Below are 50,112 nucleotides of genomic sequence, written 5' to 3'. Positions count from 1 at the left end.
CTACCTTTAGCAGGTACAAGCATTTTTAGCTGTTCAGCCATTAAATCAAAGGTTGACCATGAGATGCCTGTATATCGCTTAAACTGTGTTTCAGAAAGCTTCTTTGAGTCGATGTATTTCATTCGCAAATTATGCATGAATATTTAAAATTATTCGGTACGAATAATCAGCAAGGGATAGATCTTTTTTTGATTTATGAAAGAGATCTATTGTCTTTTTATTCAATAATTTCAGTTGATTGCTTTGATCATATAAGCCTTGGAGTTACATTCAGATCACGATGCAGCAGGCGAATAATTGTCTCATTTCACCTGCATTGCGTATTCGTCATTTATTTTTCAAAACGCTGATCCACACTCCATTGACCTGCACCATGCAATACGAGAAAGATTAGACCACCCGCCATAGCAAAGTTTTTCATGAAATGTATCGAATCTTCAGGTGTACCATGAAAAAGAAATGCGGTAACTAAACTGAAACCAGCTAAAGCTGCTGCGAATAATCGTGCTTGCACCCCAAACAACAGTGCTAAGCCTCCACCCAGTTCAACCAAAATGGTTATTGGCAATAATGCACCTGGCACACCCATCGCTTCCATATATCCAACTGTCGCGCTATAACCTGCGAGTTTTCCCCACCCCGCCACGATAAAGATATATGCTAAAAGGACACGTGCGACGAGGGTTAAAGTTGCATGCACTGTGGGTTGAGTAACAATTTTTTGAATCACTTGATTTGGATTAAACATTGGGTTGACCTATCTATGTTTTGTTTTTGGTAATGACCTTAGATTAGTAGCTTTTATTTTTAGGATAAATAATCAATATAAAGAATCAGCGTTGCATAATAAGAACAATAATTCACCTATAATTTAAATCAATTGACTACTGACATTAGCGCCGATGGCTGTTAGCATTTGAACACATTTTTGCTCAGTTCACCCCTCATGGATTTAATCGATTTTATTCTGCATGTAGATGATCATCTACTTGAATTTATTACCAATTATGGCATTTGGATTTACGGAATTTTATTCCTGATTATTTTCGTAGAAACGGGCTTGGTGGTCATGCCTTTTCTACCCGGGGACAGTTTACTGTTTGCAGCAGGTGCTTTAGCAGCCTCAACAGGTGCAATGGATCCGTGGCTCTTGGGCGTGTTGTTATTCACTGCGGCAGTAATGGGTGATACCTTAAATTATCATATTGGAAAATATATCGGACCACGCGTTTTTGAAATTGAATCTCGATTTATCAATAAAAAACATTTGGTTTATACGCAAAAATTCTTCGAAAAACACGGCGGTAAAACCATTATTTTTGCGCGTTTTGTCCCATTCGCACGTACATTTGCACCCTTTGTCGCTGGTGCAGGAAGCATGAACTACAAATACTTCATTACTTATAATGTCGTTGGTGCTTTCTTGTGGATTTCTTCGTTTATCACTTTGGGTTATTTGTTCGGTAATATGCCGATCGTGAAAGATAATTTCACCCATTTAATTTTCGGAATCATTATTCTGAGCGTATTGCCGGGGATCATTGGCTTTATTCGCCACAAGTTTTTTCCAAAGAAAAATCCCGAAATGATGTAATGATCTTAGGCTTCAAAAAGCAGATTCTCCACCAAGAATCTGCTTTTTTTATCAGTGCAAAATTTAGAATGGCTTAGAAAAATCCAATAATGACAGGCAACATACTGAGCATAAGTAACATGGCAGAACCTTTGTATAAGCGATCTGCACTGACCACCGTCTGATTCCCTGCCAAGACTTTACGACCAAAATACATCCAAAATAAAGCACATGGAATTAAACATAAGGTGAATACACCCAAAACTAAAAAATAGTTTTGAAAAGAATCCCAAGTCCATGCTGGAAAAATACCAACTGCAAACAAAATAGATTTTGGATTTTTCAGTGTCGATTTAAAAAGATGACTGCGACTCATTCGAATGTTTTTTTGGCTCAATTGCTTAAGATGTGAAGCTTTCCATAAATGAAAAGCCATCCAAATCACATAAACTGCACTCACCAAATGTAAGATATGAATCAGCATTGGCCAAATTGGTAGGGTTAAATGCACCAACAGTGCCCAAATGCTAATGCCGTAGATATAACCCAGTAATTCAAGAGGTACGAAATAAAATGCTTTTAATACACCATGGTGATGTGCTGCGCTAGCCAATAATGCATTGGTTGGACCGGGAATAAGTAATACCGCGAACACTGCAAAAATATAAAGCCAACTTTCTACCATAGATTGAAATCAGAGATTTAGAGGAGGCACACCTTAAACGAAAAACGAATTTAAAGACAAGTTTTTAAAGTGAAGGAATGCTGAATGTCGCGTCTATTTTCAGTTAATAATTTTCTAAAGAGTTGATTTTAATAAATTTACATTGAAACATTTTGCTAAAAAAAAGCTGCTCAAGCTCAGATTGAACAGCCCTTTTAAATTACTGAGCTTGCTGTTGACGCTTAGGAACATAAGGACAATTTTTAAATGTTGCCGCTTGTGAGATCGCATCTTGCTCACCATATAATCGCGACAATTCAGTATTTTTGGTATTTGATGACTGTCCCATATTGACGGAAACTGAAGGACCAAAGCCCCAACCGCCACGACCCCAGCCACCACCAACACCTAGACCAACGCCAACACCTGTACGTTTAGGCGGTTGTACACCATTATTGATGTACTGCTGAATACGATTGAATTCAGCACCAAGTTGTACACAATTCAATGCTTGATATTGCGTCGGAGAAACATAACTCGGTTTAACCGTCGTCGCACAAGCAGTCATCAATACAGCAACCGTACTGACTGCACTAAGTTGCATGACCATTTTCATCGCGCGTGAGTTCATACACTTCTCAAATCTTATTTATTCTCGATTTCATTGAACAATGATTGGTAGGCCTGCGTCAATTTATGATCTGTATTTAAATAGATTAACGGCATATTTTTATGATGAGACTCTTTCATCAATACCGACGGTGGCAACATCGCATTGAGCACAGGTAGTTGCTCATCTCTGAGCTGCTGTACCACTTCACGAGGAAGTTTTGCTTGCGCTTGAAACTGGTTAACGACGATACCTTCAATTTCCAATCGATCATTATGATCATCTTGAGTTTCCATAATGTTTTCGATCAACGTTTTTAAAGCACGCTTAGAAAAGACATCACAATCGAATGGAATCAACACTCGGTCTGCTGCAATTAATGCAGACAAAGTAAAAAAATTAAATGCAGGCGGTGTATCGATATAGATCCGATCATAAGTCCCTGCTAGATGCTGAATCGCGTCACGCAGCTTATAAATTTTATGTTTGGATTCTAGGCTATGTTCTAAAGCACCAAGCGAGGGACTTGCCGGCAAAACATCGAGAGATGGGAATGGTGACTGATGTATATAAGCTTCTAAGCCTTTATTTTTATTTTTGAGCAAATTTCCAATGGCTTGACCAATCAAACCTTTGCTGGACTGATTCGCCAATACATCTTCGAAAAAATTTTCAATATTGGGTTCTAGTGCAGGTTTGTCGGCATTATAAGTCGCATCATCCCCCAATAGATACTGACTAGAATTGGCCTGAGGATCGAGGTCAATGACAAGCGTCTTAAAACCCTGATGTGCACTCAATGCAGCCAAGTTTACCGTAATACTGGATTTACCAACGCCACCTTTTTGATTAAACACCACACGTGTACGCATCATTCCCTCTAGGCTCAATTCATTCTATGAATCAAGTTTAACCTAGAGGGGTGAGAGCCTAAGCGATTGTGTCTAACAATTAACCGAAAGTTGGCTTAATCATCACAATGCCGATAATGGCCATAAATGCGACACAACTAATCAATACCCCCGCACGACGTTGAATTAACAGTACAGACGCATCTTGGCGATATGCTTTAATTAATGAAGATAACATTACGATCACTAAGACCACTTTGGCATAGAACCAAGGTTGAACTTGAAAATTATTCAAAAACAATAAAATCAAGCCTGTCCCAATGACCAAAGTAAATACCAAATGTTGAAGCGCAACATAAGCCTTACGTCCTTTCGGATTGGGTTGTTGATTTTCGACGCCAAAATATAAAGTTGTCGCACGTGCTAATACCGCAATGATCAACAAGAGCAAACTCGACATATGCACGATTTTAATGACTAAGTGTGTATCCATTTCAGCCACTCTCCTACTTTTAAAATTTAAGCTTTCGGTGCATGTGCACATTCAGGACTATTTGGCGCTTGACCAGTCCATTCAGTTGGCACATAAGCATGAATCGCCAAAGCATGAATCTTTCCTGGACTCAATAGGTCACCCGCCAGTGCATATACTTTTTGATGGCGTTGTACTAAACGTAAGCCTTGAAACACTTCACTTACAACAGTGACTTTAAAATGCGATTCTTTACCAGGGAAATAGCCACCATGACCTGATGACTCATTCACCACGTCCAAGTGCACAGGAGACAATTGTTGTAAACGTTCAATTAATTGTTGCTCTAAAGTCATGCTTACATTCCACTCGCATTCATTGGTTGCCAGCAGTATACCGTGAAGTTTTAGAATAAAAAGTAAATAAACCACACCGCCATTGGAGAGTTGCACTTTGATCTTGAGCTTAAGACCTATCAAAAATTAAGCGAAATACATTGAAATGCTTTAATTTTATTCAATCACACGATATTTTTTTATAAAGTTGTTGACCCTGATTTTTCATGCTGTATTATACACGGCATGCGGGAATAGCTCAGTTGGTAGAGCATAACCTTGCCAAGGTTGGGGTCGGGAGTTCGAGTCTCCTTTCCCGCTCAAAATTTTTTCATTCAGTTTTTTCACTTAAAAAATTGATAGACTCCGCGGGAATAGCTCAGTTGGTAGAGCATAACCTTGCCAAGGTTGGGGTCGGGAGTTCGAGTCTCCTTTCCCGCTCCAGATTCAAAAAAGCCCTGATATTAATCAGGGCTTTTTTCATTATTAAAATTTTTTATAACCAATAAACTTTTACTGCACTTTTCCAAAAAAATTCATCCACTTATGAGTGCTGCTTTACTTACAATCAAAAATAAGCATTATAAAGTAAATTAATTTACTGAATTTAAATGTAATTTTTCATCTCAACCCATGCCTGACTTACATAAAATCGCTATAATTTTCGTATTCAATTTGCTCAATAGATTAGAACCTTAACATGGAAAAATTAACCTGTTTCAAAGCCTATGATATCCGCGGAAAATTGGGCACAGAACTCAATGAAGATATCGCATACCGTGTTGGACGTGCTTATGGCGAAATTTATCAACCTCAAAAAGTGGTAGTCGGTTGCGATGTTCGCTTAACCAGTGAAGCACTTAAACAAGCTACCATCAATGGCCTGAATGATGCGGGCGTTGATGTTTTAGATTTAGGCATGACTGGGACTGAGGAAGTTTATTTCGGTGCATTCCATCTTGATGTGCAAGGCGGGATCGAAATAACAGCCAGCCATAACCCAATGGACTATAACGGCATGAAGCTTGTACGTGAAAATGCTCGTCCGATTGGAGCAGACTCGGGTTTAAAAGATATTCAACTTCTTGCTGAAAAAAATCAGTTTAAAGAAGTCGAAATCAAAGGTACAACTCAACAATATAATATCTTGCCTGAATTTATTGATCATTTGATGACCTATATTGACCCTACAAAAATCAAACCTTTAAAACTCGTGGTCAATGCGGGGAATGGTGCTGCAGGTCATGTGATCGATGCGATCGAAGAAAAATTTAAAACCCTGAATATTCCAGTTGAATTCATCAAAATTCACCATGAAGCAGATGGCAACTTTCCAAATGGTATTCCCAACCCCATCCTAGTCGAAAACCGTGCAAGTACCTCCAATGCTGTACTGCAACATCATGCTGACATGGGCATCGCGTGGGATGGTGACTTTGACCGTTGTTTCCTTTTTGATGAAAAAGGTCAATTTATTGAAGGTTATTACATCGTCGGTCTCTTGGCACAAGCATTTTTGCTGAAACAAAAAGGCGAAAAAATTGTGCATGATCCGCGCTTGGTGTGGAATACCTTCGATATCGTTGAACAATATCAAGGCGAAGCTGTGCAATCGAAATCAGGCCACTCTTTCATTAAAGATAAAATGCGTGAACACAATGCAGTGTATGGTGGTGAAATGTCAGCGCACCACTACTTCCGTGATTTTGCCTATTGCGACAGTGGCATGATTCCATGGTTATTAGCAATCTCAGTTGTCTCTGAAACGGCAAAACCACTCTCTGCTCTGGTTGAGGAAATGATTGAAAAGTTCCCTTGTTCTGGCGAGATTAACTTTAAAGTTGCGGATACAAAAGAAACCATTCAAAACATCTTTGATCATTTTGCTGACCAAAAACCCAAAATTGATGAAACGGATGGCGTCAGTTTAGATTTTGGTGCTTGGCGTTTAAATGTACGTGCTTCAAATACAGAGCCTTTACTCCGTTTAAATATTGAAAGCCGTAAAGACAAAAATCCGAAGCCGATGCAAGCTTATGTCGATGAGCTCACTCAACTCATTCAAGCTTAAAACCGCATAAAAAATGGAGCGTTGTAACGCTCCATTTTTTATTCACGATAACCGTTTGGATTTTGTTTTTGCCAATTCCAGCTATCTGCCAACATATCTTCAAGCTCATATTGTGCAGACCAGCCCAGCTCGTTAAATGCTCGTGAACTATCTGCATAAAAGCAAGGTAAATCCCCTGCTCTTTTCTCTACAAACTCGTATGGAATTTTAACCCCATTCACTGCCTCAAAAGTTTTAACTACTTCTAAAACAGAAACTGGCACACCTGTACCAATATTCCATGCTCGACATCCTTGAGCATTTAACCGATTTTCAATCGCTAGCACATGCGCTTTGGCCAAATCGACCACATGAATAAAATCTCGCTCACATGTACCATCAGTAGTCGGATAATCTGAGCCAAAAATCGAAAGTTTGTCACGTCGCCCGACTGCAACCTGTGTAACAAAAGGCATTAAATTATTCGGAATGCCTTGTGGATCTTCACCAATCTGTCCACTCTTGTGTGCGCCAACAGGATTAAAATAACGGAGTAACGCAATTGACCAACGACCATCTGATATGGCCGTTTTCTCTAAGATTTGCTCTACAGCCATCTTTGTATAGCCATAATTATTATTGGGCATACTTAGCGGCATATCTTCTTGATACGGTGATGGATTTGACTCACCATAAACCGTTGCAGAAGAACTAAACACCAAATTAAAGACATGGGCGCGTTCCATCGCTTTGACTAAGCTAATCGAGCCAGAAATATTATTCTCGAAATACTTCAATGGGATTTGCTGACTTTCACCTACCGCTTTCAAGCCTGCGAAATGAATCACAGCGTCAATCTGATGATCTTGGAAAATTTGATCCAAAATCGCTTGATCAAGAATATCACCCTGGACAAAATCTAAAGATTTAGACGTAAAAGCTTGAACCCGATTCAAAGATTCTGGTGAGCTATTCGATAAATTATCAAGAACCACAACCTCGTGCCCTGCATTGAGCAATTCAACACAGGTATGCGAACCAATATAACCAGCACCACCCGTCACTAATACTTTAGGCATTGTCTTTTCCCATCAATATTTGTATTAAACCTTGTGTCGACGCATCAAGCTTGGACAAATCATTTTGTTCACCATTTAGAATCGGCAAGAGTTGATTGGCAATTTCTTTACCCTTTTCAACCCCCCATTGGTCAAAAGGATTAATATTCCAAATGACAGATTGCACAAACACTTTATGCTCATACAAAGCTATCAACATACCCAAACTATAAGGATTGAGCTCATTCATTAATATTGTCGTGCTGGGCTGATTACCTTCATATTGTTTATAGAGCGGCAATCCCTCAAGTTCTTGATGATTTAAAGCATCATTGCCAAAAGCTAATAATCGTGACTGCGCCAAACAATTGGATAATGCGAGATAATGCTGTTGCTTAAGCGCCTCGGCATTATCTACATAGGTATATTGGTCACCATTATAACGTTTGATAGGCGCTATAAAATCACTACTGACCGCCTGTGTACCCTGATGCAGTAACTGATAAAAAGCATGTTGCGCATTGGGGCCGACTTCACCCCATACAATCGGGCAGGTATCTAACGCAGTCTTCTCACCATTGCGTTGCACAGATTTACCGTTAGACTCCATTTCCAATTGTTGCAAATACGCAGCAAAATATTTGAGTCGTCCATCGTAGGGTAAAACTGCATGAGTTTTCATTGCCAGAAAGTTACTATTCCATACTCCCAACAATCCCATCAACACAGGAATATTGTGTGAAAAAGCGGTGCTTTGAAAATGCTGGTCAATTGCATAGGCCCCTGCGAGCAGTTGCTTGAACCCCTCTACGCCAATACTTAAAGCAATAGGCAAACCAATACATGACCACAGTGAATAACGACCACCTACCCAATCCCAAAGGAGCAGTTGATTTTCATTGGAAATTCCCCATTCGGTCATTTTCTCAGGCTTGGTTGACACCCCAATAAAATGGTGTTTTAGAATAGCAAGCTCTTCACCCAATGCTTTTTCGAGCCACAAGCGCGCCGTTTGTGCATTGGATAAGGTATCAATGGTGCCAAATGACTTGGAAGAGATAATGAACAACGTCGTTTCAGGACGAAGTTTGTGTAATAAGTCAGACAGCTGACTTCCATCCATGGTCGATACGAAATGCACATTCAATGGTTTTTGAGTGGTTTGCTTAAAATCCGAGAGCGCATGGCTGACCATCAGTGGACCCAGATCCGATCCCCCCACCCCAATATTGACAACATCTTGAATCACTTCACCTGATGCACCACGATACTGCCCCATATGTATCTTCTCAACCAACGCATACATACGATCAAGTTGCTGATGCACTTGATTTGCGATCTGTGAATGTCCAGCATGATCTTGCGGCAAACGTAATGCCCAATGCATGGCTGCTCGACTTTCAGTGTAGTTGATCCGCTCTTCAGAAAATAAGCGCTTAATCCAACCCGATAAGTCACAGCTTTGAGCTAGATTGACTAAGGCATCCAGCACAGCGCGATCAACACGCTGCTTACTATAATCAAAAATCAGTGGCTCGAAATGAATCGCACAGTTTTGAAAGCGATTAGAATCTTGCTGAAAAAAATCACGTAAATGCTGATGTGTAAGTTGTTTTTTTAAAAGCTCGAGACTAGAAAACGCTTGTTCAACAGCAACTGAATTACATTCCTGATTTGGCTGTTCCATTAACGCCCTACTCCTTTATAAGCAAAGCCCTGCGACTTCACATATTCGGGATTTAAAATATTGCGACCATCTAAAATTAAAGCATGTTGCATGGTTTTCTTAAGGATTTGATAGTTTGGACACCAATACTGTTTCCACGCGGTGAGGATACAAAGCGCATGCGCATCATCCACTGCTTCATATTGATCTTGGCAATAAATTAAATCATCGCGCTGACCATATACCTTTTCAATTTCGCTCAAGGCTTGTGGATCATGAAGTTTCACGATCACCCCTTGTGCCCATAAAGCTTTTAACATGGCATGAATCGGGGATTGTTGAATACGAGCCGTATTTTCTTTAAAAGAAGCCCCCCAAATCGCCACGACTTTGTCTTTCAGATCCCCCTGAAAATGATTCCATAATTTCCGGAAAAGGATTTCCTTTTGTTGTTCATTAATCTCCCAGACTTGTGCTAAGAGCTGACTCTTAGCCCCAGTACCAGAAACAGTACTGGCCAATGTCTGTACATCATGCGAGAAATTTTCCCCACCAAACCCTGCACCTGGATATAAATAAGAAGGACCAATACGACTATCTGCCGCTAAGCCTTGGCGTACATGCTCGATATCGATGCCTAATTTCTCGGCGACCACAGCTAAATCATTGATATAGCTGATTCTGGTTGCCAGCATGCCAGATACACTTAACTTGGTAAATTCCGCATCTAACACTGGCATAAATAAATATTGTTGCTCACGTGGAAAGAGCGGTCGTAATAACTCTTGTAGTACATGCTTAGCACGATCACTCTCACAACCAACGACCAGTTGTGAGGTTTGCGTCAGGCTACGTAATGCATTGCCCTCTTGGATCACATCGGGTACATAGACCCAATCATCTTCAGGCAATAGTTCAGCAAACTTTTGAGTGCCATGTAAACCTAATGTAGATGCATTAATCATTAATTTAGGATGACTGATTGTGCGTTGTTTAAGGGCTTTGAGTATTTCAATGCCTTGCAATTGTTCAGTCGGATTAAAACTAAAAAAATAGGCATCCACATCCAGGGGAATCGCTGCAAATGTGCAGTATTTTATTGCACCAGACTGATGTAATTTCTCAAGCAACTGTTGTACAGATTGATCCTGAGCATACACCTGTTCCGATGCTGGTTTTTTTAAAAGATCACACCAGAAGACTTGATGGCCGTATTCAGCCAACAATGCTGCCATAACCCCTGCATACAAGGTCTGACCAAATACTGCAATATTCATAGCGATGCTCGTTTTAAAGTTTTAAGTCTTTAATCATGACTTTAAAAGCTTCACCTAAACTTGGGTGATCCATACCGTAATGCAATATCGCTTTTAAATAACCCAGTTTACTTCCACAGTCAAAGGTTTGACCTTTCATACGATAGGCTTCTACCACGTCTGTTTGTTGAAGCATCGCGATCGCATCGGTCAGTTGGATTTCATTGCCCGCACCTTTTGGTGTTTGCTCAAGCAATTGCATGATTTTCGCAGGCAAAATATAACGTCCTACCACAGATAAATTCGATGGTGCAGTACCCACTGCAGGTTTTTCAACAATTCCTTGCATTTGGATACTTTGTCCCTCAAACGGTGACTCAGCCACATCCACAATCCCATATTGATCGACCATCTGTTCAGGGACAGCTTCAACCATAATTTGTGATGCTTGTGATTCGTTATATCGCTGAATCATCAAGCTCAAGTCATTGGTTTCAGCGGTATCTTTTACCAAAACATCAGGAAGAAGTACGGCAAAATCATCATCGCCTACCACATCTTTTGCACAAAGCACAGCATGCCCTAAACCTAAGGGTTGTGGCTGACGCACACTGATCACACTGACATGCGCGGGCAAAATTTCGGTAATTTCTTTCAGTAAATCAAATTTCTTTTTTTGTTCTAAGGTGGTTTCCAGCTCAAAACTACGATCAAAATAATTTTCAATCGATCCTTTTGAAGCATGAGTGACTAAAATAATTTGTTCGATGCCCGCAGCAATCGCTTCTTTGACCACATATTCAATCGCAGGACGATCAACCACAGTCACCATTTCTTTAGGAATCGATTTGCTCGCAGGTAAAAAACGTGTACCAAGACCAGCTACAGGCAAAACTGCTTTCTTAATTGACATAATACAACTCTTCAAAATTTTGATAATTGCAAATGTCAATTTGCAATTATTTTAGTTAACGCGAATTTCGGCACCGCGTTGATATCCATCTACATAGTATTCTAGTTGAGTTAACACCCAATCAACATCTTCATGTGTTGCGGTTAAATCATAGAAACGGTCAAATACAGGTAAAATTTCGTCTAAAGGATACGATTTTTCAAACGATCTTAGAATGCGACTATGCTCGGTAATCTGTGTATCTTCTTGATCGATCAATAGTTCTTCATATAACTTTTCACCTGGACGTAAGCCTGAATACTGAATCGCAATATCACCTGTTTGTGATCCTTCTTCACGGACGGTTAATCCACTGAGTGAAATCATTTGTCGCGCCAAATCTTGAATACGGACTGGCTCTCCCATATCCAACAAGAATACATCTCCACCCTCACCTAAAGCGCCAGCTTGAATCACCAATTGAGAAGCTTCTGGAATGGTCATAAAGTATCGTGTAACTTCAGGATGCGTCACTGTAATTGGACCACCCTTCGCAATCTGTTGCTTGAAGAGCGGAACAACCGAACCCGATGAACCGAGCACATTGCCAAAACGCACGATACTCACCTGAGTGTGATCTTGAGCTCCTGCCATTGCTTGACAATACAACTCCGCCATACGCTTGGTTGCCCCCATCACATTGGTAGGACGGACCGCTTTGTCCGTTGAAATCAACACAAATGTTTCCACTTGATTGCGTACAGCAGCATTTAAACTAAAGGCTGTACCGACTGCATTGTTTTTCACACCCGCAATCGGGTTACACTCCACCAAAGGGACATGTTTGTAAGCTGCTGCATGATAAACAGTTTGTACTTGATATTGTGCGATGACTCGCTCGAGCTTCTGCTGATCCAGTACTGTGCCTAAGATCGGAATAATGGTTAACTCTGTTTTTTGACGTAATTCTTTATCGATGCTATACAGCGCAAATTCTGTCAGTTCATATAACACTAACAGCTTAGGTTGGTTTTTGATAATTTGACGACATAGTTCAGAACCAATCGATCCACCCGCACCAGTAACCATCACAATTTTATTGGTGATATTTTTTGAAAGTAAATGGGCGACAGGAGGTACAGGATCACGACCGAGCAAGTCGATAATATCGACTTCTTGAATATCCGATAGTCGTATTTCACCATCAACCAGTTTTGTTAAGCCTGGAATCTCGGTAATTTTTAAATGTGCAAGTTCTAAATTTTTAATAATTTCTGTTTTACGTTGACGACCCACCGAAGGCAACGCAATCAGAATTTCATTCACTTGATGCTTATTCAGCACTTTTTGCGCATCTGCTGCATGATAGACTTTCAATCCACCAATATTCTTCGCGGCAAGCGTAATATCATCATCTAAAAAAAGCACAGGTAAATGTTCATCAGAATTATTCAGCATAGCCGCGACTTGTTGCCCCGCAAAACCAGCCCCATAAATCGCTATTCTTTTTCTTGGAATATCTGCATGCAATACATATTTAACTAAAGCTCTAATGATCCCTCGACTGAGCCAAATCCATGCAAACATCATAAATCCAAACATCAACGGAATTGAGGTCGGAATAAATGCATGTGTAAAATAAGCTAAAGCGTATAGTGCTAAAACAGTGAGTGTCGTCGCTAAACCCAATTGAAAAATGAAGGCTTCGTTAAAGGCTCTTACGATAAAACTATAGATTCGTGCTAAGCCTAAAGCAATGACTGCAATCAAAGATACCCAAAGAGATCCGAAAGCCAGATTCGGCACTACTTCAGCCCCCAAGTCAAATTGGCGAATGGCATAACATAGCCAAATCAGAATTGGAAATACTAAAAAATCCAAACAGACTAGAAAAAGTTGTTTGGTCCCCCTTGGTGCTGATGCTAAATTTATAATCGTTGATTTCACAGTCTAGATCTTATCACTCTATATGATCGCTATTTAGGAGGGGTATTGAGAATATCCCTCCATGCCTTCAAATTTAGATATTACAATATCACTTTTATCCCGATATTTTTTTAATTACGTCTTTAATGGCATTTACTGTTTTGGCCATACTATCCTCACTCAAGGTTGGATGTACCAAGAACATTAAGCTCGTTTCACCTAGCTTCTTCGCATTTTCTAATCGAGTCTCAGGGCGCCACGGTGTATCATCAAATGCATGCTCCAAATACACCTCAGAACATGAACCACTAAAGCACGGCACACCCAGTGCATTGATTTCTGCCATAATACGATCACGCGACCAACCTGATGGCAATTGTTCGCTATTCACTTGAACATAGCACTTATATGCTGCATGTAGATAGTCTTCTGAGGGTTGATGCACAGTAAAATAAGGGCTATTGGCAAAAGCACTATAAATTTTTTGCATATTTGCATTACGTTTCGCCGTCCACTCTGGCATTAGCTTTAACTGTATACGACCAATAACACCTTGCATCTCCATCATGCGCCAGTTAGTGCCAAATGAGTCATGTAACCAACGGAAACCTGGTGGGTGTTGTTTGTTGTAAATACTATCGAAGTTTTTACCATGGTCTTTATACGACCACATTTTTTTCCACAGCGTTTCATCATTGGTTGTCACCATGCCACCCTCGCCACCCGTGGTCATAATTTTGTCTTGGCAAAATGACCATGCTGCAATATGACCAATAGAACCCGCAGATTTACCTTTGTACTTCGCACCATGCGCTTGGGCACAGTCTTCAATCACATAAAGACCTTTATCGGAAGCCAATTGCATAATTGGATCCATATCACACATCCAACCTGCCAAATGCACACAAATAATGGCTTTGGTGTTTGGCGTGAGTACTGCCTCTATCGTACGGCGTGAAATGTTTTGTGAATCCAGCTCTACATCAGCAAAAATTGGATTTGCGCCTGCCGTCACAATTGAACTTGCTGAAGCTAAAAAGGTACGTGAGGTTACGATCACATCATCCCCTGCCCCGATGCCTAATGCTTTTAATGCAACATCGAGCGCGACGGTACCATTGGCAAGTGCCACTGCATATTGAGTCTCGGCAAATTGTGCAAACTCTTTTTCAAACTCACGGCATTCTTGTCCTGTCCAATAGTTGACTTTATTGGACAATAAAACTTGAGATACAGCATCCGCTTCTTCTTGAGTAAAGCTTGGCCATGGTTCAAACGCAGTGTTAAGCATTTTTTTTCCTTAAATATAATCTTGGAAATTAATATCAATATTAGGTGTGGTATCTACAGGACAAACTGCATTAATAAATTCAGATGCTTTAGGTAAAGCATCAAACTCGCGTTTAAGAATAGCTACGCTATAGAGATCATGCCATTCCCCCTTGCGGAAAATAGCTTCACGTTGACGCCCCTCAACTTTCCAACCACATTTTTTTACATAAGCACCCATGCTAGGACCATTGAAGTCTAAAATCGCACCATGCAACCGTCTAAGACCTACATTGTAAAAAGCCCAAGCCATACTGAGCATAATAGCCTCAGTACCAAATCCCTTTTTGGTTTTTTCAGGTAAAAGTTTGATTGCTGACATGGCTGCCTGATTGTGCCAATCAATATCCCATAAACCAGTAATACCAATTGCTTCATTCGTTTCATTATCAACAACGACCAAGCGATAACTGAGATTATTTGTATTCGATTGAATCCAGTTTTTTTGTGAAAACAATGAAACAGGAAAAGTCCAACCAACTACATTTTCAGAAACAAGTGGATTATTGATTAATTGTTGTAAAACAATATCATCATTCAGTTCAATTGGTCTTAAAGACAATAGCTTACTTTTAATCATTTCAGTCAAAACTCATGCTTTTCTGTATAAGGGAAAAAAATTAGAAACATTATCTATTTCGATATCTTTAAATTTTAAATCTAAACACAGTTTCCTATAAACAACGCTGTTGATTATCAATCTAACTGTATAAAAAGAATATTCATCCGCAGTGAATCCTTTTTTAAACTTATATAAAGCATCTTGTTGACCACCCACACCACCACCTAAATGTAAAAAACTATAACCTTGAGAGACACCCCAATCTATCATATAGTCCAAAATCAATTTAGATGGTTGGTATTTCTTACCGTCAATGGTTGTACCGGATAAATGATATTGAATAATACCATTATCTAACATAAATAAAGAGGCGCCAATAACTTGCTCATTACATTTAACTACAACTAGCTTTAGCTTATCTGCTAAAAGTCGCTTCATTCTATAAAAGTATTCTTTGTCAAAGAAATAAAAATCTGTAGCATTCAAATAACGCATTGTTTCTAAATAAATTTCAATAAAGCTATCAAAAAAAATAAAGTCAGTATCATCTACAATAGCAATATTTTCATTTTTTTTCGATTTCTTTAAGTCATATTTATGACCAGATGAGTACGCATTATATAAATCAGGATAACTTGAATTAAGCTTTGTAGCCAACGTCACCCCATTACCAAATACAAACTCACTCTCTTTGACATTATTATTTAATAAAGGATGTAATCTCAAAAATACTGAGATACAGTTTGTATTACTTAAACAATCTCTTAATAATTCAAAAACACTTTCTCTAAAATTGGTATCTGTATTTTTTTTAAAAGCTACTCCACCATAGCCATAAGGTGTTATTAAATCAAAAAAAGAAGTGTTTTTAATTTTTCTTTTAATCAATGGAAAAAAAGCACAGTTTTTTTCATTTTCTAAAAAAATACAATGGATTTCTCCTTCCTGTAAGTCTTTATTTAGTAAAAGCCATTCTATCGAATGATATATATCTGTATCAAAATCTAATAATTGACTCGTGATAGTAAATAAATCACCCTCAGTGACTACAGAAAATTTATAATTCACAGAATATAACGTCCAAAATATTAGTTAATTTTTTTAGGTCGTGTAAATTGTACCTAAAATCTGCATGTAAAGAGACTAAAACACATCCATTAATTAAATGTATATCACCCTCATAATTTGGCCATAATACTATTGGGTATACATTGTTATCAATAAGTTTTGATCTGACATGAGCGTACTTTTCTAATAATATAAAAAAAGAAAAAAAGCTATTATTTTTAAAACATTTAATAAATTTACTATTTTTATAGTGTGAGTACAAAAAATTTAAATTTTTCTTCTTATGATCGTGAAGAGTATCAACATCTAGTATAGATAGAAGTGCTAAAGTATCTTCTGAAATATTATAAATATCAGTGGTATTATTCAGCAACTCTTCAAAAGCATTAAACTCTTTTAAAAAATCTTTCTTATCAACATCTCTACCATGTAAATATTCTTTTTTAAGGTGCATTGCTGTTTTTAGGGACTTCAAACTGTCTTCATTAATTGATGATGATTTTTTTTGCGAAAAATAAAGCTTTGGAAATAAAAAGCCACCTTCACCAATTGGGAATATTTTACGCAAAGATCCAAATTGAAATTCAGGTATAAATGAATAGGAAAAATTTGAAAGTGGGTTATGTGTTTTATCTATGATAACTTTTAATGAGTTACCACCAATTGTTCTAACTTTATTTCCCATATACTCAACTATTATAACCGTCGCATCTCTAGGAAACAACGAAAGATCAACAATAGAAATAGGTGAACACTCATAGAGTTTCACTTTAATCTGGCTTTCTATGAGTCGTGTAACATCATGACAGTAGTATGAAGGCAAATATATCTCTGTTAAGTTCTCATGAATTTTCTTATAGAGTACTAAATCTAATATTGCATATCGACCACTTAAATAAAGTTCACAATCACTCCAAAATACACTAGAGATATTTGAAGTAAGCTCTGTTGAAATTTCATGAAATGAAGAGCCCATTTCCCAACGATCATTTTTCAATTTCTTTCTGCTTTTTTTCTATCAAATCTTTCAAACCAACATCATCAACTTCTTCAAACTTTTGTCCAGTTTTAATACCATCAGCACCCAATACTACCAATATTGTCTTGACTATAATTTTTATATCTAACCAAAGACTTAAGTTATCAACATATTTAACATCTAAAGCTGTTCTTTGTGTAAAGCTTAAAGATTGTCTACCCATAACTTGTGCCAAACCCGTCATACCTGGTTTAACATCATGTCTTCTTAATTGCTGATCATCAAAAAGCTCTAAATGTAAATCTAATAATGGTCTTGGTCCTACAAGGCTCATTTCACCTTTAATCACATTTATAATTTCTGGCAACTCATCTAAACTTGTCTTTCTTAAAAATGCGCCTATCTTTGTGACACGATCAACATCAGACAACAACCTATTTTCACCATTTTTTGGCTCTCGCATAGTTCTAAATTTATACATAATAAAAGGTATATTATTTTTCCCAATTCTTTCTTGTTTAAAGAAAATAGGTCTGCCCATTGAGAAAAAAACAAAACACGAAATTAAAATTAATAAGGGGGTCAAAGATATAAGTATAAAAAAACCAAAACATAGATCGATTAGTTTTTTTAGAAAATCACTATACATTACTATTTTCCTTTCTTCTGACCATCTCAAATACATCAATAAACTTTTCACAACTCTTTTCTAATGACATATTATCCATATAATATTTCTTACTATTTACTCCCATTTGTATAAGATCAGAAGAACTTGATTCATATAAATAGTTAATAGCTTTAAGAATTGATTCTATATTTTCAGGTTGCGCTATAGCACCAGCTTGAGCATATTTAATAATATCAGAGGCATCACCCTTTACCGCCATCAAAATTGGCTTACCTATTGCCATATAAGCTTGTGTCTTTGAAGGGATCGTTATCTGGAACAGTTTATCATCTTTTAAATGCACTATTAAAACATCTGCTTTTTCTAATATTCCTCCTACCTCAGACATAGGTACTCGAGGAATAAATAGAACGTTTTTTAAATTACGATCATACACCTGATTAATTAAATGATCTTTTTCCGTTCCATCACCAACAAAAATGAATTGAATGCTTTCATTTGCTTTCAACTTATCTGCCACTTCCACAAGAGTGTCTAAGCCCTGAGCTTTACCAAGATTTCCAGCAAAAATTAAATTAAATTTTTGTAAAAAAATATCACTATAATCCTCTTTTAACTCGACTTTATTTTTTAATTCTTCTTCATTACACCAATTATAAATGATACTTATTTTTTCTTCTTTTACTTTTCTTTCAATGAGTAGTTTTTTAAAACCTGGACTCAGTACAACAATATGGTCTACGTACTTGTAAACTATATTGCATATATAACCGATGAAATTTAAAATTTTCTTGTTATTTAACATTCCAGTAGCTTGTAATGTATCAGGCCACATATCTTGAATGTCATAAACAACTGGTATACGGCGAAAAAATTTAATTAGGATTGCAGCGATCCCCACTGTTAAAGGTGGATGATAAGCATAAATTACATCTACCTTTTTAGTTGCAAAAAGTCCGAAGAGCAAAGCCATGAATGCAAAACTAATGTAGTTGAAAATTCTCTTTAACGCAGAACTATCATGACTAGGGTATAAAGCAACTCTTGTTACTTCTATACCTTCGATAAACTCTGTTTCTTTAAATTTGAGTTTATATCCACTATAAATTTTACCACCAGGATAATTAGGAAAACCTGTAAGGACTTGCACATCATGACCTTGACGTTTTAATTCTCTAGCGAATACAAGACCTTTTAGTGTTGGTTCAGGATCAAACCACTGCGTTAAAAGAAGGATTTTCATAAATTAGTACTTTTTCCACACCACACGATTCACATAATCAGTATAACTTAGGATAATTCGTGTAACTTTTTCACTCACATTTGGCATGCTATAGTCAGCAACTAAACGAAGTAATCGTTCTTCACCACGTGGTTGATGATCCAAAATATCTAAACCTTGTAAAACCCGCTCAGCCATTAGACCTACCATCATTACAGCAGCTTCCTCCATTCCTTCTGGACGTTCATGTGCCTGACGTAAGTTTAAAGCTGGGAAATTTAGAATAGATGATTCTTCGTTTATTGTTCCGCTATCAGACAACGCAGCTTTTGCAGAAAGCTGTAATTTGTTGTAGTCGCTAAAACCCAATGGTTTTAGTAATTTAATTAAAGGATGAAACTCAACCTTTAACTCTTCAATACGTTTACGAGTACGAGGATGCGTAGATACAATTACAGGATATTTATATTTCTCTGCAACTGCATTTAACATCTCTACCAAATCTAAGAAGTTTTGATCTGAGTTAATATTTTCTTCACGATGAGCACTCACAATAAAGTATTCATGCTTTTTTAAATTTAAACGTTCAAGAATATCAGAGGCTTCAATTTTCGCTTTATAATGATGAAGTACCTCAAACATTGGACTACCTGTTTTGATTACTAAATCAGCGGGTAATCCTTCAGCCAATAAATAATCACGAGCAATCGTACTGTAAGTTAAATTAATATCAGCTGTATGATCGACAATACGACGGTTAATTTCTTCAGGAACACGCATATCAAAGCAACGATTCCCTGCTTCCATATGGAAAGTAGGAATTTTACGTCGCTTAGCTGGAATGACCGCCATACAACTATTTGTGTCACCTAAAACTAATAAAGCTTCAGGCTGAACTTCTTCTAAAACTTTATCTACAGCAATAATTACATTGCCGATGGTTTCTGCACCTGTATTACCTGCAGCATTTAAGAAGTAATCTGGCTTACGAATACCTAAATCATTAAAGAAAATTTCATTCAGCTCGTAATCATAATTTTGTCCTGTATGCACTAAAACATGATCAAAGTATTGATCACAGGCTTGCATGACACGAGATAAACGAATGATTTCTGGACGGGTACCGACAACCGTCATTAATTTTAACTTTTTCAAAATGTTAACTCTTAATTTGTTAATAGCATAGCATAAGTATCAGGCTTCTCACGATCAAAGATCTCATTTGCCCACAACATGACAATCATTTCTTCATCACCAATATTTGTAATGTCATGTGTCCAACCTGGTACAGTTTCAACAATGCGTGCTTCTTCACCTGTAGTTTCTAACTGATAGAAGTCACCCGTAATTACATGTTTAAACTTAAATAAAGCTTTACCTTTAATTACTAAGAATTTCTCAGTTTTACTATGGTGATAATGTCCGCCACGAGTAATACCTGGATGCGCTGTGAAATACGAAAATTGCCCAGCATTAGGTGTTTTTAACATTTCTACAAATACACCGCGCTGATCACCATGCTTAGCAACTGTATAATCAAATTGATGAGGCTGTAAGAAGCTTAAATAAGTTGAATACAATGCGCGGGTTAAACCTGTTCCTACAGCCTCTGTTACTAGGCTGTGGCGTGATTGTTTAAATTTTTGCAAGGTTTCTGCTAAAGCACCCACCGTAATTTGGTATTCAGGCTCAATTTCGAAGGTTTGAGCAACTTGCTTAGTCGCCTGAGTGATTGACCAGAAAGTTTCTACTACATCATCTACATACACCAAACGAATAAGTGCGTTAATATCATTAATTTGAATAGGTAAATCATTGGCGATGTTATAACAGAACGTTGCTACAGCAGAATTATAGTTAGGACGTGACCACTTACCAAAAACATTCGCTAAACGACAGATGAATACTGGATTACCCTGTTGTTGATGTAAATCTCTGACAACTTGCTCGCCGCCTAGTTTACTTTTTCCATAAGCATTATCACGCTCTGCTTGAATAGATGAAGATAAAATGATAGGTGTTAGCTTTTTAGCTTCTTTTAAGATATTTACAATTGTTTCAGTTAGACCGATATTACCATCAACAAATTCACTGTCATGAACGGGACGGTTAATACCAGCTAAATGCACAATCCAATCTGCATTTAATACATCTGATTTAAGTTGATCTAAACTTGAATCACGATGAAATTCTAAAATTTCGACTGTTGGCTTTTCTTTTAAAAATTGGATGAAGTTTTTAGCAATAAAACCTTGTGAACCTGTAACTAAAATCTTCATATTAGGCCTCAGGATCAACATAGTGACCTTGTGTTAAGGCACGAATAAATTCCAATTTAAGGAGTAGTTTTTTCATTCCCTCCACATCTAAACGCTCAGTGTTATGCGAATTATAATCTTCAAGTTGAGTAATGGCTAAATCACCATTTTCTACATATTTTTCATAATTCAAATCGCGCTGATCCGCTGGCACTCGGAAATAATATCCTTGATCTAATGCCACTGCCATTTCTTCACGACTTAGTAAAGCTTCATAAGCTTTTTCACCATGACGTGTTCCCATAACAGTCACAGGATGATCATTTACTTGTAGGAGTTCTTTTAAAGCTTGTGTAAGTACTTCAATCGTTGCTGCTGGCGCTTTTTGCACAAAAATGTCACCATTTTGACCATGCTCAAATGCATACAGCACTAAATCTACTGCATCATCAAGCGTCATCATGAAGCGAGTCATATTAGGGTCAGTTATTGTAAGTGCTTTACCTTGATGAATTAAATCTACAAATAATGGAATTACCGAACCACGAGATGCCATAACATTGCCATATCGTGTACAGCAAATTGTAGTATCTGTATTTTCTAAATTACGTGATTTAGCTACAATCACTTTCTCCATCATTGCCTTAGAAATACCCATAGCATTGATTGGATAAACTGCTTTATCTGTACTTAAACAAACAATACGTTTTACACCATTTTGAATAGCTGCTTCTAATACATTCTCTGTACCAATCACATTGGTTTTTACTGCTTCCATTGGATGGAATTCACATGATGGTACTTGCTTTAAGGCAGCAGCATGATAAATATAATCAACGCCACGTGTAGCATTTAAAATACTCGTATAGTCACGCACATCGCCAATATAAAATTTAAGCTTAGATGATTGATACTTTTTACGCATATCATCTTGCTTTTTCTCATCACGACTAAAGATACGAATTTCTTTGATATCTGTTTCTAAAAAGCGTTTTAGAACAGCATTACCAAATGAACCTGTACCGCCCGTGATTAATAAAACTTTATCTCTAAAAGTCATCTAAATACCTACTTATCTTCAATCGCATAGCGAAACATTGCTATATTTTGTTTAATATTTTCATCTTGAGAGAATTTATGCTTAGCCCAACACAGAACTTTTTCTCTGAGTATATAATGCTCTTCTACCGTCATATCTGAAACTGAATTTATTGCGTTAATAAATTCTTCTGATTCATTCAAAGATATATCCCACCCAATACCTTTTTCCTGTAAATCTCTCCAAGGCGTAGTATCTGCTATAAGCAATGGGAGACCAGCACATAATGCTTCTGCAATAACATGCCCATAATTTTCGCCTTGAGTTGGCATAAAAAATAAATCGTACTCCGATAATGTATCAACGACCATATTGGGATTAAGTTGACCCTTATAGTTTACTTTAATATTTTCAGGCATATTCTCTATAATATCTTGGCACTCTTGCCAATAAGTTTTATCTTCTAAAGGGCCATAGATATCAAATTGAATAGATTTTTTAATTTTGGATAAGACTTTCAGTGCATATGTCAGATTTTTGATAGGTGATATTCTAGATAAAAAAGCTATCTTTAGAACAAATTTATCTTTAGGAGCCAATTTTTTTGCATAATTTTGAGAACCAATATTTTCGGCAATAAAAATTTTCGCTTTTTCACCAAATACTTTTTTTATGTCATTTTCTTCAAAGATACTAGATGCTTGGAACGTAATATTCTTTAAGCTAAATAATTTAAAGAACAATATATATACTTTTTTCTTTAGTGCTTTTAAACTCAAAGCGCCCTTTGAAAACTCCCCTCTTGGCGCTAGAATGATACTTTTTCCTAAAAACCTAGCAATTAAAAGTGGTATGATAGAAAACCTAAGCGAAAAGAAACTATTTAAATAAATTATATTGCAATCTATTTTTGCAATAATTTTAAAAATTTGCTTTATGCCTTTAATTCCATTTTCTGCATAGAAAATAGAACTATTTGATGTTTCATTCCAATCTCCAATAGTTACATTTTTGTACGGTGTAATATCACCTAAATCTCTATCACTAGTTACTACTTTATATTCCACAATGGTAGAAGTAGAAGCAACCAGGTTAGAAATCGTTTTAATAGGACCACCTCCCTTATAACCAGGTAAGTAGCAACCAGTCAGCAAAATAACTTTCATTGAAAACCTATTAATCAAATATTATGAATAGCATTATGAAGTGCTTCCGCATGCGATAAGCGTGTAGAATTGATTATTGGCTTAACAGTAGTTTGAGCATTTTTTGCATAGTCCAGCATTTTTTCATGATTATTTATAGAATAAGTTAAAGCATTCACAATACTCTCTATTGATTTAACTTCGATTCGCAAACAGTTAAACTTATCTTTCATAATATAAGGAATACCTCCTACAAATGTAGTAATAATAGGCGTACCGAATATCATAGCTTCATATAAAGTTCTAGGAAATCCTTCATGGTAGGTAGGTAAGATATATACATTAGAATCCAAATATATATTTTTAATTTCATTAATATCATGTATAGCTCCTTTTACTTCTATAAAGTCTGCTATATCTAACTTATCAATAATATTCATAACCTCTTTCTTATATCCACCCTCTCCGACCAATACCAATTTTAAATTATATTTCATTGTTTTCAACTTATAAATTGCATATAAAATTTCTTTTATTCCTTTATCTTCTTCCAAACGTGCAAGAAATAAAATTTTAAATATTTTTGATTTTTTTACTGATGTTATAGGTACTATATTTTTTTCATTTAAACTAATCATAGGCCTAATAGTTTCTGCAACACTAGACTTAGATAATGTATTTATTAATTTTGTAAAATAATCAGTAACAGTAAAAATTTTATATGATTTCTTATATATAAACTTAGATGTTATACTTTGCAAATCCTGTTCTCCACGAATATATAAACCATAAGGCTTTCTAAAGATAAAGCATAAAATTGATATATACTTGAACGATGAAGGATAAAAAATGTAAATAAAATCAGATTTTATAATATAAGGAATTATTTTCATATACAAAAATAAGTAATTAAAAAATTTATTACTAAGGCGATTAATACCATATACTTTTATATCATTTTTCTTAATATTAAAAACATGTGTACTACTTTCCTTCGATACTACTTGCCCATACATTGTAATATCATTACCAAGATCTTGTAGCTCTAAAGCAAAATTTCCTGTTTTAGACTCACAAAAGAAATCTTTACCTTTAGGGGTTAAGGAAGAATTATCAATTAAAAGAATCTTTTTACTCATAGCATAAATACTGTCAATAATGAATTTAATAAAAAATAAAATAAGAATGCTAAAAACAAAATTTTCTTCCTATCTGCCAATGATATGTTTTGGGCGATAAGAATAGAAAATATATAAAACAACACATAATAAGCCATAAGTCTTCTTTGTGATATAACTGAAGACTGAATATATAGGAACAGAAAACCAAAAAATAAATTAAAAATTAATGGATTAGAAATTTGACTTAAAACTTTAAATCTAATTTTTCTAATTAAAATAAAACTCACTATAAAAGAAATAACAATCCAGTTAAACCCCCCCCCAATAGATATAGGAAAAGCCATAATATTATAGGCTTCTGGTCTAGACAAATCAAAGCTTTCATCTAATTTCACCCATAATGGAATAGGCTGAATAGCATTATAAAATATAGACAAAATACTACCAATAATAGGAATATTTTGCAGAAAACCAACAACCCCATCACCTTTATCACTATCTAGATAAATATCATTATTCGCAGTAACAACATTAAAAATTTGACTATAAAAAATCAATAAAAATAATAATAAAGTTGATATAAAAATGATAGAACTAAATATTACAATGTCTTTTTTGCGAGATGTCTGCATTGTTAAGTACAAATATAGAGGAATTAAATAAAATAAAAATAGACCTGTTTCCACCCTCAATGTACATGATATCAATATAACCAATATAATTTTCAATATATCAAGAAAAGAAAATTCTTTCTTAAAAGTGTACATTATACCTAATAAATAAAAAAACATTACAACAATATCACGCAATAGTAGCGTAGAATATAAAAACAAAATAGAAAAAATACATATCAATAAAGTATATTTATATGCATTAAAAAACTTAAAATTATTAAGTAAGAAAATCTTATATATTACAATACTACTGAATGAACCAATTAATAAACTAGACAACTGCATTGAAATATAAATATTTGAATCAAAATACTTAGATATAAAAGCAAAAGGTATTAAATATCCAAAATATCCAGATTGATATCTGCTAAATAAGTTGAAATTCTGCCAATTATAATCCCAAGCCTCCTTAACACCACCTAAAGATAAAAATTCATATACTTTAGGCATAAAATAATTATAGACATCATAAGCCAATAAATACTCATAATTCTGAGAAACCATATAACTATAGCAAAGCAATATGTAAATAAATCCAACCCAATATATAGTATGATATAGTTTTATTATATTAAGTGAAATATTTTTTCTTTTATTACTTCCACAAACAACAACCATACCTAATAAATATATTAAATTAGCAACAAAAAAAGTAGAGAAATCTAAAATATTTAAACATAAGACTGTGTTTACTACATATAGAATTATATATTTAAGCATATTACAAACCTTAAAGTAGCTATATATTATAAGCTTTAAATTTTACTTTAGGATAAAATGCCATAATAAGTTTTAGACTATCTAGATCTGATGGAACACCTAATCTAGGAATAGCTGAAATATTATTTAAGCTTTTAGAAATTCTTTTTTTCTCCACTGAAAATCCCATTTTATAACCGCTTTCTTTAACAAATTTATTAGATTCTAATGTATAGTCTCCATTTGGATAAGCAAAGAAATCACATATATAGTCTAGCTTTTTTTCTAATATTACTTTGCTTTGTTGAATCTGATCCTTTACAACATTATAATTTTGTTTTTTATGGCAACAAATGTGATACTTACAATGTGAGCCAATAGTAGCACCTTGTTCTTTAAGCTGACGTAATTGCTCCCAATTCATAGGAAGCACAGATGAATATGATTGTACTAAAAGATTATATTTTTTTTTGGTTAGGTTATTTTTAAGATCATCAACAATATCTCTAACTTTATCTACTGGGGAATTTTTTAACGCAAAAGAGACCAGATTATATATTTCTTTTTTTTCAGTGCTATTTGATATCTTACTTTCATTAATCATTAGTGTAGGTATAGAAATCTCTTTCAAGTTTGTACCAAATATGATTAGCCTTGCAATTGAAGTAGGAAAGAGCTCTCCAGTTTCAATATGTTCTGTCGACACAAAAACAGTAAATGGAATATTTTTTTCATTCAAATAAGGTGCAACTACAGTTAAATTATTTAAATATCCATCGTCAAATGTTAATACAACTTCTTTTTTAGTAAAAGAGTCCTCTATGAATCTTTTATAAAATTCTTCTATAGAGATAATTTCATAATACTTATTTAAAAAATCAATTTGTTTCTTAAAGTCTTCTACATGAAAAGACTCAGCCTCTACCTGATTATTTTTTATAAAATCAACACCATGCCAAAATAATATTCTTGGTGTTTTATTAAATTTTCTAATAAAAAAATCTAAATTTAAGCTTAAAAAAAGAAACTTTAATATTTTTTTCACAATACACCTAAATTAGATCTTACTTTTTAATATCATTAAAATTTGCTTAATAAATGGCTTAAAGTCCTTTTTACTAAACGTATTAGGGAATACTTTAGAATTTAAAAAAATCTTCATTAAATCTAAAAAAATTGATGCGAATTTCCTATTTTTCAAATAATCAACAAACAAAGGAATTGTATCAATATATATATACCCATCTTTTTGGATTTCATTAGCACTATCTCTTAATACCTCATCAGCCAAATCATAATAAGAAATTAATGCCAAAGACTTTCCTGATATCTCTGCTATTTTAAAAAATCCTTCTAAGCGTACACTCATTTCAATAAAATAAAATTTATTACCATATTTTTTAAATTCTATTCCACCAATACCAATATAATTAATACTTTCAAGAAATTTTTCACAGATCAAGGATAGATCCTCATTAAATTCACTTTTTCCTTTAAGCATAATCCCACCTTTTGGTGTTGATTGAAGTAGTTTTCTTCCAATATTTTCATATATTTTTTTATTTTTACTTCTATAAAAAACGTAGTAATAAGATTCATCGCTCCCTCCTGGAATAAACTCTTGACACAAAATCCCTTCATTATGAATTTCATTAAAAAAATTTATAAAATCTTGCTTATCATCTATTACTTTAATTTTGAAATTAATGTTACTATTTAAATAAGTTGCACGAGGCTTTAAAATAACCGGAAATTTGAATTCTTCAACAACTTTAAATATATCTTCCTCAGTTTTAATTACTATGGTCTTTGGTACACTTAACCCTGATAATTCTGCTTTTTTTTCAGCCAAGCCCTTCTTAGTGAAATTATAAATGATTTCTTCTGAAGGTAAGCTTAGTATAAAGTTTTCCTCGAACCAAGAACGATTTTTATTAATATAATAACAACTAGTGTCTGTACTACTATATAAAACTGGTTTTTCATTAAATTTTTTTGTTAGAGTCCAAGCTTGTATTTGCTCTAAATAATTTTGTGAATTAATTGCATCAACATATAAAACTTCACTAATGAATTTACTAGTCTCAAAAATACTACTTGTCTTTTTATCACTGCATATTACATACACTTTACAATTTATTTTATTACATATAGCCTGAGCTACTGACAAAACACTACCAATAGCTGTATTTGCTATAATAACCACACTTTTCATTATTGATTTACCCGAGGGTCTAACTTCTTAATAGGCTTTGCAGGCACGCCTGCTACTACTGTATAATCTGGAACATCTTTTGTTACAACAGCACCAGCCGCAATCACACAAAAGTTTCCAATTTTAATACCAGGTAAAATTGTAGCACATGCACCAATCCAAGTGTTATGACCTATAATAACAGGAGCTTTGGTACTAGGATATATAGTAGACAATTTATTACCTGGCCCATTTGGATTAGCACTAGTCAAGATAGTTACTCTATATGCGAGTGTTGAATTTTCACCAATCACTATTCTATCTTTAGCTAATAAAAAGCAACCTTCATTAACTTCTGCATTTTTACTTAGCTCTAGATAGCTATAACAACCAACCAATTCAAAATTAGGATTAATTCTAAAATCTTTCCCTTTAACACCTAATTTAGAATACCAGATTCTATTAAATCTATTTAATAACGGGAAATTCAATAAGGTCTTATAAAGTCTACATTTAACTCTATCTAATAAACTTTTCATATTTCCTAATCTTCATTAATACTAAAAAATTATTTAACAATACAAGCCCTAAATCGGTCAATGCATAAATCAAGATGATATATTTAAAATCAACCTCAAACAAATTAAAAACACTTAATAAAATTAAAGTTTTCAAACACAGACAAAAAATTGAATATTTGAAATTATATTTTTGCATTTCAAAAACTCGAACTGCTGCACCACTCGGAGGAGATATCATCATTGATATTAATAATGGTGAAAGCATAGTTACATAAGCTGCCGATTCAGCCCATTCCTCCCCCAATAAAACCCTTATAATAAAGTCAGCAGAAAAAATTAGTATTAAAGCACTAATTAGAGCCACTCCTAAAAGGCCCAAAAAAACTTTATAGTACCATCCTAATATTGAGACACCTGCTCTTTTTTTACTAGCAAGTTCAGATAAAACCACACTACGAATTGAATTTGAAATTAAAGCTACAGGCTGTCCTATAATACGTATAGCAATTCCATAAAGTCCCAGCTGGGCTAAAGATATATATTTAGAAAAAAGTAATATTGGCAAATTACTTGATAAACTTAATATGGCATTAGAAGGAGTGAAATATTTAGGAAAATCTATAAACCTTTTTGCTTGATTAAGCATTTCTTTTTTAGAAATATCAAAATAAGTATTCCAACTAAACTTTCTAGTGACTACTAAGTAAATTCCTGCAACTAGTACACCAAGCAAATTACCAATTACTAATCCAGTTAGTTGAAAGTAATTATAAAGTATATATTGAAATATAAATATGGCTATCGCCTGGACTATAGTAGAAATAGCAGTATGATTAAACTTCTTAAATCTAATATTCCATAGTGCTGAATTATTATAATTTACACTTAATATAACTCCTAAACCAATTAAAATTTGTAAACCCTTAAAATTCTCAAAAAACTTAATTGGCAAAAACATAACTATAATACTTAATAATGTTATAGTTAATGTAACTATATTTGATAGTTTTAACAGAGCGTAAGCATCTCTATCATGTTCAGGTATAACTAGAGCAGTATCATATTTTAAAGTAGCGAAAGAACTAATGAAACTTACGAGTGCAATAAATAGCGTTAATAAACCAAATGCATCTTGTGAATATAAGCGTGCTATTATCGGTATAGTTACAAAAGCTATAACTTGTGCAAGCATAGTCCCTGAAGCTAGTTTTCCAGCATTTTTTAAGAAGTCACTTTTTAGAGCTTCTTTTACTTTATTGATCATAACTAATAATACTAGAAAATTAATTTTGTTAAGCTAAAAATTTCTTATACCAAGACATAGCTTTAGCAATACCTTGTAAAATTGAAAATTGTGGCTCATAACCCATTAATTTTTTAATTTTTTCAATGCTTGCTTGAGAATGGCGTACATCACCTGCTCTAAAATCACGATATACAGGTTGTTTTGAATAATTTACATTATTTTCATTTAATGAGGCTTTAATGGCATTAAACAAATCATTTAACGTAGTACGGTCACCTACAGCTACGTTATACACTTGATTTTTCGCTTCATCTTGCGCTGTTGCCGCTAAGATATTAGCTTGGACCGTATTGTCAATAAAACAAAAATCGCGGCTAGTTTCACCATCCCCATTAATAAAAACATCATCACCCGCAATCATAGCTGCGGTCCATTTAGGAATCACGGCAGCATAGGCACCATTTGGATCTTGACGCTGACCAAACACATTAAAATATCGTAAACCTATCGCTTTAAAACCATACGTACGTGCAAAAACATCCGCATACAGCTCATTGACATACTTGGTCACTGCATAAGGTGATAAAGGGTTACCAATATTTTCTTCTACTTTGGGTAAAGCAGGATGGTCGCCATAGGTTGAACTACTGGCAGCATAGGTAAAACTTGAAACTTGTGCATCACGTGCCGCCGCCAGCATATTTAAAAAACCACTAATATTGGTAGCATTGGTGGTAATCGGGTCGGCAATAGAACGTGGTACAGAACCAAGAGCTGCTTGGTGTAGTACATAGTCGATACCTTGGCAAGCTTTTTGACAATCTGCAAACTCACGAATATCGCCTTCAATAAAACGGAATTTTGCCCATTGCTCAGCAGTGACTAAGCTTTGTACTTCATCTAAATTATGTTGATGCCCTGTTGCAAAGTTATCTAATCCCACAACAGTTTGATTGAGTTTTAATAAGGTCTCTAAAAGATTAGAGCCAATAAATCCAGCAACCCCTGTCACTAACCAAGTTTTAGGATTTTTCTGTAATTGTTTACATACGGTTTGATATTGGCTCATTCTTTATATTCCTTAATTCAAATTATAAACGGATGTCAGATTCAGAGTGCTCAAGTACATATTTTAGGTCGTATAAAATATGCTCAGCTTTCCCTAATGCACGAATTTCTGCAGCACCCATCGCTTTAAACTGATCATGAGCCACGGCTAAAATCACCGCATCATACTGACCTTGCTCTAGCTGCTGTACTGGGGTGATGTTATATTCATGCTCAGCTTCAGCGGCGTCTACCCAAGGATCATAGACATCAGCTTGAATATGGTATTCTTGTAGTTCATGCACAATATCAATAATTTTAGTATTACGAATATCTGGGCAGTTTTCTTTAAAACTCAAACCAAGCACTAAAACTTTAGCACCTTCAACTTGAATTTTTTTCTTAATCATGCCTTTAACCAGCTGAGTGACCACATAAGCTCCCATCGCATCATTTAAACGACGACCAGCTAAAATAATTTCAGGGTGATAACCAATCGCTTGCGCTTTATGGGTTAAGTAATACGGGTCTACACCAATACAGTGACCACCCACCAATCCCGGACGGAAAGGTAAGAAGTTCCATTTGGTACCCGCTGCTTTTAATACTGCTTCGGTATCAATACCCATTTTATTAAAGATCACAGCCAGTTCATTAATTAAGGCAATGTTTACATCACGCTGGGTGTTTTCAATGACTTTAGCCGCTTCAGCCACTTTAATGCTGGCCGCTTTATGTGTACCTGCTTCAATAATGAGGTTATATACTTCATCAACAAAGTCAGCCACTTCAGGCGTAGAACCTGAGGTAATTTTTAAAATATTGGTGACACGGTGCAATTTATCACCTGGGTTAATACGCTCAGGGCTATAACCAGCAAAAAAATCTTGATTAAATTTAAGCCCAGAGACTTGCTCTAATACAGGGATACAACTTTCTTCAGTTGCACCTGGATACACTGTTGATTCATAAACCACAACATCGCCTGATTTAAGTACCTGACCAATACTTTGTGATGCTTTTACCAGTGGGCTTAAATCAGGTTGCTTAAATTCATCAATCGGTGTTGGTACCGTGACAATAAAGAAGTTACAGTTTTTTAAGTCTTCTAAATTTGCTGAATAACTCAGCTGGTTTGCTTGTTTGAGTTCTTCTGGGGAAACTTCGAGAGTATGATCTTGGCCATTTCTAAGTTCATCAATTCGTTTTTGGTAGATATCAAAACCGACTACAGGTACTTTTTTCCCAAATTCAACGGCAAGTGGCAAGCCCACATAACCTAAACCAATCACTGCTATTTTTAAATTCGATACATTCAGCATTCATTATACCTTATAGTATTTAATATCAATTTAACGGCGCCTAATATAACAGATCCCAAATTAAATATTGATGTAAAATGATCACAATTGAAAAAAATAATTACATAACTCCATGATCTTAATCACAATCAAGCAACAAAAAAGGGTTTTATATTCACATTGGCGCTAGGCGTTATAGGTTTATTCCTATAATATAGCTCAACAAATATCAGCTTAGATTTTTGAATCTATTTTAAATATTCTACTAATTAAAAAATGATAGGAATTCGAGTGAGTTACTACCGCTATAGTTTATTATTAGCACTCAGCTTAAGTTTTACAGGTTGCGCTATGACTTCAGGCCTGCAAACCTATGATTTGCCTGAAGAAGGTGTTTTTCAGACGGATTTGGGGACTCAAGTCAATGTCATCAAACTCACTCAAGAGTCCCTGTTTGCTGTTCAACCAGCTCAAGTCAATGTCCACCAAGATTTGGGACATTTGTTTCTACAAGATCAAAAACAATATCTACTCAGTGCTGGTGACGTATTATCCATTTATCTATGGGCATATCCAGAAATTACACCACCCACCAATACCATTAATAATGAAGAAGCCATTAAATCTAACGGCTATCAAATCGACTCTCGTGGCTATATTCAATTTCCAATTATTGGACGTTATAAAGCGGCTGGCAAAAGTTTAGATCAAGTCAATCAAGAACTTCGTCAGTTACTTGCCCGTTATTTAAAAACCCCCGATGTCATCGCACGAGTTTTGTCATACCAAGGTCAACGCTATTCAGTACAGGGCAATGTGATGAAAGGTGGTCAATATACGCTAAATGACCAACCCACCAGTATCTATACGGCGCTTGGCTTAGCAGGTGGCATCAACACACAATTTGGTGCAAATACCTCGATTAGTCTGGTTCGCAATGGTCAAACCTATAACTTAAATTCGATTGAACTTGAGAAAGCAGGGTTTTCGCTACACAATCTTTTGGTTCAAGCCAACGATACGATTTACGTCAACTCGCGCGAAAATCAAAAAATCTATGTCATGGGTGAGTCAGGTAAAAACCAATCCCTACCAATGCGTGATCAGGGCATGACTTTAAGTGATGTGATTGGGGAAAGTTTAGGGCTGAATCCATTATCTGCAAGTAGTAGTAAGATTTACGTCGTCAGAAGTCAAGCTGACTCTCCGATGACTGAAATCTTCCATATGGATCTGTCTAGCATTGCTAATTTTGGTCTCGCCAATCAGTTTAAAATGCAAAGTAATGATATTGTTTATGTCGATGCAACGGGTCTAACGCGCTGGCAACGTGTGGTTAACCAGGTGATTCCTTTCTCCAATGCATTATATAATTTAGATCGTTTGGGGAATTGATGAATTTTAAAAATATCTTAGTGGTCTGTATTGGAAATATCTGTCGAAGCCCCATGGCAGAATATTTCCTAAAAGATACGTACCCTGATCGAAAAATTCACTCTGCTGGGATTTCAGGCTTAGTTGGCCATCCAGCAGATGATAAAGCATTACAATGTATGCAAAATTTCGGTATAAATATGCAAGATCATGTGGCGCGCAAACTGAATGCTGAATTGGTCAAAAATGCGGATTTGATTCTTGTCATGAGCCAGAACCAACAGAAGCATATCGAACAAACATGGCCATACGCAAAAGGAAAAACCTTTCGCTTGGGGCACTGGCGTGAAAAAAATATTGCGGATCCTTACCAACACGATCAAGCATTCTTTAATGACACCTGTCAGTTGATTCAGGATTGTATCGCTGATTGGAAAAAACACCTTTAATATTTTGAATAAAGATTATGAGTCAAACCGCGAATACCGAAGATACAATTGATTTAAAAGAATTATTTTTTTCATTAATCGCACAATGGAAGCTGATTGCTTTGTGTGTGATTTTGAGTCTGGTCTGTGCCCTACTCTACTTACGTACAACACCAGATACTTACTCTGTCGATGCTTTGGTTCAAGTTGAGGAAAGTAAAGGGACTTCAGCAGCACTTTTGGGTGATCTCTCAAGTATGATTGAGCAGAAACAACCTGCTCAAGCAGAAATTGAAATCTTGAAATCTCGATTAGTCCTCGGTTCAGTGATTGAGAGTTTAAATTTAGATCTTAGAGTGTCTGGTACGCAAAACTCTTTCTTTGATCGTTTATTTTCACCACATGACTATTCGACCAGTTATTCACGTCAATCTGTAATTTTTAATGATGACGAAAAATCTTTTGCTATTCCCCATTTCCATGTTCCTCAGAAATTTCGTGACCGTGCATTGGCGCTGAATTTTACTGAGAAACAATTTACGCTGACGGATTTAAGAACTGAAGAAATGGTCCTGAACGGTTCACTGAACCAACTCAATCAAAGCTCGACCCGCGATGGCATATGGAAAGTTGAGATTCGCACACAAGATCAATTGAATGACCGCTATATCATCACTAAACAGTCTTTACCTGCTGCAATGAAATCACTTTTGGCCAACTATTCAGTGGCTGAAAAAGGGAAAATGACTGGTGTTCTAGGGCTAAACTATCAAGGTCAAGATAAAGAGCATATTACCAAAGTTCTAAATACGATTCTAAATGCGTATAGTCAGCAAAATGTAGAACGTCGTTCTGCCGAAACTGCGCAAACGCTCAAATTCTTGGATGAACAACTCCCAGAACTGAAACAACAGCTGGATGTCGCCGAACGTGAATTTAACAAATTCCGTCAAGGCTTTAATACGGTTGATGTCACCAAAGAATCTGAATTGTATCTCACGCAAAGTGTTGCCTTAGAAACAAAAAAAGCAGAACTTGAGCAAAAAGTCGCTGAAGCGGGTGCGAAATACACCAACGAACATCCAATCATGCAACAAATGAACGCTCAACTTGGTGCGATCAATAAAAAAATTAATGAATTGGATGGCACCTTAAAACAACTCCCTGACTTGCAACGTCGCTATCTACAGTTATTCCGCGAAGTTGAAGTCAAACAACAGTTATATACTGCATTGCTGAATTCGTACCAACAACTTCGAATTGCGAAAGCGGGTGAAATTGGTAATGTTCGGATTGTTGATACTGCCGTAGAACCGATTGAACCAATTAAGCCTAAAAAATTACAGATCCTAATTTTGTCCATTTTCCTTGGTGGTTTCCTCGGGACACTTCTGGCGCTGTTACGTAATATGATGCGTTCAGGCATCAAAGATTCTAGTCAAATTGAAAATGAATTAGATCTACCGGTTTATGCCACGGTACCGCGTTCGCCAGTACAAGAAAGCCACATTAAGATGCTGAAAAAGCATAAGAAAATCCCAATTCTGGCGATTAAGAATAGCGATGATATTGCGATTGAAAGTTTACGCAGTATGCGCACGGCGATTCATTTTGCGCTGAGTTCAGCTCGAAATAATGTGATTATGATTTCTGGTCCTGCACCTGAAGTGGGTAAATCATTTATTTCAACCAATTTAGCCACGATATTAGCGCAAGCCGACAAACGTGTTTTGATTATTGATGCTGACTTACGTCGTGGTTATCTACACAAATATTTCAATATTGACACACAGCCAGGTTTGACTGATTACATGACAAATCAGCACTCGCTACAAAATATTATTCGAGACACTGAAGTCGCTGGTTTAAGTGTGATCACCCGTGGTAAGAGTCCGAGCAATCCATCTGAGATGTTGGGTTCTGAAAAATTCAAACAGTTGCTTGAAGAGCTTTCAACACAGTTTGATCATGTGATCATTGACACGCCACCTGTACTTGCGGTGACTGACGGTATTATCATTTCACAATATGCAGGTGTTAATTTGGTCATTGCTCGCTATGCGAAGACACAAATGAAAGAACTCGAAATCACAGTCAATCGTTTCGAACAAGCTGGTGTTAAAGTGAATGGCTTTATTCTAAATGACATTCAACGTAATGCAGCAGGTTATGGCTATGGTTATAACTATGCGTATGCGTATAAAGCATCAAAGGACAATGATTAATTATTGTTGAATAAAGGCCTGATCTATTCAGGCTTTTTTTATGCCGATCAAACACTGTATATTTGTGAAATTTTGTTGATTTCATTGAAATTCTATATCGCTGAAAGTGAATTGACGCTATGCTGTTTTGGTTCCGCGATTTTAGAATGTCGCACATATAATTGAAAAAAATGGAAATCTCATGAGTAAAGCTTTACCCATCGCTGTTGCTGTCGTTTTAGGCGGTGCTGCGCTCGTCCCTGTTTATTATGCAAGTCAACATCCAACATCTGCGACAGTTTCTAGCATGACTGCTGATGCAAAACCGATTGATAAAATCAGTTATGCACTCGGTTATGAAGTTGCCAGCCAAACTCCTCCTGAAGTCGCGATTGAGCCATTTATTGTCGGTGTCCGTGAAGCGCATGATAAAAAAGAACGTGCCTATACAGATGAAGAACTGCAAACTGCCTATGTGGCTTTACAAAAAGAATTAGAAGAAAAGAAAGTCAAAGACTCTAAAGCTGCCGATGCACAAAGCAATAGCTTCCTGGCTGAAAATGCAAAAAAATCGAATGTTAAAACTACTGCTTCTGGTTTGCAGTACCTCGTCAGCAAAGAAGGTACAGGCAAACAACCTGCTGCAAACTCTGTGGTTAAAGTGCATTACACCGGTAAATTACTTGATGGCAAAGTCTTTGATAGCTCGGTTGAACGTGGTGAACCGATTGAATTTCCGTTGAATCAGGTCATCCCTGGATGGACCGAAGGCCTACAATTGATGAAGGAAGGCGGCAAAGCAACCTTATATATTCCATCAAATCTGGCTTATGGTGAACAGGGCGTTCCTGGTACGATTCCACCAAACAGCACGCTCATTTTTGATGTTGAATTAATCGAAGTCAAATAAGTTAATCAAAAGGAGAGCCTTCAGCTCTCCTTTTTTGGATTTGAATGATGAAAAAAATTTCTATATTAAGCAGTCTGCTGATCCTCAGCTCTGCCTCATTTGCGGCAAACATTAGCAATAAAAGTACTGAAAAAGATCAGCTCGGATATAGCTATGGCTATGTGATGGGACGTACCAATGCGGATACATTAAAAGATATTAATTTGGATGCTTTTATTGAAGGATTGAAACAAGGCTCAACCGGTCAAAGATCGAGTTTAACCGATCAAGAAATGGCGCAGGCTTTAACCAAATACAAAAAGCAGAGTGAATCCAAACAACTGATCGAATTTCAAAAATTGGCTGCAGAAAATTTAAAATCTGGGCAACAATTTTTACAAGAGAATGCCAAAAAAGCAGGCATTGTCACACGACCAACAGGTCTGCAATATCAAGTGATTCAGCAAGGTCAAGGCAAAACACCTAAAGCGACGTCAAAAGTGAAAGTTCATTATGAAGGGCGTTTAATCGATGGCACGGTATTCGATAGTTCGATCGCGCGTAATCAAGCAGTGGAATTCCAAGTGAGTCAAGTCATTCCGGGTTGGACTGAAGGCTTACAACTTATGAAGGAAGGTGCTAAATACCGCTTCTTTATTCCTGCTGATTTGGCCTATGGTGAGATCGGTTCGGGCGATGCGATTGAGCCGAACAGCACCTTAATCTTTGATGTCGAGCTTTTAAAAGTTTTGCCTTAATGTTCACATGACTTATAAAAAAACATCGCTTCTGCGATGTTTTTTGTTTTATTAAGGGTCTGTCTTAAGCACTAGCCATGTTTTAATTGTCTTGGTCTAAAGCCAGTCGCAAATAAACCCAATACATAGGCAACCACACCCAATACACAAAGAGCAAGCACTTCAAATACACGAATCCACGGTGCTACATCTGGGTTATACCAGCTGAGGCCATACCATAAAGCTACGATCATCACGGCGTTGCCCACCATAAATTGGAAAAATAATTTTTTCCAATGCGGTCCAAATCGGAATATTTCACGCTTGTGTAAATAGAAATATAGCATCCCTGCATTGACTAAAGCAGAACCTGTAGATGACAACGCCAATGCCATATGGAGTTCTTCCCAGCCCATCCATTTGAAGATACCAATAAAAACCACATTGAGAATGGCATTGGCTGCAACTGCCATTAGGCCAACACGTACTGGGGTTTTGGTATCTTGAATTGCATAAAATCCAGGAGCAAAGACTTTAATCAACATAAATGCCAAAACACCACCACTCATACATTGTAATGCCAAAGCGGTCATTTCTGTCGCTCGTGCATCAAAAGCACCGTGTTGGAACAGCGCTTGAATAATCGGTGTAGACAACATAAATAAAGCGATACTGGCTGGGATACCAGCAAATACGATGACACGTGCAGCCCAATCTAACATGGCCTTAAATTTAGTTTGATCCTGTTCAGCTTTACGCGCAGAGAGTGCAGGCAGAATCACCGTTCCAATGGCTACACCAATTAAGCCCAAAGGCAATTCGGTCATCCGCTCTGCAGTATAAAGCCATGACACAGAACCATTTTGCATAAAAGACGCCCAAATGGTATTGAGTAGTAAATTAATTTGTGTGACTGAAACCCCAAACAGTGCAGGCAACATTAATTTTAAAATACGCTCGACACCTTCGTGCTTAAAATCAACTTTGGGTGGAATCAGGAGTTTTTTACGCCACAGTTCTGGAATTTGTAGGGCTAATTGCAAAATGCCAGCAAACACCACTGCCCAACCTAATGCCATAATGGGTGTTTCCATATATGGAGATAACCACAAAGCCCCTGCAATCATTGCAATATTCAACAATACTGGCGCAAATGCCGGTGTGGTGAACGAGCCATAACTGTTTAAGATACTACTGGCAAATGCAGTCAGCGACATAAACATCAGATAGGGAATGGTGAGACGGAATAAGTCGACTGATAAATCAAATTTGGCTGCATCGGCATGAAATCCTGGCGCATAAACATACAATATCGCAGGCGCAACAATCATACACAGCAAAGTCAATGCAGTCATCACGGTAAGCAAGCATCCAAATACCCGACTAATTAGGATCTGAACTTCAGCATGGAGTTTGGTGGTTTTATATTCGGTGAGAACAGGAATAAATGCTTGGGAAAATGCACCTTCGGCAAAAAGACGCCTAAAAAAGTTGGGAATACGGAACGCTACGACAAAAGTATCGAAGTCTTTCCCTGCCCCGAACACATTTAACAGCACCATGTCTCGAATAAGCCCCATGACACGAGACAACATGGTCATTGCACTAACAATAAAGGTGGATCGCCAAAGCGCCATCATATTCACCACTTTAAAAGATTGACGATATTGTAATAAAACTTCGCTTTTAAATTGTTATTTCATTCGACAAAGCATCATATTTTTCGTTGTTTTAATTGATCTCTAAAATAAGACCATTGAAAATGCGGTCCTGGATCGGTCTTTCGTCCAGGTGCAATATCTGAATGCCCTGCGATATGACTTTTAATTTTAGGATAAGCGTGTTGAAGTGTTGCCATGACCTCAACTAAAGCTTGATATTGTTGTTCCGTAAAATCTTGATCATCACTACCCTCGAGTTCAATGCCAATCGAATAATCATTGCATTCTGGATTTGCCATATACGTAGAGCGTCCTGCATGCCAAGCACGGTCTTTAAAATTAACAAACTGTAAAATTTCGCCTGACCTTAAAATCAATAAATGTGCTGAGACCTGCATCCCTTCAATGGTTTTAAAATAAGGGTGTGCATTCCAATCTAATTTATTTTGGAAAAACTGCTCAATATAGCCTCCTCCAAACTGTGAGGGCGGTAAGCTAATATTGTGGATGACCACCAGTTGAATGTCAGTATAGTCTGGTCTTTGATTAAAATTTGGTGAAGCAATAAATCTTGCACCTTGTAATACACCATCTACCACTTGAAGCTTGGATACATTCGACATGTGTGATCTCAATCCGTGTTTGCAACTTAAGACAATTCATCCACGCTCATCTTTGGAATAGACTTGGACGAAAAAAACAGCACCATTACTTGAGGTGCAATGGTAATATATTGCTCATTTTTCTGGTGCCTACAATAGGGATTTTATGAGCATACCGCAATCTTTGCTTGAACAATCAATTCAAATCAATATCCAACAAGCATTGCAAGAGGATATTGGTGAGCGTGATATCACCGCATTGCTGACACCTGAAGATGAACAAGCAACAGCAACCATTATCAGTCGTGAAACGATGATTCTTGCAGGGCAACCGTGGGTGAATGCTTTAATTAAAGCCTATGATCCAAGCGTTGATGTGATTTGGTTAAAGCAAGATGGCGATCAAGTTCAAGCCAATGAGGCATTTTTAAAACTTGCAGGCTCAGCACGCAGTCTGTTAACCGTTGAACGCCCAGCGCTTAATTTTGTACAAACCCTTTCCGCTGTTGCTACAAAAACGGCTGAATATGTGAAACATTTAGAGGGCTTAAATACCAAACTACTGGATACACGTAAAACATTACCTGGCTTACGTATTGCACAAAAATATGCAGTGGGTGTAGGTGGTGGTCAAAACCATCGTTTAGGTTTATTCGATGCTTTTTTAATTAAAGAAAACCATATTATGGCTGCAGGTGGCATTCAGCAAGCAATCGACAAAGCGCATGCCATTGCACCTGGTAAACCTGTGGAAGTCGAAGTTGAAACTTGGGATGAGTTAAACCAAGCTTTAGATGCTGGTGCCGATATCGTCATGTTGGACAATTTCAGCCAACAACAAATGATTGATGCAGTCAAGCATGTGGCTGGTCGTTGTAAATTAGAAGCTTCAGGTAATATTACCATCGAGAACTTACGTGAAGTTGCTACTTCAGGCGTCGACTTTATTTCAATGGGTGTACTGACTAAAGATGTAAAAGCCATCGATTTATCTATGCGCTTTAACGCTTAATTGATTAAATCCTATCTCTCAATAAAAAAGGGGCTTTGCTCCTTTTTTATTTGCTTAAAACTGTGATGCTACATAAAATTTATCGCAAGAATACAAAAAAATTTGAATTTATATTGTCCTAGTTGATACCTTTCACACTTTCAGATTATTTTTTTAATAAAAATCACACTAAACCAATAAAGTGTAAAATAAATTATTAAATTTCAACTATTTATTTGCCTTAATTTTACAATTATTTAATTTTATGTCATGGACATGCTGCCTAATTTTCATTCATAGTGAAGCCAATAAATACAATTAAACCCATGAGTTCGCATTGTCTAAATAATAGGAGGGTGTCAACGCATAGACATGCTGAATGTCAGTGAATAAATAAAAAGAAATGCAGTCATCGGATCGATTGCATCCACCATGTTGTACATTAGGGAAATCACATGAAAACGCAAATGATCTATACGCTTTTAAGCGTCGCGATTAGTAGCAGCTTACTCGTCGGTTGTAAAAGCTCCAGCGAATCTGGGGGAAATTCAGGCGGTGGTAATGGATCACAGCCAACTCCGACCAATCCAACTGATCCTGACAATCCAACGAATAAACTTGAAAAAGAATTCGTGACTGTTTTATCAACTCGCCCCGATCTTGTGACAGATAATGATGTATTGATCGAATTAGACCCATCGATTAATTTTAATGACGCAAATATAAGCATTCATTTAAATGGACAGGACATCAAATCTCGCTTTTCCAATGCTCAAAATAGAGTGCTATTGGATGGATTACAGTTAGGGGAAAATCTACTTAAAATTGAAACACCAAACGCAATTCAAAATTTATATTTAAAAAATTTCAGTACTACAGGCCCTCTTTTATCTGGACCTCAAATTAATCCATGGACCTGTACCAACGGCTCGACTGATTTATTTTGTCGTAAACCTGTTCAATATAATTACTACTATCGGAATTTGGTCGGAACTTTACAAACCTATAATCCTGAGAAACCACCTTCGGCGGGCCTGATTTCCAAAATTAAGACCGATACAGGCGTAGAAGTGCCATTTATCATTCGAGAGGAAGTCGGTTATCAAAATCGTGATGAATATCGGTTTGCTGTATTGTTTAATCCTAATCAGCCTTGGACTGCGCTCAATCCACAACCCCAATTTAATAATAAGCTGTTAGTAACCCATGGGCAAAGTTGCGGAAATGATTATCAGTCTGCAACCGCGCCTACCGTGGTTGCGACATCAACTTCTATTTTGCCAGATATTACCATCAAGGCTTTGGGCAAAGGTTATGGCGTCATGTCTACGGCGCTATCCAACAGTGGACATAACTGTAATTTGGCGATTCAAGCTGAATCAATCATTATGGCCAAAGAACGTTTTATCGAACAATACGGCACTTTAGACTACACGATTGGACAAGGCTGCTCAGGTGGCGCGCTCGCATCTCAATGGGTAGCTAACGCTTATCCAGGTGTATACCAAGGTTTGTTAGTAACCTGCTCCTTCCCTGATGCATGGAGTACAGCATCTCAGTTTGCTGATTATCATATTATGATCAATTATTTTAAAACAGCAGAAGGCCGCTCTTTCCTCCCTCATCAAATTAACCATATTCAAGGTCATATTTCTGAGATTAATGGTTATGTCAGTGAACTTGCGCAATTCGATGTTGCTCGACCAAATACAATTTGTAGCGGAATATCAGAAACACAACTGTACAATGCTACCTCAAATCCGAATGGGACACGCTGTTCAATTCAAGAGGCTGCTGTAAATTTGTTGGGTCTCAGAAATCCAACTGAAGTTGATCCAAATACACAACAGCTTAGACAAATTTGGAGTCCTGTCGAAAACCAGCGAAATATTGGGTTTGCTAACCTACCAATTGATAATGTCGGTGTGCAATACGGGCTTCAAACCTTATTTGATGGTGTGATTAATGCTGAAAAATTTGTTTTATTAAATGAACGCCTCGGTGGAGTTGATATTGATATTAACCCAATTTCCGAACGGTTATATGCCACGGAGCAAGGTTTAAAAAATGCTTATCGAACTGGTTTAATCAATGTTGCCAATAATTTAGATCAAGTGGCGATTATTGATTGTCGTGGTCCAGATCCAGCGATCTTCCATGATGCTTACCGAGCATTCGCGATTAGAGCACGTTTAGACAAAGCACACGGACATCATAACAATCAGCTTCTGTATGGAGGTGATACCATTATGATTGGCGATCTTAAATGTTTAGAAATCAGTTTCGATGATATGAACCAATGGTTGGATCGCGTAAAAAATGATACAAGCAATTTACCTCTGCCACAGAAACTCACACGCAATAAAGTAAATCTTAACGACTCATGTATCACATTAGGAACGATTCGAAGATCTGGGTTCTGCAATAACCTTCGTGTACCAGTCTATAAAACACCGCGAATGGTAGCAGGTGATCAAATTAGTACCTACGCCAATAAATGTAAACTACAACCACTCACACGTCGTCTTTACCCCAATATTAACTTTACAGATGAGCAATGGACTCGATTACAAAAAGTTTTTCCAGATGGTGTTTGTGATTACACCCAAGATCCTGTTGGGTTTGGTAAAACCTATCCTTGGTTAACATATCAAAATCAAAATGGACAGATCAATGATGTCATTTATGGTGGTAAGCAACTGGATGAAGATCCAAATCGTCCTGAGGAGCTTATAATGCCTCAACTTCCGAAAGGTTGGATCTCTAATTCATTTCGACTGTCTTAATACCTGAATTTTTCAATTGTGAAAAAAGCCGTGAACATTCACGGCTTTTTTTACTTCATGTTTAAGATTTAGGTTGCAATAATCCCATCATAGGATCAGTACATGTATGCTGCCCTGTTTCAATACGTCCAGCAAAACGACGTTCATAAGCCTGCTCTCCCTGCTGTTGGGCGATCACAACATTAAAATCATACCATCCCCAAGACTCCGTTAAATCTAGATGAAGTTCAGCCTCATTCGCTTGAGTTTTGACAGTCCACATTTTTTGATTGTAGTACGCATTGTCCTTGACCATCATCTCCACGGCTTCAGCACCATCATGCCGTATTTTTAAAATTATTTTAGGTTGACAGGCTTCATAGCAAATTCGAATTTCTGGCAAATGATCTCTTTCAATTTGATGGTGAAGATTTCCTTTAAATGCTCGATGATAACCATTTGGTCCAAGTACCCAAAGATCATATTGATCATCTACTAGCTCCCAAACATCCTCAAGCTGTTTGCCTGCCTCCACCATAAAACGTCGAGGAATGGCATTTAAATCTAGTTTGTCATAGACATGGAAAACCGCACCTTGTTCTCCACCATTTGCGAAAATCAATTGTATGTTTCGGGTTGCAACCTGTACGCGCGCGCTGGTATGTAATAAATAAGGTAATGCTCGAGAATGACGTATTCCAGAATCTTGCACAGGAAATTGTTGATTTGCTGGGACTGGAACCTTGCTCAGTTGCTCTTGCGAATGACGCGTATTGTCAGCTTCTTGTTTTGTTCTTTGCCCATTGAGTGTTGGCAGAATATTAAAGTTAGGTGTCTTAAAGTCAAACGCCGACGTAAGGTCACCACAGACCGCTCTACGATAAGGGCTAATATTAGGCTCTTGCACGCCAAAACGTTGCTCAAGAAATTGAATAATTGAAGTATGATCAAATACCTGAGAGTTGACCCATCCCCCACGACTCCACGGTGAAATGATATACATTGGAACACGTACTCCTGGACCATACACACCATGCCAGAAGTTTTCATTCTTACCATTTTTAAATTTTAATTCAGGCTGTGCTGTCGAACCTGATACAGGTGGGTGATTGAAATATTCATATGATATCTCTTGTTCTGATAACGTGGTTTTACCATGAACTTTAACGATATCACCTGCTTCATTGATTTCTCTTGATGGTGCAGATGGCGATGGTACATGATCAAAGAAACCATCATTTTCATCAAAATTGACCAGTAAAACCGTCTGACTCCATAACTCTGGATCTGCCGTTAAAGTGTTTAACAGTTCTTGAATGTACCACGCGCCTTGAACAGGACTTGATGGTCCCGGATGTTCACTATACGCTGCTGGTGCCACCACCCAGCTCACCTGTGGCAATTTACCGTCTAAGATATCTTGTTTAAATTGTCCTAATAAACCGCCGTCCTTAGGCATCGTATTGGCAATACCCTTATAGAGAGGTTGTCGTTGATCAATACGCTCATCATATTCAGGCGACAAAATATTGGCATGGCTAACCGGCTTACCAGATAATTCATTGGCTTTGCGATATTGCTTAAATCCAGCCAAAGGATTATCCGTAAAATTATCGGGCATATTTTGATAAACCTTCCAACTGATCCCAGCTTGCTGTAAGCGTTCAGGATACGTGGTCCAGTCGTAACCGATCATTGATGAGCCAATACTATCAAACTCGTTGACTACACTCGCGACACCTGCAGCAGTTGGCCCATTGGTCCCTGTCCAAATAAATTTACGATTGGGATTAGTTCCCGCGTGCATAGCGCAATGATAGGCATCACATAAAGTAAATGCTTCCGCTAGTGCAAACTGGAACTCGAGCTCTTGTTTCTTAAAATAACCCATGGATTGGGGTTGTTTATGTTCCACCCAATTGCCCATACGCCCACAATCCCAAGCAGCTTGACCATCCTTCCATGAATGAGGTGTGCCCGAAACACGTTGAGCATTGCCCAATGAACTGTCTAGGTGATAAGGCAAAATTTTATTTTTGTTGGCGTCATACTGTTCCCACACCGCTCTTTTACCACTCAATGGAATGGTGAATCGATCACCAAAACCACGTACTCCTTTGAATGTTCCAAAATAGTTATCAAAAGAACGATTTTCTTGAGTCAAAATCACCACATGTTTCACATCTTGAATAGTGCCAGTTTCCACTTTTGCATCAATTGCTAAAGCTTTTTGAATACTCAACGGAAAACTCGCTAATGCAGATGCGCCCAATAATGTCTTGGTCGAATTTAAAATAAAGTCACGACGGTTCATATATTTATCCTGTTTTTATTCTTATTATGGTTATGGAGCACATTGGATTTCACAGCTTGGATCTGAAGGTTGCGGTTTGGATGTTTGGTGATCATCATCTCCCCCACAAGCTGTTAACAAAATACTCGGTGTAAGAATGAATATAAAAAAATAAGCTCGCATGTAACTATCCTTCTCGTTTTATGCGAACTCAGTGATACGCTTTTTTCGTGACGCTGCAATGAAGCTTCAATTGCAAATCTATGAAATAAAAAAAGCACCTCTATCAAGGTGCTTTTTTGCAATTAACGCATGCTATCAGATGCGAATTACCAACCTAGTGCTTGTTGTTGCTTTTGAATTAACTCTTGAATGCCTTTCTCAGCCATTTCAAGCATTGCATTGCATTGCGTACGCGTGAACGGTTTATCTTCTGCAGTACCTTGAATTTCAATAAACTCACCCGCCTGAGTCATCACCACATTCAAGTCTGTTTGGCAGTTTGAATCTTCTTCATAACATAAGTCGAGTAGTACTTCGTCTTGATAGATACCAACAGAAATTGCAGCCACCAATCCTTTGAGTGGATCTTGTTTGATTTTCTTTTTCTCAAGTAATGAATTCATAGCATCAATCAAGGCTACAGCAGCACCTGTAATAGACGCTGTACGTGTACCACCATCGGCTTGAATAACATCACAGTCGATTGTAATCGTGTTTTCACCCAATTTCTTCAAATCCACCATGGCACGTAAGCTACGACCGATTAAGCGTTGAATTTCTTGAGTACGTCCACTTTGTTTACCACGAGCTGCCTCACGGTCACTGCGTGTATGGGTTGAACGTGGCAACATGCCATATTCAGCAGTCACCCAACCTTGGCCTTTTCCTTTCAAGAAGCGTGGTACTGAATTATCAACACTGGCAGTACAAAGAACTTTGGTATGACCAAATTCAACTAAAACTGAACCTTCTGCATAACGTGTATAGTTTCGAGTAATTTTAACGTCACGTAACTGGTCTAATGCACGCTGGTCAATACGCATAATACGTCCTAATTTTTACTTAAAAAAAGATTGGACTCATTATAGCAGATTGATGGCATCTGACTTTGTTATAAGTCCGTGTTTTAAAATTGCAGTTTCATTTAAAAATATACATTGGTTTGAACTGAGTTGAAATAAAAAATGATCAGACTTCGTTTAACGCCCATATGCAAAATGATCACTATTCTTGATAATGTGTGATTACATTTTGAACTTTTTCTTCATTCTGTATTTTGATATTCTTTATTGAATTAGAATAATTGGATCTAGCATGACTAGCCCTATTTTTTTGCATGAACTGCCAGAAGAGCAGCTAAAAAAGCTTTCCCAAGATGATATTCAAAAGATTCACCAAGCAGAGCAACTCTATTGGAGTAATAAGGCGTATACCAAATTTTATGCTGCATTTAATGGTTCTAAAACGAAAAAAGGTGGTTTAGTAAGAGCATCTACTGATACCTATAAGGTCAAAGGTATTTCTTTAGCTTTAGTAGGCGATGAAGCGATATATACTGATGGTTCAACAGCAAAAATTATCTCTGGTGCTGGTAGTGCCATCACTGTTCATAATCGATCCGCAGCACTTATTGGCTCACCATTAGAAAATGGTGATGAAATTATCGATAGTCCAATAACCGCTCATGTCTTACGTTTGTATCATGATGCCGCTTTACCCAAAGATTTCATGATTTCTATAATTGGGGGATCAAAGAATGTCTAAAGGTTTTGGCATTCATGGCTCTACCACAAGCCACGGTGGAACAGTGTTATCCACTCAATCTCGAAGTTCTCAAATGGGAAACCTATTTCTTCGTGCGGGAGATGGTTTTGCTTGTCCAAAATGTAAAACGTGGTCAACTTTGATTAAGAGTAATGACCATGTAATTTTTGATTGTAAAGCAGTCGCTTATGTCGGTGATAAGTTCACGTGTGGTGCTACTTTGATGCCAAAACAAGTTCATGTTGTTGGGGAGAATGGTGGAGCTATATCTGGATCAAATATAGCTAATAATTTATCAACATTTACTCATAAAACATCTAACTATGCTCATAAGTTTCAAATTATCGATGATCTAGATAATAGTCCTTTGAGCAACGTACTCTATGAAATTATTACACCAACTAAAAAAATTGAAGGTATAACAGATGAACATGGATATACAGAAATGATTGAAGATACAGAACCCTCAAAAATAACTATAAATATCTTATGTGATGAGGATCATAAGCATGAACACTAAAAATGTTATTCATAGCCATAATATACATCTAAGTGCAAAAAAAACTCAAGTTAGGACTAGTCAAGTTGCGATAAAACATAGACGCCTTTTAACTACAGGCGAAATTGAGATGTGTAAAAAAATCTTTAAAGATTCGATAGATTATACGAAAGTTATTATTAAAAGAAGTTCAACATGGAGTGTTCCAGGATTAACAGGCAATACTTTTTCCCCTATGGGCGCTATTAACTTAACTAGTAGTTTATTTGATAAATTTCCTGATTTCAGCAATTGTAAAAATGATTATTCGGCAGAACATCACTTTATTCATGAAATGACTCATATTTGGCAATATCAATTAGGAGGAGGAGTTAGACATATTGGACAAGCTGCAATGCTTTTTAGACAAGGAGGGTATATATGCAGTAACGTCAGCCCTGATTATGGAGATGATTATACCGCATACTTTACTGATTTAGCTGGTAAACATACAAACCGAAAATTTAATGAATTTAACCTAGAGCAACAAGGTCGCATTATTGAATTTTGGCATGATGCTGTTTATATGCAAAATAAATTACCTAAGAGAAGACATCATATTCAAAGTATTAAATTATTAGGTTACGTAGAAAGAATTTTACGAGAATTCCTATTAAATCCTTATGATAAAAAGCATTTACCACAATCGCAATTGGTAGATAAAGCATGAACAAATTAAGCTTTTTTATTTTACTTTTTTCAACGAATGTTTTAGCTCATCAATTACATGAACCACTGTATTTGACAAAAAAACAAAACTCTTTATGTATTTATACTAACAATCCTAATTCCAAGTTACGCGATGATCACATAGCGCTCATAACTCTAGGTATCCCTGGTTATAATGCAAGATCTGTTTCAGAGGTCGTTATTGAAAAACTTAAAACTCCTCCTATTTACGAAGAGAATTGCCTACTATTTTCATTAAAAGATATTAAAGAATCAGGGCCCTATTCTCTAATTCTTGATATGGATAAAACATACGCTACTGATTTTTGCATCAATCTTCATGATCAAAAAAATATATCAATTCACAAGTTGGGTAGCCAATTACAATGTCAAAAATCTGAATATGCCAACCCTTTTAGCCTTTCCGTAGAATTAAAAAAAATTATTAAAAAAATTAAAAATTTTTTTAATTTTTCAAGTTTCTGATAGGCTTGTTTTTTTAAATTATATTTAGCTTAGTTGAAAGTATAGTTTCAATCAATGTGATTGAAACGACTCGTGATATGTTTTTAATAAATAAAAATGCTGGACCGCTAACAATTAACAGAAAAATGTTTATCAACGTCTTTAATCAAGATTTCCATCCAAAGATGGTTGATATTATGAAAGAACAGAGAGTAGGGTTCTTTCATAAATCATTTTTTACTCAGTTCTAAATTATAAATCCCTGCGATTAAACTGAATCTTAATCCCAATCTTTTGCCACGGTTGCGATATCGCTCAGCAAGGATTTTGAAGGTCTTCA

The 50,112-nt window shown here is 36.5% G+C and carries 46 protein-coding genes, 2 tRNA genes and 1 pseudogene; 15 read left to right on the top strand and 34 right to left on the bottom strand.

What is annotated here, in order from left to right; translation table 11 throughout:
• Window positions 1-331: 331 nt before the first annotated feature.
• Complete coding sequence (locus FTV17_RS12745; RefSeq protein ID WP_180000057.1) at window positions 332-748, bottom strand: DoxX family protein; 417 nt, start codon at window positions 746-748, stop codon at window positions 332-334.
• Window positions 749-946: 198 nt separating this feature from the next.
• Between FTV17_RS12745 and FTV17_RS12740 the strand changes: the two genes are divergently transcribed.
• Window positions 947-1,594 carry a DedA family protein gene (locus FTV17_RS12740; RefSeq protein ID WP_180000055.1) on the top strand — a complete coding sequence of 216 codons (648 nt, stop codon included), beginning with the start codon at window positions 947-949 and terminating at the stop codon, window positions 1,592-1,594.
• A 73-nt stretch (window positions 1,595-1,667) separates the two neighbouring features.
• On the opposite strand, the gene FTV17_RS12735 is transcribed toward FTV17_RS12740, so the two are convergent.
• From FTV17_RS12735 to FTV17_RS12715, 5 genes are all read right to left on the bottom strand, one after another.
• Window positions 1,668-2,258, bottom strand: a complete 591-nt coding sequence (locus tag FTV17_RS12735; RefSeq protein WP_092767920.1) for a LysE family translocator — start codon at window positions 2,256-2,258, stop codon at window positions 1,668-1,670.
• A 199-nt stretch (window positions 2,259-2,457) separates the two neighbouring features.
• Window positions 2,458-2,847, bottom strand: coding sequence for a hypothetical protein (locus tag FTV17_RS12730; protein ID WP_373687210.1), 390 nt, complete (start codon window positions 2,845-2,847; stop codon window positions 2,458-2,460).
• A 35-nt stretch (window positions 2,848-2,882) separates the two neighbouring features.
• Window positions 2,883-3,719: a ParA family protein gene (locus FTV17_RS12725; RefSeq protein ID WP_180000063.1), complete on the bottom strand. Its 837-nt coding sequence runs from the start codon at window positions 3,717-3,719 to the stop codon at window positions 2,883-2,885.
• A gap of 79 nt (window positions 3,720-3,798) precedes the next feature.
• The gene (locus FTV17_RS12720; RefSeq protein ID WP_180000053.1) at window positions 3,799-4,191 is read right to left on the bottom strand and encodes a SirB2 family protein; all 393 of its coding nucleotides are present in this window, start codon (window positions 4,189-4,191) and stop codon (window positions 3,799-3,801) included.
• Window positions 4,192-4,217: 26 nt separating this feature from the next.
• The gene (locus tag FTV17_RS12715; protein ID WP_035268950.1) at window positions 4,218-4,526 is read right to left on the bottom strand and encodes a BolA family transcriptional regulator; all 309 of its coding nucleotides are present in this window, start codon (window positions 4,524-4,526) and stop codon (window positions 4,218-4,220) included.
• A gap of 227 nt (window positions 4,527-4,753) precedes the next feature.
• Between FTV17_RS12715 and FTV17_RS12710 the strand changes: the two genes are divergently transcribed.
• From FTV17_RS12710 to FTV17_RS12700, 3 genes are all read left to right on the top strand, one after another.
• Window positions 4,754-4,826 (top strand) — tRNA-Gly (locus FTV17_RS12710).
• A gap of 47 nt (window positions 4,827-4,873) precedes the next feature.
• Window positions 4,874-4,949: transfer RNA gene (locus FTV17_RS12705), tRNA-Gly, on the top strand.
• Between the two features lie 256 nt (window positions 4,950-5,205).
• Entirely contained in the window at window positions 5,206-6,576 is a 1,371-nt protein-coding gene (locus tag FTV17_RS12700) for a phosphomannomutase CpsG (RefSeq protein ID WP_180000051.1), read from the top strand.
• A gap of 38 nt (window positions 6,577-6,614) precedes the next feature.
• Here FTV17_RS12700 and galE read toward each other — a convergent pair whose 3' ends face one another.
• The 23 genes from galE to tviB form a co-directional block, all read right to left on the bottom strand.
• Window positions 6,615-7,634 (bottom strand): UDP-glucose 4-epimerase GalE, encoded by a 1,020-nt coding sequence (galE, locus tag FTV17_RS12695; protein ID WP_180000049.1) that lies wholly within the window; start codon window positions 7,632-7,634, stop codon window positions 6,615-6,617.
• Window positions 7,627-9,300, bottom strand: a complete 1,674-nt coding sequence (gene pgi / locus FTV17_RS12690) for a glucose-6-phosphate isomerase (RefSeq protein ID WP_180000047.1) — start codon at window positions 9,298-9,300, stop codon at window positions 7,627-7,629. The genes galE and pgi overlap by 8 nt, the downstream gene beginning before the upstream one ends.
• Window positions 9,300-10,556, bottom strand: coding sequence for a nucleotide sugar dehydrogenase (locus tag FTV17_RS12685; RefSeq protein ID WP_180000045.1), 1,257 nt, complete (start codon window positions 10,554-10,556; stop codon window positions 9,300-9,302). Before FTV17_RS12685 ends, pgi begins: the two co-directional genes overlap by 1 nt.
• Before the next feature lie 13 nt (window positions 10,557-10,569).
• A complete protein-coding gene (gene galU, locus FTV17_RS12680) occupies window positions 10,570-11,448 on the bottom strand; it encodes a UTP--glucose-1-phosphate uridylyltransferase GalU (RefSeq protein WP_180000043.1) in 879 nt (292 codons plus the stop codon).
• A gap of 51 nt (window positions 11,449-11,499) precedes the next feature.
• Window positions 11,500-13,374, bottom strand: a complete 1,875-nt coding sequence (locus FTV17_RS12675; protein WP_180000041.1) for a nucleoside-diphosphate sugar epimerase/dehydratase — start codon at window positions 13,372-13,374, stop codon at window positions 11,500-11,502.
• Window positions 13,375-13,468: 94 nt separating this feature from the next.
• Window positions 13,469-14,644, bottom strand: coding sequence for a DegT/DnrJ/EryC1/StrS aminotransferase family protein (locus FTV17_RS12670; protein ID WP_180000039.1), 1,176 nt, complete (start codon window positions 14,642-14,644; stop codon window positions 13,469-13,471).
• A 9-nt stretch (window positions 14,645-14,653) separates the two neighbouring features.
• Window positions 14,654-15,262, bottom strand: coding sequence for a GNAT family N-acetyltransferase (locus tag FTV17_RS12665; RefSeq protein ID WP_180000061.1), 609 nt, complete (start codon window positions 15,260-15,262; stop codon window positions 14,654-14,656).
• Window positions 15,263-15,274: 12 nt separating this feature from the next.
• Entirely contained in the window at window positions 15,275-16,312 is a 1,038-nt protein-coding gene (locus tag FTV17_RS15650) for a GNAT family N-acetyltransferase (RefSeq protein ID WP_180000037.1), read from the bottom strand.
• Window positions 16,302-17,309, bottom strand: coding sequence for a hypothetical protein (locus FTV17_RS12655; protein WP_180000035.1), 1,008 nt, complete (start codon window positions 17,307-17,309; stop codon window positions 16,302-16,304). Before FTV17_RS12655 ends, FTV17_RS15650 begins: the two co-directional genes overlap by 11 nt.
• Window positions 17,299-17,940: a sugar transferase gene (locus tag FTV17_RS12650; RefSeq protein WP_180000033.1), complete on the bottom strand. Its 642-nt coding sequence runs from the start codon at window positions 17,938-17,940 to the stop codon at window positions 17,299-17,301. Before FTV17_RS12650 ends, FTV17_RS12655 begins: the two co-directional genes overlap by 11 nt.
• The gene (locus tag FTV17_RS12645) at window positions 17,933-19,165 is read right to left on the bottom strand and encodes a glycosyltransferase family 4 protein (protein WP_180000031.1); all 1,233 of its coding nucleotides are present in this window, start codon (window positions 19,163-19,165) and stop codon (window positions 17,933-17,935) included. Before FTV17_RS12645 ends, FTV17_RS12650 begins: the two co-directional genes overlap by 8 nt.
• 3 nt (window positions 19,166-19,168) lie before the next feature.
• A complete protein-coding gene (gene wecB, locus FTV17_RS12640; protein WP_180000029.1) occupies window positions 19,169-20,299 on the bottom strand; it encodes a non-hydrolyzing UDP-N-acetylglucosamine 2-epimerase in 1,131 nt (376 codons plus the stop codon).
• An 11-nt stretch (window positions 20,300-20,310) separates the two neighbouring features.
• Complete coding sequence (locus FTV17_RS12635) at window positions 20,311-21,423, bottom strand: NAD-dependent epimerase/dehydratase family protein (RefSeq protein ID WP_180000027.1); 1,113 nt, start codon at window positions 21,421-21,423, stop codon at window positions 20,311-20,313.
• A 1-nt stretch (window position 21,424) separates the two neighbouring features.
• The gene (locus FTV17_RS12630; protein ID WP_180000025.1) at window positions 21,425-22,462 is read right to left on the bottom strand and encodes a polysaccharide biosynthesis protein; all 1,038 of its coding nucleotides are present in this window, start codon (window positions 22,460-22,462) and stop codon (window positions 21,425-21,427) included.
• Between the two features lie 8 nt (window positions 22,463-22,470).
• Window positions 22,471-23,607, bottom strand: a complete 1,137-nt coding sequence (locus FTV17_RS12625; protein WP_180000023.1) for a glycosyltransferase — start codon at window positions 23,605-23,607, stop codon at window positions 22,471-22,473.
• A 14-nt stretch (window positions 23,608-23,621) separates the two neighbouring features.
• Window positions 23,622-24,725, bottom strand: coding sequence for a glycosyltransferase family 4 protein (locus FTV17_RS12620; protein ID WP_180000021.1), 1,104 nt, complete (start codon window positions 24,723-24,725; stop codon window positions 23,622-23,624).
• The gene (locus FTV17_RS12615; RefSeq protein ID WP_180000019.1) at window positions 24,722-26,101 is read right to left on the bottom strand and encodes a hypothetical protein; all 1,380 of its coding nucleotides are present in this window, start codon (window positions 26,099-26,101) and stop codon (window positions 24,722-24,724) included. The genes FTV17_RS12620 and FTV17_RS12615 overlap by 4 nt, the downstream gene beginning before the upstream one ends.
• A gap of 19 nt (window positions 26,102-26,120) precedes the next feature.
• Window positions 26,121-27,125 carry a polysaccharide deacetylase family protein gene (locus FTV17_RS12610; protein WP_180000017.1) on the bottom strand — a complete coding sequence of 335 codons (1,005 nt, stop codon included), beginning with the start codon at window positions 27,123-27,125 and terminating at the stop codon, window positions 26,121-26,123.
• Window positions 27,126-27,137: 12 nt separating this feature from the next.
• Window positions 27,138-28,295, bottom strand: coding sequence for a hypothetical protein (locus FTV17_RS12605; protein ID WP_180000015.1), 1,158 nt, complete (start codon window positions 28,293-28,295; stop codon window positions 27,138-27,140).
• Window positions 28,295-28,813 (bottom strand): DapH/DapD/GlmU-related protein, encoded by a 519-nt coding sequence (locus FTV17_RS12600; RefSeq protein WP_180000013.1) that lies wholly within the window; start codon window positions 28,811-28,813, stop codon window positions 28,295-28,297. Before FTV17_RS12600 ends, FTV17_RS12605 begins: the two co-directional genes overlap by 1 nt.
• Complete coding sequence (locus FTV17_RS12595; RefSeq protein WP_180000011.1) at window positions 28,794-30,059, bottom strand: oligosaccharide flippase family protein; 1,266 nt, start codon at window positions 30,057-30,059, stop codon at window positions 28,794-28,796. The genes FTV17_RS12600 and FTV17_RS12595 overlap by 20 nt, the downstream gene beginning before the upstream one ends.
• Before the next feature lie 28 nt (window positions 30,060-30,087).
• On the bottom strand, window positions 30,088-31,110 hold the full coding sequence (locus FTV17_RS12590; protein WP_180000009.1) for an NAD-dependent epimerase/dehydratase family protein: 1,023 nt from the start codon (window positions 31,108-31,110) through the stop codon (window positions 30,088-30,090).
• A 22-nt stretch (window positions 31,111-31,132) separates the two neighbouring features.
• Entirely contained in the window at window positions 31,133-32,410 is a 1,278-nt protein-coding gene (tviB, locus tag FTV17_RS12585; protein ID WP_180000008.1) for a Vi polysaccharide biosynthesis UDP-N-acetylglucosamine C-6 dehydrogenase TviB, read from the bottom strand.
• A gap of 270 nt (window positions 32,411-32,680) precedes the next feature.
• On the opposite strand from tviB, the gene FTV17_RS12580 reads away from it, so the two are divergent.
• The 5 genes from FTV17_RS12580 to FTV17_RS12560 all read left to right on the top strand — a co-directional run bounded on the left by FTV17_RS12580 (window position 32,681) and on the right by FTV17_RS12560 (window position 38,042).
• Window positions 32,681-33,784 carry a polysaccharide biosynthesis/export family protein gene (locus FTV17_RS12580; RefSeq protein WP_373687209.1) on the top strand — a complete coding sequence of 368 codons (1,104 nt, stop codon included), beginning with the start codon at window positions 32,681-32,683 and terminating at the stop codon, window positions 33,782-33,784.
• Window positions 33,784-34,212 carry a low molecular weight protein-tyrosine-phosphatase gene (locus FTV17_RS12575; protein ID WP_180000004.1) on the top strand — a complete coding sequence of 143 codons (429 nt, stop codon included), beginning with the start codon at window positions 33,784-33,786 and terminating at the stop codon, window positions 34,210-34,212. Before FTV17_RS12580 ends, FTV17_RS12575 begins: the two co-directional genes overlap by 1 nt.
• 17 nt (window positions 34,213-34,229) lie before the next feature.
• Window positions 34,230-36,416 (top strand): polysaccharide biosynthesis tyrosine autokinase, encoded by a 2,187-nt coding sequence (locus tag FTV17_RS12570; protein WP_180000002.1) that lies wholly within the window; start codon window positions 34,230-34,232, stop codon window positions 36,414-36,416.
• Window positions 36,417-36,597: 181 nt separating this feature from the next.
• Window positions 36,598-37,305, top strand: coding sequence for an FKBP-type peptidyl-prolyl cis-trans isomerase (locus FTV17_RS12565; RefSeq protein WP_180000000.1), 708 nt, complete (start codon window positions 36,598-36,600; stop codon window positions 37,303-37,305).
• A gap of 47 nt (window positions 37,306-37,352) precedes the next feature.
• The gene (locus tag FTV17_RS12560) at window positions 37,353-38,042 is read left to right on the top strand and encodes an FKBP-type peptidyl-prolyl cis-trans isomerase (RefSeq protein WP_179999998.1); all 690 of its coding nucleotides are present in this window, start codon (window positions 37,353-37,355) and stop codon (window positions 38,040-38,042) included.
• A 71-nt stretch (window positions 38,043-38,113) separates the two neighbouring features.
• Here FTV17_RS12560 and murJ read toward each other — a convergent pair whose 3' ends face one another.
• Together murJ and ampD are read right to left on the bottom strand one after the other, a co-directional pair.
• Window positions 38,114-39,667 carry a murein biosynthesis integral membrane protein MurJ gene (murJ, locus tag FTV17_RS12555; RefSeq protein WP_180000059.1) on the bottom strand — a complete coding sequence of 518 codons (1,554 nt, stop codon included), beginning with the start codon at window positions 39,665-39,667 and terminating at the stop codon, window positions 38,114-38,116.
• A gap of 68 nt (window positions 39,668-39,735) precedes the next feature.
• On the bottom strand, window positions 39,736-40,305 hold the full coding sequence (ampD, locus tag FTV17_RS12550) for a 1,6-anhydro-N-acetylmuramyl-L-alanine amidase AmpD (RefSeq protein WP_179999996.1): 570 nt from the start codon (window positions 40,303-40,305) through the stop codon (window positions 39,736-39,738).
• Window positions 40,306-40,450: 145 nt separating this feature from the next.
• Between ampD and nadC the strand changes: the two genes are divergently transcribed.
• Window positions 40,451-41,296, top strand: coding sequence for a carboxylating nicotinate-nucleotide diphosphorylase (nadC, locus tag FTV17_RS12545; protein WP_179999994.1), 846 nt, complete (start codon window positions 40,451-40,453; stop codon window positions 41,294-41,296).
• 434 nt (window positions 41,297-41,730) lie between these two features.
• Window positions 41,731-44,061, top strand: a complete 2,331-nt coding sequence (locus FTV17_RS12540; RefSeq protein ID WP_179999992.1) for a DUF6351 family protein — start codon at window positions 41,731-41,733, stop codon at window positions 44,059-44,061.
• 61 nt (window positions 44,062-44,122) lie between these two features.
• Here FTV17_RS12540 and FTV17_RS12535 read toward each other — a convergent pair whose 3' ends face one another.
• Entirely contained in the window at window positions 44,123-46,354 is a 2,232-nt protein-coding gene (locus FTV17_RS12535; protein WP_179999990.1) for a phosphocholine-specific phospholipase C, read from the bottom strand.
• A gap of 308 nt (window positions 46,355-46,662) precedes the next feature.
• Window positions 46,663-47,379 carry a ribonuclease PH gene (gene rph / locus FTV17_RS12530; protein WP_035270511.1) on the bottom strand — a complete coding sequence of 239 codons (717 nt, stop codon included), beginning with the start codon at window positions 47,377-47,379 and terminating at the stop codon, window positions 46,663-46,665.
• Window positions 47,380-47,650: 271 nt separating this feature from the next.
• On the opposite strand from rph, the gene FTV17_RS12525 reads away from it, so the two are divergent.
• From FTV17_RS12525 to FTV17_RS12510, 4 genes are read left to right on the top strand one after another with little or no spacing between them, the layout of a single operon-like run.
• Complete coding sequence (locus tag FTV17_RS12525; protein WP_179999988.1) at window positions 47,651-48,100, top strand: PAAR domain-containing protein; 450 nt, start codon at window positions 47,651-47,653, stop codon at window positions 48,098-48,100.
• On the top strand, window positions 48,093-48,620 hold the full coding sequence (locus FTV17_RS12520; protein ID WP_179999986.1) for a PAAR domain-containing protein: 528 nt from the start codon (window positions 48,093-48,095) through the stop codon (window positions 48,618-48,620). The genes FTV17_RS12525 and FTV17_RS12520 overlap by 8 nt, the downstream gene beginning before the upstream one ends.
• Window positions 48,610-49,308, top strand: coding sequence for a zinc protease (locus FTV17_RS12515; protein ID WP_179999984.1), 699 nt, complete (start codon window positions 48,610-48,612; stop codon window positions 49,306-49,308). The genes FTV17_RS12520 and FTV17_RS12515 overlap by 11 nt, the downstream gene beginning before the upstream one ends.
• Entirely contained in the window at window positions 49,305-49,793 is a 489-nt protein-coding gene (locus FTV17_RS12510; RefSeq protein WP_179999982.1) for an NF045616 family extracytoplasmic (lipo)protein, read from the top strand. Before FTV17_RS12515 ends, FTV17_RS12510 begins: the two co-directional genes overlap by 4 nt.
• 209 nt (window positions 49,794-50,002) lie before the next feature.
• Here the strand turns inward: FTV17_RS12510 and FTV17_RS12505 are convergent.
• Window positions 50,003-50,112, bottom strand: a pseudogene (locus tag FTV17_RS12505) (IS5/IS1182 family transposase); the annotation flags it as partial.

Origin of the sequence: Acinetobacter sp. YH12239, from assembly GCF_013417635.1 — a bacterium.
Taxonomy (GTDB): domain Bacteria; phylum Pseudomonadota; class Gammaproteobacteria; order Pseudomonadales; family Moraxellaceae; genus Acinetobacter.
This window is presented reverse-complemented; position numbering and strand designations above follow the sequence as displayed.

Excerpts from the sequence above, each read along its gene's own strand:
- FTV17_RS12745 (WP_180000057.1), bottom strand. The coding sequence starts at position 748 with ATGTTTAATCCAAATCAAGTGATTCAAAAAATTGTTACTCAACCCACA.
- FTV17_RS12740 (WP_180000055.1), top strand. The coding sequence starts at position 947 with ATGGATTTAATCGATTTTATTCTGCATGTAGATGATCATCTACTTGAA.
- FTV17_RS12735 (WP_092767920.1), bottom strand. The coding sequence starts at position 2,258 with ATGGTAGAAAGTTGGCTTTATATTTTTGCAGTGTTCGCGGTATTACTT.
- FTV17_RS12730 (WP_373687210.1), bottom strand. The coding sequence starts at position 2,847 with ATGGTCATGCAACTTAGTGCAGTCAGTACGGTTGCTGTATTGATGACT.
- FTV17_RS12725 (WP_180000063.1), bottom strand. The coding sequence starts at position 3,719 with ATGCGTACACGTGTGGTGTTTAATCAAAAAGGTGGCGTTGGTAAATCC.
- FTV17_RS12720 (WP_180000053.1), bottom strand. The coding sequence starts at position 4,191 with ATGGATACACACTTAGTCATTAAAATCGTGCATATGTCGAGTTTGCTC.
- FTV17_RS12715 (WP_035268950.1), bottom strand. The coding sequence starts at position 4,526 with ATGACTTTAGAGCAACAATTAATTGAACGTTTACAACAATTGTCTCCT.
- FTV17_RS12700 (WP_180000051.1), top strand. The coding sequence starts at position 5,206 with ATGGAAAAATTAACCTGTTTCAAAGCCTATGATATCCGCGGAAAATTG.
- galE (WP_180000049.1), bottom strand. The coding sequence starts at position 7,634 with ATGCCTAAAGTATTAGTGACGGGTGGTGCTGGTTATATTGGTTCGCAT.
- pgi (WP_180000047.1), bottom strand. The coding sequence starts at position 9,300 with ATGGAACAGCCAAATCAGGAATGTAATTCAGTTGCTGTTGAACAAGCG.
- FTV17_RS12685 (WP_180000045.1), bottom strand. The coding sequence starts at position 10,556 with ATGAATATTGCAGTATTTGGTCAGACCTTGTATGCAGGGGTTATGGCA.
- galU (WP_180000043.1), bottom strand. The coding sequence starts at position 11,448 with ATGTCAATTAAGAAAGCAGTTTTGCCTGTAGCTGGTCTTGGTACACGT.
- FTV17_RS12670 (WP_180000039.1), bottom strand. The coding sequence starts at position 14,644 with ATGCTTAACACTGCGTTTGAACCATGGCCAAGCTTTACTCAAGAAGAA.
- FTV17_RS12665 (WP_180000061.1), bottom strand. The coding sequence starts at position 15,262 with ATGATTAAAAGTAAGCTATTGTCTTTAAGACCAATTGAACTGAATGAT.
- FTV17_RS12650 (WP_180000033.1), bottom strand. The coding sequence starts at position 17,940 with ATGTATAGTGATTTTCTAAAAAAACTAATCGATCTATGTTTTGGTTTT.
- FTV17_RS12645 (WP_180000031.1), bottom strand. The coding sequence starts at position 19,165 with ATGAAAATCCTTCTTTTAACGCAGTGGTTTGATCCTGAACCAACACTA.
- FTV17_RS12635 (WP_180000027.1), bottom strand. The coding sequence starts at position 21,423 with ATGAAGATTTTAGTTACAGGTTCACAAGGTTTTATTGCTAAAAACTTC.
- FTV17_RS12630 (WP_180000025.1), bottom strand. The coding sequence starts at position 22,462 with ATGACTTTTAGAGATAAAGTTTTATTAATCACGGGCGGTACAGGTTCA.
- FTV17_RS12625 (WP_180000023.1), bottom strand. The coding sequence starts at position 23,607 with ATGAAAGTTATTTTGCTGACTGGTTGCTACTTACCTGGTTATAAGGGA.
- FTV17_RS12620 (WP_180000021.1), bottom strand. The coding sequence starts at position 24,725 with ATGAGTAAAAAGATTCTTTTAATTGATAATTCTTCCTTAACCCCTAAA.
- FTV17_RS12615 (WP_180000019.1), bottom strand. The coding sequence starts at position 26,101 with ATGCTTAAATATATAATTCTATATGTAGTAAACACAGTCTTATGTTTA.
- FTV17_RS12605 (WP_180000015.1), bottom strand. The coding sequence starts at position 28,295 with ATGAAAAGTGTGGTTATTATAGCAAATACAGCTATTGGTAGTGTTTTG.
- FTV17_RS12600 (WP_180000013.1), bottom strand. The coding sequence starts at position 28,813 with ATGAAAAGTTTATTAGATAGAGTTAAATGTAGACTTTATAAGACCTTA.
- FTV17_RS12595 (WP_180000011.1), bottom strand. The coding sequence starts at position 30,059 with ATGATCAATAAAGTAAAAGAAGCTCTAAAAAGTGACTTCTTAAAAAAT.
- FTV17_RS12590 (WP_180000009.1), bottom strand. The coding sequence starts at position 31,110 with ATGAGCCAATATCAAACCGTATGTAAACAATTACAGAAAAATCCTAAA.
- tviB (WP_180000008.1), bottom strand. The coding sequence starts at position 32,410 with ATGCTGAATGTATCGAATTTAAAAATAGCAGTGATTGGTTTAGGTTAT.
- FTV17_RS12575 (WP_180000004.1), top strand. The coding sequence starts at position 33,784 with ATGAATTTTAAAAATATCTTAGTGGTCTGTATTGGAAATATCTGTCGA.
- FTV17_RS12570 (WP_180000002.1), top strand. The coding sequence starts at position 34,230 with ATGAGTCAAACCGCGAATACCGAAGATACAATTGATTTAAAAGAATTA.
- FTV17_RS12565 (WP_180000000.1), top strand. The coding sequence starts at position 36,598 with ATGAGTAAAGCTTTACCCATCGCTGTTGCTGTCGTTTTAGGCGGTGCT.
- FTV17_RS12560 (WP_179999998.1), top strand. The coding sequence starts at position 37,353 with ATGAAAAAAATTTCTATATTAAGCAGTCTGCTGATCCTCAGCTCTGCC.
- ampD (WP_179999996.1), bottom strand. The coding sequence starts at position 40,305 with ATGTCGAATGTATCCAAGCTTCAAGTGGTAGATGGTGTATTACAAGGT.
- nadC (WP_179999994.1), top strand. The coding sequence starts at position 40,451 with ATGAGCATACCGCAATCTTTGCTTGAACAATCAATTCAAATCAATATC.
- FTV17_RS12540 (WP_179999992.1), top strand. The coding sequence starts at position 41,731 with ATGAAAACGCAAATGATCTATACGCTTTTAAGCGTCGCGATTAGTAGC.
- FTV17_RS12535 (WP_179999990.1), bottom strand. The coding sequence starts at position 46,354 with ATGAACCGTCGTGACTTTATTTTAAATTCGACCAAGACATTATTGGGC.
- rph (WP_035270511.1), bottom strand. The coding sequence starts at position 47,379 with ATGCGTATTGACCAGCGTGCATTAGACCAGTTACGTGACGTTAAAATT.
- FTV17_RS12525 (WP_179999988.1), top strand. The coding sequence starts at position 47,651 with ATGACTAGCCCTATTTTTTTGCATGAACTGCCAGAAGAGCAGCTAAAA.
- FTV17_RS12520 (WP_179999986.1), top strand. The coding sequence starts at position 48,093 with ATGTCTAAAGGTTTTGGCATTCATGGCTCTACCACAAGCCACGGTGGA.
- FTV17_RS12515 (WP_179999984.1), top strand. The coding sequence starts at position 48,610 with ATGAACACTAAAAATGTTATTCATAGCCATAATATACATCTAAGTGCA.
- FTV17_RS12510 (WP_179999982.1), top strand. The coding sequence starts at position 49,305 with ATGAACAAATTAAGCTTTTTTATTTTACTTTTTTCAACGAATGTTTTA.